A 56,978-nucleotide genomic window follows, 5' to 3' on the forward strand; every position below is an offset into this window, starting at 1 on the left:
TCAGGCAATGGCGCGGCCTTGCAGTGCCCCGACCTGAGCGAACTCGCCGGTGAGCATGTGCTGGATCTCATCGCCCTAGTGCTCGAGCCCGGGAGCGATTCGGAATACCGGGCCGAGCAGGGAGGACTGCGCGCAGCGCGGCGAACGGCATTGTTGAGATATCTGGAACAGCACTACCGGGACGAGCGCCTTTCGGTGAAATCGGCTGCGGCTGCGCTGGGGATTTCCGAAAGCTATTTGCACCGGCTGATGGCGGAGAGCGGGGAAAGTTTCACTGAAACGGTCAACCGCCTGCGTCTGGAGCGGGCGAAGCGCATGCTGGAGGATCCGGGATGTGCCCGTCTGCGCATCGGCGAAATCGCGTTCGCCACGGGATTCAGCGATTTCACCTATTTCAACCGACTGTTCCGGCGGCGCTTCGGCGATACACCAGGGGCGTTCCGCGCGGATCGGCCGGAGCGCAGCAATGCGGGACGGTGAATGGTTATGGGGTTCCCGGCCCTGCCAGGCGGACTGATCACTCCACGTTCTGGACCTGTTCGCGCATCTGCTCGATCAGTACCTTGATGTCCACGGCGGCGCGGGTGGTTTCGAGGTCGGCCGACTTGGACGCCAGCGTATTGGCCTCGCGGTTCATTTCCTGCAGCAGGAAGTCGAGACGGCGTCCCGCAGGCTCACGCTGGGTAAGGATGTGTCGCATTTCGGTGGTATGCGCGGTCAGCCGGTCCAATTCTTCGGCGACGTCCATCTTCTGCGCGAGGTAGACCAACTCCTGCTCGAGGCGGGAGGCGTCGGGGGTGGCCATCACCTCGGCCAGACGGGCCATCAGCTTTTCCCTGAGTCCCACCAGAACCGTCGGCAGGCGCGCCTGCACCGCTCGGACTGCGTTCTGGATGTCGGCACAGCGGTTGTCCAGCAAGGTGGCGATCTGGGTGCCTTCGCGTTCCCGGAATGCCAAGGCCTCGGCCATGGCTTGGTCCAGCAGGGCGAGAATACCGGGTCCCAGCGAGGGGATGTCCGGCTCGCTCTCCTGCATCACGCCCGGCCACCGCAGCAGTTCGATGGGACTGAAGCTGGCCCAGCTCCTGTCTGCCAGCGCCTCGATGTCTTGCAGTGCATCGAGCAGGCCGCGCACCAGTTCCGGATTGACGCGTGTCGCGCCGGCTTCCTGATTCAAAGGCTTCCAGGCCAGGGTGCAGTCTACCCTGCCCCGTTTGAACGACTCGCCGATCCTGTTGCGCACCTCCAGCTCCAGGCCGCGCAGCGGATCCGGCAGGCGCAGGCCGAGGTCGAGATAGCGGTGATTGACGGCGCGCAGGTCCCAGCTCACCCGCCAGTTATCGACTGTCCCTTGCGCGGCTCCGAAAGCCGTCATGCTGCGGATCATGGTGTCTCCTTAATCTCCGTTCAAAGCCCCGCATGCTATGCCGAGCGGAGGATCGGGTAAAACCCCCGGACGGCGAGGCGTCACGGCGCCGGCCTTAGCCGTAGCTTCTCCTGCGCCGGGCCCGGCTCGAACGGCAGGGGCCGGCCGGCGGCCCAGGCATTTTGCTGATCGCGGTAGTGCGGTGAAAACGGATGGCCCGACTGCCCGGCCGGCATGTGCAGGATGCCGTCGCCATGATGACCGGGCGAGACCACCAGCCGTTCGCTGGCGCCTTGATTGGGCGTCAGCACGCGAACGCAATAGCCGCCACAGCCTGCACCGTCTACCGGCGGCATGTCCAGCAGCGCCGACACCAGGGGCAGGTTCTCGCTGAACGGATGCCGGACCTCCACCCGGTTGACCCGGCCCCAGGGCAGATCCTTGAGTTCGGCAACGCCGAATTCCTCCTTGAGTTCGTTCACGCTTTGCCTGAGGACGCCGCGCAGAAAGTCTTCCCAGGACCCGCTCCGATCCGGGACGGTGTGCGGCAGGCGCGAGGCAATCAGCGCGCGCAGCGGCGTCTCTGCTTCGCGCCAGGCATAGACGAAGCCGGGATCGGCCTGGTTGCACTGAGCCAGGAGGCGGGAGAATATCGTGCGGGCGAGATTACGGCGGTAGCGGACCAGCAGCGCGATCCCGCGGCTGTCCGCCTCCATCCGGCCGTCCCAGGTTTCCACCGCCCGGCGGGCGTCGGCCAGCGCCGGGTCGCCGGTGTCCGCCGTCAATGCCAGGACCAGGTCGCGGTAGAACTCGAAGAATTCGCTGCGGGTATCCAACTGCAAACCAAACAGCTCGGGCTCGGTCAGCGCCTGCGCATTCTTCAGGCTTTCGCCGATGCGGTAGGCGCGGTAGCTGTTGGAATAGTTGTGGCCAAGGACATAGGGGTAATCGCGCCCCACCGTGCGGTTGTTGGCCGTGGCCAGGAACCCCGAGGCGGGATCGACGACCCGCGGCAACCGTTCGGGCGGGACGAAGCCGTCCCAGGCGGTGCTGCCGTCGCTCCAGCTCCGGCTCACCGAACCATCGAAACCGCGCCGCAGCGGAAAGTGGCCGGTCAGGGTCCAGGCGATACGCCCTGTCCGGTCGGCGAGAACCACGTTCTGGGGCGGGCTTCCGGTGCGGTTCATGATGGCGATGGCCGATTCCAGGTCGCCGGCGCCGTCCATGTCCAGCAATCCGAGATCGACCCCTTGGGCCTCGAGCGCGGTCCAGCGCAGCGCCACCGGTTGGCCCAGCAGCGGCTCGGTCACGACCGGTCCCCAGCGGCTGGATTTCAGCGCCAGCGTCTGATCCGCGCCGTCCTTCACGCGCACGGTTTCGGTACGCGTGTCCAGCGTCGCCCAGCCTTCGGGCGTGCGGTAGCGGTCGGGCTCGGATGCGTGCATTTCCAGCCTCACCAGGTCGAGCACGTCCGCGTCGACGTTGGTGAAGCCCCAGGCGATCCGGCCGTTGCTTCCCGCTACCAGCAGCGGCAGGCCGGGAAGGGTCACGCCGCTCATCACGGCCTCGCCATAGCGCAGTTCGGCCCGGTACCAGATGTTGGGCACGCCCAGGTTCAGATGCATGTCGTTGGCGACGATCGCCCTACCGTCCCGGGTCCGGCTGCCGGCCACGGCCCAGTTGTTGGAGCCGGCGGCCAGCGCCTCGGCGTCCACCCTGGCGCCCAGCTTCAGCGGCCGGGCCTCACCCAGCAGTTTGGCCAGCGCGGTCGCAGGGACCGGCTGTGCGGGACGACGCGATCCGTTGCCCCCGGCGATGACCGAGGTATAGGCGTCGACGTCCGGTGTCAGGAACGCCACGACTTCCGGCGGCAAAGTTTCGGCCATCACGCTGAGCATGCGCTCCTCCTCTGGATGGCCGTTGAGGGTTTGGAACATGTTGAGGCCGACCAGCAGGCTGTCCGCGGTTCGCCAAGGTGCCGGCACGTAGCCGAGGACCAGCATTTCCGGTGGCGGGACGGTCTGTTCGGCCATGCGGGCGTTGACGCCTGCGACGTAAGCCTCGAGCACCCGCCGCTGGGATTCGGGCAAGGCCGCGACGATGGCCGCCGCGGCACGCTCGAAGGCATAAACGCGCTGCGCCCGGTCGTGGGCCAGGGCCTGTTCGCCGAAGATTTCGGCCAGCCGGCCTGCGCTCTTGCGCCGCATCAGGTCCATCTGGAACAACCGGTCGCGCGCGTGCAGATAGCCCAGCACGCGCATAGCGTCTTCCCGGTTCGCCGCGTACACCCGTGGAATGCCGAGCGCGTCGAACTCGACGGTAGCGGGATGGATGAGCCCCGGCAGGACGCTTTCGCCACCGCGGGCCGGGAGCGATGCCGCTGCCTTTTCCAGGCGGGTGCCGGCATAGGTCGCAAGGGCCAGTACGCCAAAGCCGATCAGATACAGGATATGCTTGAATTTCATGGTGAAAACGCTTCGGCGCCACAACAACAATTAGAGTATACTGACCTGCTTTTCATCGTATAAGCAAGCCCATATGAGACCCAGCGGACGCAGTCCCGATCAACTCCGGCGTATCGCCTTCACCTGCAACTACACCAAACACGCCGAAGGCTCGGTGCTCGTCGAATTCGGCGATACCCGCGTCATCTGCACCGCCAGCGTGGAAGAGCGGGTTCCGCCTTTCCTCAAGGGCAAGGGCAACGGTTGGATCACCGCCGAGTACGGCATGCTTCCCCGCGCCACCCACGAACGTACGGGCCGCGAGGCCGCTCGCGGCAAACAGGGCGGGCGGACCATGGAGATCCAGCGCCTGATCGGCCGCTCCCTGCGCGCCGCGCTGAACCTGGAAGCCCTGGGCGAGCGCACCGTCACCATCGACTGCGACGTCATCCAGGCCGATGGCGGTACCCGCACCGCCTCGATCACCGGCGGCTACGTCGCTCTGGTGCTGGCCGTGCAGCGGCTGCTGAAGAATCGCAAGATCAAGACCAATCCGGTGCACGGCCAGATCGCTTCGGTCTCGGTCGGCATCTGCCAGGGGGTTCCCGTCCTCGACCTGGACTACGCCGAGGACTGCGACGCCGAAACCGACATGAACGTGGTCATGAACGACGCCGGTGCCTTCATCGAAATCCAGGGCACGGCCGAAGGCCACGCGTTCCGCCGCGACGAACTGGACGCCATGCTTCGCCTGGCCGAGAGCGGCATTGCCGATCTCCTACTGCACCAGCAGGAAGCGCTGGAGAGCTGCGGTATCGCACGCTAGACATCCCATGTCGGGAAAGCTCGTCCTCGCCAGCAACAACGCGGGCAAAATCCGCGAACTCCAGGTCCTACTCTCACCGCTCGGTTTCGAGATCGTCGCCCAAGGGGCCTTGGGGATTCCGGACGCTGAGGAAACCGGCTCCAGCTTCCTCGAAAATGCCCTGATCAAGGCGTGGCACGCGGCCACGCTCAGCGGCCTGCCGGCCATCGCCGACGATTCGGGACTCGAAGTCGATGCGCTGGACGGCGCGCCCGGCGTCTATTCGGCGCGCTATGCCGGCCTCTCGGCCTCCGACGGCGACAACATCGATAAACTTTTGGCCGCTTTGAGCGGCGTCGAGGCCGGGCGCCGCAGTGCGCGCTTCCGCTGCGTCATGGTGTTCGTCCGCGACGCGGGGGATGCCGATCCCGTCGTGGCGGAAGGGTGCTGGGAAGGCCGGATCGGCGAGGCCTGCCGCGGGGAAGGCGGCTTCGGCTACGACCCCGTGTTCATCGTACCGGAAACCGGCCTGTCGGCTGCCGAACTCTCACCGGAAGACAAAAACCGCCTGAGCCATCGCGGCCAGGCCGCTTCACTGTTGGCCAGCCGATTGAGGGACTTGGCAAGCGGTTGACCAGCAAGGCTCTGTGGGCTGTCATCCAACTGTGCATCGACAGCCTGTGGAAAAGCCACCACAATTCAAATATGGCCCGGCTGTTCCGAAGCGCCGGCTCGCGCGACAACGGAAGGTGCACATGACCAGTTCCGATACGCTCAAGTTTCTCGAATCGCTCCTGGCCAAGGACTTCAAGGCCGAACACCACCGGCGCCAGCCCCGCAAGCGCGCCGAGCCCCTCATCATCACCCTGTCCCGCGATTTCGGCGCCGGCGGCGAAGCGCTGGTCGCGGAGCTGGCCCGCTTGCTGGATCTGCCGATCTACGACAAGGAGGTCCTCGACCGGGTTGCCAAGAAGACCCGGATCGACAAGATCCACCTCGAGCATCATGACGAAGACAGCGCCGAGCGGATCAGCGACCTGCTCTACAACCTGGTGTTCGGCACGGCGGCCACGCGCCACGATTACCGGCGGGCGCTGATCGAGGTGGTGACCGATCTGGCGAAGAACGACTGCATCATCGTCGGCCGCGGCGCCCACCTGATCCTTGCCGGCCGCAAGGTGTTCCGCCTGCGCGTGGTCGGGTCGCGGCCGGTCTGCGGCGAGCGCGTCGCTGCGGAACTGGGCATCGGCCAGGCCGAGGCCGAGCGCCTGGTGTTCGAGACCAACAACAAGCGGCACAAGTCGGTCCAGACGCTGTTCAGCGACCTGTATGATGAATGCTCGCTGGAACACGCCATCAATTTCGATCTCGTGCTCAACACCGATCATCTGCCGCCGGGCAACGCCACGCCGACCGTACTCGTCGCGGCGCAGCAGTTCGGCTTCGAAATCTTCGACCTCCACCAGCGGGAAGCCACATGAACCTGGCGGACGGACAGGCCCCCTCCCGTCTGCTCCGAGTCGAGATCGTCGACGTTTGTCGAGAGATATTTTCCGGGCGCTGCAGCCGCGTCGTCGCTCCGGCGGCAGATGGTGAGGTCGGCGTTCTGCCCCGGCATACGCCGTTCCTGACCCGGCTTCGGCCCGGCGAGATCAGGCTTAGGACCGAGAGCGGCGAAGATCTGTACTACTATCTGTCGGGCGGCTACATGGAAGTCCAGCACTGGGATGTCAGCATTCTGGCCGACCAGGTGCTCCGTTCCGAAGAGATCGACCGCGAGGCCGCCTTGGAGGCCAAGCGCGGCGCAGAGCGCATGCTCCGCGAGAACCGGATTCCCAGCGAGCGTGACCGCGCCTATCTGGAATTGCTCAAGGCTCTGGCTCAGTTGCGCCTGCTGGAACGGCTGAGCGCGCAACAACTGGGCCGCACCCGGCCCTGATCCTGCGGCGGCAAGCCGCGAACGCGATAGTTCGAGGAGATCCATCATGACGATGAAGAAGCGTGTCTATGCCTTTGCCGAAGGCGACGGCAAGAACAAGCGCCTGCTCGGCGGCAAGGGCGCCAACCTCTGCGAGATGACGCAGATCGGGCTCAACGTGCCGCCGGGCTTCGTCATCACCACGGATGCCTGCCTCGAATACCAGGCCGGCAAGACCCTGCCGGAAGGGCTGATGGACGAGGTAAGAGGCCACATGGCCCGGCTCGAACAGGCGACCGGCAAGCGCTTCGGCGATCCCGGCAATCCCCTGCTGGTCTCGGTGCGTTCCGGTTCCGCCCTGTCCATGCCGGGGATGATGGATACCGTCCTCAACCTCGGCCTCAATCACGACACCCTCCAGGGGCTGATCCGGCAGACCGGCAACGAGCGCTTCGGCTACGATGCCTACCGACGGTTCATCCAGCTGTTCGGCAAGGTGGCCCTGGGGGTTCCCGACGACCTGTTCGACGCCGAGTTCGAAACCGTCAAGCATCAAGCCGGGGTTGCCGCCGACATCGGCCTGAGTGCCGCCCACCTCGCCGACATCGGCGAACGCTTCCTCGCCGTCGTGCGCCGCCATACCGGCAAGCCTTTCCCCGAGGACGTCTACGAGCAGCTCGAAATCGCGATCCGGGCGGTGTTCGGCTCCTGGATGGGGAAACGCGCGGTGGATTACCGCCGCGAATTCCGCATCACGCCCGACCAGGCCAACGGCACGGCGGTGAACGTGGTGACCATGGTGTTCGGCAACATGGGCGATGATTCCGCCACCGGGGTCGGCTTCACCCGCAACCCCGGCACCGGCGAGAACGAAATGTTCGGCGAGTACCTCGTCAACGCCCAGGGCGAGGACGTGGTCGCCGGCATCCGCACGCCGAAACCCGTGCACGAGATGGCGAGCGAGATGCCGGAGCTTTACGCCCAGCTGGTGGAGCTGCGCGACAAGCTCGAAGGCCATTACCACGAGGTGCAGGACTACGAGTACACCATCGAAAAAGGCGTGCTGTACTGCCTGCAGACTCGCAACGGCAAGATGAACGCGCAGGCGATGGTGCGCACCTCGGTGGAAATGTGTACGGAGAGTTTGATCACACGGGAGCAGGCCCTGCTGCGGGTCAATCCGAGCCATCTGGAACAGCTGCTCCATCCCTGCCTCGACACCTCCCACAAGCCCGTGCCCCTGGCCCAAGGGCTGCCGGCCTCGCCCGGTGCGGCCAGCGGCCGGTGCGTGTTCGACGCGGACCAGGCCGAGCTGCTGGGGCGGGCCGGCGAAAAGGTCATCCTGGTGCGCGAGGAGACCAAGCCGGAAGACATCCACGGCTTCTTCGCCTCCCAGGGCATCCTCACCAGCCGCGGCGGCAAGACTTCGCATGCCGCCGTGGTCGCCCGCGGCATGGGCAAGGCCTGCGTCGCCGGCGCCGAGGGCATCAGGGTGGACAGCCGGGCGCGGCTGGCAACGGTGGGGGATGTCACGCTGCGCGAGGGTGACATCATCACCATCGACGGCAGCACCGGCAACGTCTACCTGGGCGAGATTCCCACCATCGCGCCGACCTTTTCCGAGCACCTCAAGACTCTGCTGTCCTGGGCCGATGCGGCAGCCCATCTTAAGGTGATGGCCAACGCCGATACGCCGGAGGCGGCGAAAGAGGCGCGCGAGTACGGCGCCGTGGGCATCGGTCTGTGCCGCACCGAACGCATGTTCAACGCCAGCGACCGGCTGCCAGTGGTAGTGGAAATGATCCTGGCCCCCGGCACCGAGGAGCGCAAGGCCGCGCTGGACAAGCTGCTGCCGATGCAGCGCGGCGATTTCCAGGCGATCTTCACCCTCATGGCGCCGCATCCCGTCACCGTCCGCCTGCTGGACCCGCCCATCCACGAATTCCTCCCCGGCGAGCATTCGCTGACGGATGAGATCCAGGCGCTGAGGGAATACAGATTGGTCGCCAAAGGGCGGGCGGCGGCCTTGAGCGCGCTCGGTCGTGCCGCCGATGCCGACGGCGTCGGCGAAGACGCCGTCGCAGCCGTCATCGTCCGCAAGGAGCGGCTGCTGGCCAAAGTCCGGGAGCTCCACGAGATCAACCCGATGCTGGGGCACCGCGGGGTTCGGCTCGGTGTCACCTTCCCCGAAATCTACGAAATGCAGATCCGCGCCGTGTTAGAGGCCGCGGCCGAGTGCGCCAAGGCAGGCGTGGCAGCCGCCCCGGAAATCATGGTGCCCCAGGTCGTCGACGGCGCGGAACTGGAATGCGTCCAGGCGATGGTCGAACGCTTGCGGGCTGAAGTCGAGGCCAGCCACGGCGTCCGGCTCCATTTCAAATTCGGCAGCATGGTGGAAACCGTCCGCGCCTGCGTCAGCGCCGACGGACTGGCGCGAACCGCGGAATTCTTCTCCTTCGGCACCAACGACCTGACCCAGGCGACCTGGTCGTTCTCGCGCGAGGATGCGGAAAACAAGTTTCTGCCGCAGTACATCGGTGGCGGCATCCTCAAGGACAACCCGTTCGAAGTGCTCGACTTCGCCGGTGTCGGTGCTCTGATGCGGATGGCGGTGGAAAAGGGGCGCAGTGTCCGTCCGGACCTCGAAATCGGCATCTGCGGCGAGCACGGCGGGCATCCCGGCTCCATCCGCTTCTGCGACGGCATCGGCCTCAGCTATGTCTCCTGTTCGGCCCCGCGGGTGCCCGTTGCCCGCCTGGCGGCGGCCCACGCCGCCTTGATGAACGGGGGTTGAGGCAGGCTTTACGGGGAGGGAATTCGCCCGCGCGAAGCGCGGAGGCCGCGGTTTGCCATCGTTCCACCGCGTCCGTATACTTCGCCGACCCTGTAACGACTGGCCGAATCGAGGAGCGCGCCGTGGAAAAGCCTTATATCCTGCACATGTTCACGCCGGAAAAGAATCTGAGCCCGTTCGATGCGAACATGGCGCTCGATGCCGGCTGGTTGTCCCTGGTGCCCTATACGAACCTGGAGCCGGGGGAGATCACCGCCATGGTGCAGGACGCGATCTTCTCGCGCAGCCTCTCCGGCGTGAAGCGCACCGCGATCTTCATCGGCGGACGCGACGTCGGCACCGCCATGAGCATGCTGCGCACCGCCCAGACATCGATGGTGCCGCCGTTCGAGATTTCCGCTTTCGCCGATCCGAGCGGCGCCTTCACGACTGCCGCGGCGATGGTCGCGATGGCCGAGGGCGAGCTGCGGAAGCATCACCAGACCGGCCTCGAAGGCAAGTCTGTGCTGGCACTTGGCGGGACGGGCCCGGTCGGCCAGATCGCCGCCGTGCTGGCGGCCCGCGCCGGCGCCAAGGTCAAGATCATCGGACGCCAGCTCGAAAAGGCCCAGAAAGTGGCCGAGCTCTGCAACGCGGAATTCGGTGAAGGCCAGACCTCCATCGAGGGCGACGCCGATGCCAACAAGGGCGAACTGCTGAAGACCGCCGATGTGGTATTCGCTACCGCCGCCGCCGGCATCCAGGTGCTGAGCGCTGAGCTGCTGGCGGCATCGCCCCAGCTCAAGGTGGCCGCCGACGTCAACGCCGTGCCGCCGTCCGGCATCGCCGGATTGGGGCCCCATCACAAGGGCACGCCGATCGAAGGTTCGCCGAGCGGGGCCATCGGCATCGGTGCGCTGGCCATCGGCAACGTCAAATACCAGGCCCAGCACCGGCTGCTGCTGCGGATGCGCAACACCGACAAGCCGGTCTATCTGGCATTCAACGAGGCTTTCGAGATTGCCCGCGAAGTCGTCCGCGGCGGCTAAAGTCCAGCCCGAGGCAGCGCCGGCTGGATTTTTCGCCGGGCGCGGCCCGACACCCTCTTTCTTACTGATTTTTTCCGAGACCCACCCAGAATGGAAAAACGCGCCGTCCTCCACATGTTCGATCCCATGCCGCATGTCAGCCCGTTCGACATCAACATGGCGATTGATGCCGGCTTCGAGGTCATCGTGCCCTACAGCAACGTCAAGGCGGAAGAGGTGCATGGCCTGGTCCAGGATGCGATTTTCTCGCGCGGCCCTGCCGGGGTGAAGCGGACCGGCATCTTCATCGGCGGACGCGATCTGGCGGTTGCGCTCACCATGCTGGAAACCGCCAGGGCTGCGATGGTGCCACCGTTCGAAGTGTCGGTGCTGGCCGATCCCAGTGGCGGGTTCACCACCGCAGCGGCGCTGGTGGCGCTGGTCGAGAAGCAGTTGAAGCTGAAGCATGGTGCGGAGCTGGCCGGGCAGCGCGCCGTGGTGTTCGGTGGCACCGGTCCCGTGGGCATTGCAACCGGCGTCATTGCATCGCTGGCGGGGGCGGACGTGACCCTCGTCGACCCCTTCAATGTCGAAACCGCGCTGGCCAAGGCCGACGAATACAATCAGCGCTGCGGTGCACATCTGCACGGCACTTTCGCCGGCTCGGAAGCCGACAAGGCGCGCCTCTTGTCGAATGCGGACGTCGTGTTCTGCACCGCCAAGGCCGGTGTCGAGGTGCTGAACGCTTCGGTTCTGGCCGATGCTCACCGACTCAAGGTCGCCGGCGATGTCAATGCGGTGCCGCCGCTCGGTATCGAAGGGATCAAGCTTAAGCACAACGGCGAGTCGCTGGTGCATGCCGTCAACAGCCCCGGCGCCGTCGGCGTGGGAGCGCTTGCCGTCGGCAACGTGAAATACCAGCTGCAGAATCACCTGCTGGCGCTGCTGTTGCAGTCGGAAAGCCCGGTCTTCTTCGATTTTCGGGCTGCGTTCGAGCGGGCACGCGAAATCGTCTGACAGCGGATTTCTCTTGGGGGGGAACTAAAAAACCCTGCCTTTATGGGCAGGGTTTTTTGTTGCCGGAATATCCTGCTGGGATCAGGTGCCGTCGGCCGAGCCTGGCAGCTGGACGGCTTCAATGGCAGCGGTGTCGAGCGTTGCCAGCCGCACGGCCTGCCGTGCATTGAGCCAGCGCCCCGCTGCGAGCCCGCCGAACATACAGGCGAGGAACACCCAGACGCCGGCATCGGCAGTGACCAGTGAAACCACGGCGGGCCCGGGACAATAGCCGGACAGTCCCCAGCCAATCCCGAAAAGTCCGGCGCCGCCAACGAGGCGCCCGTCGACGTATTTCCGGACCGGAAGGTCGAAGCGGTCGCCCAGGACAGGGCGACCGCGTCGCAGGATCCGCGGAAACAGGATAAAGGTCAGGCCCACCGCGCCGCCCATCACCAGCATCAGCGAGGGATCCCAATTTCCGCCGATGTCCAGGAACCCGAGAATTTTCTCGGGCCGGGTCATTCCGGCCAGACCCAGCCCCAAAGCGAAGATCAAACCCCAGAGGAAAGCGCTGACAATCGGCATGCCGGCTCAACCTCCGTTCAGGCGGTTGAAAAGGAACACGGTCGCCATGCCGGTGCCCATGAAGGTCAGGGTCGCGACCAGAGAGCGCAAGGACCGCCGGCCCAGCCCGCAGACGCCATGCCCGCTGGTGCAGCCGTTGCTGATCTGCGCACCCAAGCCGACCAGAAAGCCGCCGAAGCCCAGCACCCACAGCGGCCTCGGAGCGGCTCCGAAGGCCTGCGGGTAGACAGCGAGCAACAGCATCCCGGCAGCCAGCAGCCCCAGCACGAAGGCGAATCGCCATGGCATGTCGCCGGTGCCGGGCGGCATCAGCCCCGTCAGCAGATTGCTGATACCGGCCAGGCGGCCGTTGAAATAGAGGAGGCCACAGGCGGCCGATCCGATCAGTACGCCGCCGCCGAGGGTCGACAGGAGGGTTTGAATATTCATAGCGGATGAGATCGAAGTTTGAATCTGCCCCGAAAGGAGGCTCCATATTGCAGGCACTATAGGCATCTCGGGGGGACTAGGCAAAGAGCTTTTTCTGATTTGCTTATATTCGAGTTTCATCATGCGCTTCGCGCCGGCTTCTTCCGCTCATTTTCCCTCCGCCGCGAAGTGCGTTATCTTGAAGGCCGAAAACCCGCGATTGCCGGAGGGCCTTGAGCCATGAAAAAGGCTTTGTGGTATCTAGTCTTGCCTGCAATGCTGATCCTCGTCGTGGCGCAGCGGTTCGGCCATCTGACGGTCAATTTCCCTCTCAAATCCGTGCTCGGCGGCGCGGCGCCCCCGGCCGAGGAGGCTTTGCGCCACCGCCTCAGCCTCCCTCCCGGCTTCAGCCCCGCGGTTTACGCGGCGGATTTGCCGGGGGCCAGGATGCTGCGTTTCACCAGGACCGGCGATCTGCTGGTCAGCCAGCCGAATGCCGGTGCCATCGTCCTGCTGGAAAAGGACGCCGACGGCGACGGTCACCCTGACGGCCGGCAGCAATTGCTGGCTGGGCTGAGCCGACCTCACGGCCTCGATCTTTGGAACGGATGGCTCTACGTCGCCGAGACCTACGGCGTCGTCCGCATCCGCTACGACGCGGCCCAGCGGCAGACCTCCGGTGCGCCCGAAACGGTCGTCAGCGGCATTCCCGGCGGCGGCAATCACTGGAGCCGAACCCTCAAATTCGGTCCAGATGGCGGCATGTACGTTTCCGTGGGGTCGAGCTGCAACGTCTGCGTCGAAGACGATCCGCTTCGCGCCACGCTGTTGCGCTTCGAGCCGGACGGCACCAAGCGGGAAATCTATGCCTCTGGCCTGCGCAATACCGTTGGTTTCGACTGGCGCCCCGGCACCCGCGAGCTTTATGGCACCGACAACGGCCGCGACCTGCTGGGCGACGATTTCCCGCCGTGCGAACTCAACCGCATCGAAAAAGGCGCCTTCTACGGCTGGCCCTATGCCAACGGCAACCGCATCGCGGATCCCGATTACGGCAAGGGGCATGAGGTTGACATCCAGCGAAGCCTTCCGCCCGCACATGAATTCAAGGCGCATGTCGCACCGCTGGGCATGGCCTTTCTCAAAGGCGCCAAACTTCCGCAGGAATACCGCGGTGCCGCCTTGGTCGCTTTGCACGGCTCCTGGAACCGATCGAAAAAGCAGGGCTACGAAGTCGTGTCGCTGCACTTCGGTCCCAACGGACGGATTGCCGAACGCCCCTTCATCACCGGTTTCAATATCAACGAGGACGTTATCGGTCGGCCGGTAGACCTCGCTGAAGGGCCCGACGGCGCTATTTATGTGTCCGACGACTACGCCGGGACCATCTACCGTATTCGGTACGAAACGACTCCCGACAATTCGCACAATTGACTTGACTTGATGGGGCGTTCGCTGGTCTAATTACCAGCTCTTGTGCTGGCCAGGTAGCTCAGTTGGTAGAGCAGGGGACTGAAAATCCCCGTGTCGGCGGTTCGATTCCGTCCCTGGCCACCAGAAAATTTCTTATCCTTCATGCGGTTAGAGCTTCATCGCCGCAATCCAACGATCTGACGCTAAAACTTGCGTGACCAGATCGTGACTTCCCCCCATCAAGGACAGCTACAGCGGCCCGAATATTTTCTGGCGCGAGGTGGGCATATTTCTCGGTCATCTTAACCGTGGAGTGCCCCAGCAAGTCCCGCACGTCCGCCAATGCGACACCGGCCGAGACGAGCCAAGCCGCGCACGTATTCCGAAGATCATGAATCCGGAAATCCGAGATTCCAACCTTTCGACATGCAGTGGCGAAGCTTCGACGCACCGATGCGATCCGTTGTCCTGTTTCGTCACAAAACACACGGGTGCTACCGGAGCAGTGTCGCGCACGAAATCGAGCAGGACTGATAATCGCTTGCCTAGCAGTTTGGTTAAGCGGTACCGACGAGGTTTACCAGTCTTTGCATGGTCCGTTTCAAGATGGATCAACCCCGCCTTGATGTCTACCCTCTTCCATCCCGGCCCGAGCAGCCCTCTCCCAACCAGCTCAAGATCCGGTATTCAGATCTGGCTGCATAACGCCGTTTGAATTTTCGGCAACGCTTGACGAATCGGCTTGGACTCCATAACGTGTCCCAGGAAAGCCACATTTCGTCTCAGCATCTACTGATAGTGTCAAGATCATCCGATATGAGCTGATCCAGCCCATATACTAATGATAAAGAAATTAATGTCACGTACCCCCCCCTCTTCCTCTGGGAGAGGGCTGGGGTGAGGAGGCTCGTATATGGCATTGCTTTCTTAGCTCTTAGTATGTCCGACAATTATGATCCATGATCAAAGACCGTCTTCGAGAGATTAGAACCTTCCAGGGATTCAGCCGACGCGGCTTGGAGAGGCTGACAGGAATCGAAGAGTACAAATGGAAGAACGTTGAGAGTGGCCACCCAAAGATGAACGAGGACCATATTGAGGCGTTCAAGAAACAAAGACCTCAAAGTACCTGCTCCCTCATCATTGGGAGAAACGCTACCCGAAGTGGGTCAAGTCAGCCGTAAAGAAGGACTGGGAAAGGGAATGAGCAGCCGTGGCAGTCGGCTAGCCGGGAAGGCGATCGAAAGATGAGGGAGAAGGGGTAATTTTGGGAGGCTTTTTGAATTTACAGTAGGGGCAATTGGTTAACTGCTGATTAAGACATCATAAGAAGTTGCAGGATTGAATTAATCGTCAGATTTATTAAACAGGGCCGGCCTGTTGCGCATTAGATAACTTCTATCACGTCGCTTGTCGGTAAACCAACAGATATAATAACAGCTTGAAGAACCTGGTGGCTTTTTTATGGGCCGCGCCAACGCACCGCACCGCTAGACAAATCGCTGTATTGGGAGGTAAAACCATGAAGCCAGATCAAAGAACCCTATTGAAATCCTGGCGTGATGAGATTGGTACGATGATGGCCACTCATTACCAGTTATCAACCAAAATTAGGCGCTTGAACTATTTATTGGGTGTCCCGGCAATCGTAATGGCGATGCTAATCGCTACCTATGTGTTTTTCACAGTCAACCGAGACCCCGACTTATGGATAAGAATGGTCGTCGGGTTGATTGCGCTGCTTGTGGCAATCCTTTCTTCATTGCAGACTTTCTTAAAATATTCGGAGCAGGCTGAGAATCACCGGAATGCAAGCGCCCGTTACCAAGCCTTGTTCAACGCCCTTGATCAGTCTCTAGTTATCCCGCCTAAAGACGAGACCGCCCTTGGGGAGTGGTGCAATAAGTTGCGCGAACGCTGGGACGAGCTCAACCTTGAGGCACCGACCGTGCCAAACCGGCTGGAAGTCCGTTCTATTCTGGATCTCGAAGCGACGGCTATACATTCGTGGCAGAAACACGATGCGGAAAACAGTGAGCGGCAGGCCACGTAGCCCGAGTAATATCCACTGGCGGAGGAAGCGTATCAAGCACGACTCCCTTCACTCGGATGTTGGATCTTTGCGAGGAATAAGACGGAACAAGGACAGCCCGTATAGGGTCAATTTCTTTTGAGAGTTTTCGGACTTATAGACCAGGAGAGTATATGGAAGCCATTTGGTTTATCTTAATTGGTCTCGCCGCCGGTTGGCTGGCAGGGCGATTGATCACAGGCGGCGGGTCTAGTGTCATCGGATACATTATTGTAGGCGTGTTTGGCTCAGTGATTGGCGGCGTTCTATTCGATGTGCTAGGTGTGTCTACTGGCAGTGGCGTTTTAGGCAAATTGACCGTCGCTACGGTTGGCGCCATTACATTCTTGCTTCTGCTACACGTGATCAAGAAACCTTAGCCCGCATTGGGGCGCTGCAGGATGAGGCTCGCCGTTCAAGCTTAGGCAGCCAGTACGCCTCAACAGGCGGAGGTACGAAGCCCATCAATCAAGAACAGGGGAGCTCGATACCGTGAGAATCCCGGCTCAACGCTAGAAGGAGGAAGCTTGCAGCTCGTGCGAACCTTGATTATGGCCTGAATAAGTACTGCCGTAGGCCCGTTTTGCTTATTCCATGTGTTTGCACGTAAACCGTCGCTTGAGTGCCCTTCGTAAGGTTTTCGTAGACTTCGTCGCCTAAAGCATCGCCGTTCGCCCAGGAGATGGCGTCTCCGATCTCGAGGTCCTGACCTGCTCCCCGATTTAGTCCGAAACGGACATAGAGTCTGCGGTTAAAAATGTGTCTGCAAACTGATCTGGCGTCAGGTAAGCCAACGAACTGTGGGGGCGTTGCTCATTGTATTCTCGACGCCACTCCTCAATGACTTGGCGAGCATGGCACATCGAGACGAACCAATGCTCGTTCAGGCATTCATCCCGGAATTTGCCGTTGAAGCTTTCGATGTAGGCGTTCTGCTGTGGCTTACCTGGCTGGATGAAGCTCAAGCACAGTCCTTGGCTATCGGCCCATTCATCCAAAGCCTTGCCGGCAAACTCGGGGCCGTTGTCGACGGTGACTGATTTGGGCAATCCGCGGATCTCTGCCAGCCGTTGCAGCACACCGACTACACGTCTGCCAGGCAGCGAAGTATCGACTTCGATGGCCAAGCACTGCTTCGTGAAGTCATCGACGATATTCAGGCACCGCAGCCGCCGACCATCGGCCAAACCGTCCGAAACATAGTCCATAGACCAACTCTCGTTAGGCGCCGATGGCGCGACCTTGATTTGGCGCTCCACGCCGGCAATGCGCTTCCGCTTTCGTTTGCGGACCATCAGGCCGGCCTCGTGATACACGCGATAGGTGCGCTTTCGGTTGATTTCCCAACCCTCTCGGCAAAGTAGCACGTGCAGCCGGCGATACCCATAGCGCCGCTTCTGCGCTGCCAATTCGCACAGTCGTTCCTTGAGCTCCTGGTCTGCTGGCCGCTTAGCTTCGTAGCGATACAGCGACCGAGAAATACCGATCAGCCCACAAGCCCGCGTGACGCCCATCTGGTGCTTTGTCATCAGATGGGAGACCGCCACCCTCTTGGCTTGTGGGCTTACCACTTTCGGCCTACAACCTCTTTCAACGCAGCATTGTCCAGCATCGCCTCCGCCAGCAGGCGCTTGAGCCGGGCATTCTCGGTCTCCAGTGCCTTGAGCCGCTGCGCATCCGACACTGTCAGGCCGCCGTATTTCGCTTTCCAGTTGTAGTACGTCGCCTCGCTGAGCCCGTGCTTGCGGCACAGCTCCGCTACTTTTAGGCCGGCTTCGGCTTCCTTCAGGATGCCAATGATCTGTTCTTCGGTGAAACGCTTCTTCATGCTGCCTCCTATCGAGGCAGACTCTACATCACGACCGGACTAATCTCGGGGAGCAGGTCAGTCCCACTCCGGCAAGAGTTCAATGATTGTGTAGCCGTCATCTTCAGTTGCAATCGCAACTAAGCCGTGAGGAGGGACTATAACAGCTATTGTTCCATTTCTTCGCATTGCGGTTCTCCGAAAAGGAACGTGATATCGCTTTCAGGGTGCAGTCATCTCCTGTGTCAGCAGGAGGTAAAGCATCTAGGACGTGTTCACGGGACTGAAAACAATCTCTCATCGAACTTTGAATCTGTCCGGATATCAGGTTCGGTTAGCAGCCCAATACGGATTCAACGAGCTAATGGAAGGAAAAAGGGGAGGAAATCTGAGATACGCAATTTGAACATCGGTGGATTGATGGCGGGTTTCCTGACCTATTTGCACGAGTTTTATGTCAAGCAATCACCAATCATATTTCAGTCTAGGCTTAGACTACCCCGAAGATCTTGCTTGCAAATTTCTTTTCGGCGACACCTTCAATCATTGTATCGACGAATATTTCGATTCGACGTTTTTCCTCCCGGCTAAGGGATGGGTACGCTTCCTTGTACGCGTCGTTGAACCCTCGAATATCTTTGAGCGTGAAGGGTGCTTTTATGCCGGCGATGTAGCTCGAAACGTCTAGAAAAGCCGGTGAAAATAGATGGACAACCGGCGCGGGGTGAACTTGAACGGTGTTCATACGGGGGTGCCTTCCAAAATAAATCGCCGCAGTGCGTGATTTGTTTGGAGTCTATACGGTTTTCCAGGAATAAACAATGGCAAAAAAGCAAATCCTTGTTTCATTTTGACACAATTTTGTAGTGCCGCCGGCATGGTTGATAGACGGAATGCGGATGTTTGAGGCTCATATATTTGACATGTTGAAGTGCATATCTGGATTGTCAAATTATGTTGCCTCGGAAGCGTCTTTGATGGGTTTTCAACTAAATGCTGCCGGGTCGCCGGATCTCTTGAGCACAAAATAAGTTACAGATAAACCTAGTAGGATTGCTGCTATGCCGAAGAGAAGCTCCGGAGCCGTATGTTTTAGATCCAGAGTAATGAGCTTATTGCCAAGTGCAATAATGGCGACTTCTATCACGAACGCAGGGTTAATGGAGCCGCGCACGAGATAGCTTTTTATCGATTTCAACAATTCTAATCCGACTACGATGACGAGAAAGAGCGCAAAGGAGTCGAAGAGCGTGTTGACTTCGATCAGCATATGAGGAGCGTTGTAGATCCCTTTTAAGAGGACCCAGCTCAAATCAGCGGTGCCGAGGATGATGGATATGAGCAGCAGGAAAACCAGGATATAGACCACATACCGTTCAATTCTCTCGATGATGTTCAACATGAGTCTGATTTCCGGATTTAGGGATACGGCGACGCGCGGAGAGTTCTAAGATTCTTCCGCTCACCCGGTGGATCGGAACGTAACAGTCCTATGCTGCGTGCCCCGTCACAGAGCCTCGACACTCACTTCTTCTGCCCAAACCCTAAAACCCTTCAAGGTATTGGGGCCGAACGTATTGCTAATCGCTACATCGGCAGCATCTCGACCACGCGCTATCAATACGCGGCCGATGCGGGGTACATTATTCCGCGGGTCAAAGGTATACCAGTCACCGTCAAGGTACGCTTCGAACCAGGCCGCGAAATCCGGCGGGCTGTAGGGTTGGGGTGCGCCGATGTCAGTCAAGTAGCCTGTACAGTAGCGCGCTGGAATATTCATACAGCGACAGAGTGCAATGGCAAGATGCGCGAAGTCACGGCATACACCGGTCCGCTCGTTGAAGGTCTCCCAGGCTGTCCGTGTAGGCCGGGCATGTTCGTAACCGAACACGACATGTTGATGGACAAAATCGCAAATCGCTTGGACGCGACCCCAGCCGGTAGACGATGCGCCGAAAAGGTCCCAAGCCGTTTGGGAGAGTCGATCAGTTTCGCAATAACGGCTTCCCAAAAGAAATAAGAGGGTGTCCTCGGGCAGGTCTTGCACTGCGCGTTGTGCAAGCCAAGGGGCAACAATATCGCTCTGCCTTGAGTCGTTCACGAGTGCTTCCGCTGATATCCGGGTTTGGCCCTTCGGTGCGACGATACGGCTGCACCAGTTGCCGAAGAGATCACGATAGGCAGTGATCGGGATCGATGGGAGGGTGAGAATGCGGTCAGGGATGACGATGTCAAAGGCGCGTGTGAAGTGGATGTGTACCGTCAGGACCATGGGCGTCGGTTGGGGACAGTCGTAGACCAATTCATAGCCGACACGGAGTTGCATCATTGGCCTATTTCACGCTGGTTCTGCGGTATTGCAAGCGACCAGGTTCGGTGTCGCACCCCCCAGCTTTTTGTTCGGCCCGGCGCAGTTCGTAAAGCTTTTGCAGGTTGAGGCAGAATTCGGCGCTGGTGCCGAAGAATTGGCCGAGGCGAAGGGCGGTATCTCCGGTGATGGAACGCTGGCCGTTGAGAATCTTGGTGGTCCTGTTGGTGGGCACCTGGATTTGCCAGGCGAGTTCGGCGGCGCTCATGTCCAGCGCTTCGAGTTGTTCGGTGAGTTGTTCGCCGGGGTGGATGGGGGGATGCGTGCCATGATGCTCCTCGGAAGCCTGGGATTACCGAGAGAAGCCACCTGCCGTTTCATTGAAACCGCGCACTGGCGCCCCTGAAACGACAAACTCCGAGTTCGTCATCGGCTGTAAGCCGGGAGAGAAATAGCTCGGGGACTGCTTGGTCATCATAGGGATGGGATCACCTGAGTGCAAGAAGACAGGACCGGGGGCGGTGTTGCGGGCCTTGGGTTGAAATCTGCGCAGGACACGAATCATGAAGCGCACTATAGCGTGACCAAATCGTGACTAACGCTGGTCGTCGGATGGCTTCCTGTGTCAACTTGGGTCACGTTTGCGCGGGGCGTATATGTTTAACTTGTTGATTTTAAAGTTTGCTTTTGCCGGGCTAGTGTCTGAAAATCCCCGTGTCGGCGGTTCGATTCCGTCCCTGGCCACCAGAAAGCATAGGATTTTTAAAGGCTTGCTATCACGCAAGCCTTTTTATTGCTCCTTGCGTAGCCATGTCGTAACGACTTTTCGGGTCGGCCCGGTAAAGCTCTCAGCCAGCCCGACGCGTGTGCAGCGGCCGCTCCCGGTAACCTCGCGGCCCTCGCTCCGCTCATGCTTCCCCGCACCAAGCCGGTTCGAAACCTCTCCCAGGGACCGCAAAAATCCTCGCCACCCTGTTGTTCCAAGCTCTCCAGACATTCCATGCCATGCTTTCTTCGGCCATCGCTGTCTCCACGTTCAGGTGGTCTTTCGCACTGTCAACCTTACCGCAGTTCTCGATGGCCTCCCATCTCCGACCCTCAACTTACACCGCCTCCCTGGACGCTACCCGCTGGAGCCTGAAGCGCACGGACCAACGGGCGTGCAGTACCAGCGCAAGTGTCTCAACCGCACCAGATGAAAGCGCGGAGTACCTCCCGCGTGCAAACTTGGAATTGATCGATTCGGCGGGGCTGACGTGGCGCTAACCAGCTTGCCGTGGTGCGGCCGATTCATTGCCGGGTTGGACGGCGGATGGTGCTGGATGTCGGTGTAGCCATATCATCGGTGCGCAATTTGCTTGCCGATTGGGACATCCTCTTAAAATCCCTTCCAGATGGGCTATCCCTGTGGCGTTTACATCAATTCCTCTCAAGAGTGCAGTGATCTCCAGGCCGATGCCGAGTGGTGAAGCCCCTGCGTCAACCCGTGGTCACTTCACGGCGACGTGCCAGGAGATAGCTCATGCATGACAGCCCGCGGCCTGCGGATAAAGAGCAATGGGTCATATGGAACGGCGGTTCCGGCATCCTCATGACGGCGACGATCGGCCGGATCGAGGTCGACGCGGGCGGCCGACGCGCCTGGATGGACCCGCCTTTCGAGATGTTGGGCCCGTTCAGCCTCGATGAGTTGGAGACACGCGGCCGGGTCGCCTTCGCTGCTTGTATCGTGATGTCACGCCAGCGATGGCGAGACGATCAAGTGGAGTTGCGTCGGGAGGCCTACGAAAGACGCCGTGCGGCGGAGGAGCGACTGAACGCGGGCCATGGGCGATTCAGGGAAGGCCGGAGGAGACGCCGAAGCCCCCGGCAGGATTTCGACGAGAGGCGATACCGAGAGACATTAAAGCTACCGATCGACGGAACGCTTGAGCCATCCCAGATCAAGGCGGCTTATCGGCGGCTCGCCCAGAAGGTGCATCCCGACGTCGGAGGCAGCCACGACCGGTTTGTTCTGATTACGGAAGCGCGCAACGCGTTGCTCGAGCGCATTTCGTAGCCGGCATGGGGTGTCGGCCGAAGCATGAACGCACCGTTGAGCTTAAGCGGCGCGTTCGCAATAGTCGACTACCGCGGAAGGAACGGGAACCTGCTCCCCGTTCAACCCTTATAGCGTTTGTTTCGTAGCAGGTTAGCCACCCGGTCCTCTAGCCGATGGGCTCAAAAATTGTTCCACGGCAGGTAGCACACACTCCCAGAGCAGTTGACCAAATAATTTGGGTTGCTGCAGCTGGTACGCGTCCAGGTCGGTGCGTTCGGGGCACTCACGGCGGCGGTGAAGGTGCAGGATGCACCGGAGGTCTGCCCCGTAATGGTCACCGTGGCTCCATCGAAGATCAAGAAATACGGCCACGGGGTAACGCTGAGGTTCGAGCGATCCTGATTCGGCACCGTCACGGTCATGTTGGCAGGCCGCGAGGTCGATGGATTGGTCTGCTGCATCGTGACGATGAACGGTGGCTGATTCGTCGTGCTGCCCGGCTGAGTTCCGGCGACGGAAAAATAAACCCCTTGTGTGAATCCCTGGCAGCCGAGGTTGACGCCCGGCACGAAAACCGTGTTAGGCAGGAGGTTCGTATTAGAATTCTTGAGCTTGCAGTTGGCATCGAAGACGCCATAGAAATTTTCGGCGTCGTTTGGGTGGGAGGGATCTTTCGCGGGTTCGTCGTACGCTTCGAAGACCAAGGCGCCGGCTGTGTTGAGGGGATTCTTGACGAAGCCGTATAGCGCACGCAGGTAGGTTGCCGCGTTGGTTACGCCCGGCTTGCAGTTTTGCTGCTGATAACAATAGTAGTTGGCATACTGCCCGGTTCCCGCAGTTGCCCAACCAGTCTCCGCCATGAGGATGGGGCGTGGTGGCGTATAAAAACTCTGGGATTTCACTTGTGAGTAATCCCATGCGATTGAATTTGTAAGCGTGGCGTTGGTGACGGCTTGGTCGGCTGGCCAGGTGCCCCATTGGAACGGGTAGGGGTCGAAGGCCAATGGAGCGGCTGCCGAGTAGCTTGCGACCAGCCTTTCTATATCGCCGTTAGGCGGCGGGGAAACGAGATCACCGCTGACCAGGGCCGAACTGACCGGTATCTTTCCGAGATTTGCGGCGGCAAGCGTCGTCTGCAGTCCTTGTACGGCATCGATCAGATAGTCTACGTTCGCGCCGTTGTAATTCTCGTGACCGGCAAGCACCAGGGTTACGACATTCTGAAATGTTGTTGTTCCGACTGCGCCGATCACGTTATTCAAGACGGTTTCGGCCTCGTTGATGCTGTCCTGGTTGCCGTCCATGGGAATTACGGCTTCATAAATCACGGACATACTCAAGGCATTCGCACTCTGAATGATTTCGATCCAGGAGTATGGATCCGTCTGATAGGAACGAACGGTGTTGAACCCGGCAGCTTTCAATTGCGAAAGTTCCGCATAAACGTTGGTTATGGGCTTGAACGCGGCGTTGCTACCCACGTAGAACACATCATGGGCATTGAACGGGCTTCCCGACGCGTAATGATTGGGGTTGTAGTCGGTTCCGATCAGACCGATCCAAGCAGGAGGAATTTTCGCTCTTGCTTTCGCCCTTGCGGCGGAGACTTCACCGCTCAGCGTGGATGCAAGGACGAAGCTTAATCCGAGGACTAACAGATGCGGCTTGGTAATGCGGGCTGACACGGCGGGTTTCTCCTGTATTTCAAGAGTGAAGGATGCTGAGAATAATGAAAATGACTTCGCGCGTACACCCATTCTTCTGGGAACCGCGTAGCGTGCGCTGAAATATGAAGCACATCGCAAGATATTCGACTTTTCCGTTTGGTTAAGCGGCGGTCGATTCGCGCGGAATCACTTCCCGCTCGATGCAGGAGCTCCGAGCGGCCATCTTCAAGTCAAAGTTGGCCTGGAGGTTCAGCCACATCCGGGCGTCTCCTCCGAAGTAGCGGGCCAGGCGCAATGCGGTGTCCGGGGTGATGCCTCTGCGTTCTTTGACGATTTCATGGATGCGGGTGGCGGGCACTCTTAACGCTTGGGCCAGGGCGTTCACGCTGAGTCCTAAGGGCTTCAAGAACTCTTCGCGCAGGATTTCACCGGGATGGATGGGCGCAAGCTTTCCCAGGTGGGGGTCGGCCACGTCGCAGAAGTCGAGGGCGTTGATTTCTTCAATGCGGATGGTCATGCGCTTACCTTGTCAGTGGTAGTCGATGAATTCTACGTCGTAGGCGTGGCCGTCTTCGAACCGGAAGCAGATACGCGATTAGTCGTTCCGATCGCCGCCCAGAGCTTCGATGCGGTTGCCGGGTGGAACCTTCAAGCTTTCGATCCGTTCGGCCCGGTCCAGCCAAGCCAGTATCCGCCGGGCCATTTGGAGCAGTTTGGCCGGGTATTTGCGGACTCTTTCGCCGGCAAACACGGCATCGGTGGCTTTTTCGGCGAAGGTCCTTATCATGCGAGGGACAATATTACGGTCGGCGTAATACGTCAACCGTTTCAGGCGATGTTTGCTGCGGAGCCGTCGAGCTCAGGCGGTCACTTCGTCAGCGAGCAAGGCCCTCGTTCAATGGTGGACCGATGCGGTGGAAGTTCCGCCAGAAGCCAAATACGCTTCTTCATGTGTCGAGAGCCGAATACGCTGCTTGGGCTCAAGCAAACGGCGAAACTGGGGCATCCGATCCTGCATTCCCACGCCTGTACTGCGTCCGCAGGATGGAGCGGGCCACTGCATGCATACGGTTGTCCGTGGCATTTGCCACCCCACTCGTCTTCCTGGCCCGAATCCGTTCGTCGAACTTGTCCCGGTCGATATCGGCAAGACGACAGCCGCTCAGGGCGGCAGTTGGAGAACGGCCGGCAGATTTGCGGGTCCCGAACGGGCGAGCCGGTTTATCCGGCAACGGCAACGCGGTTACGGCCTGTGTGCTTGGCGGTGTAAAGAGCCCGATCGGCATGCTGCTTGATGGCGGTTAAGTCGAACGGCGGCTGATCTATACAAGCGACACCTATGCTCACTGTGAGCGGGATTTCCTTTTCACCGTAACGGAGGCGGGCTTCCATTGCCGCGACCCGCAGGCGCTCGGCGATGGCGGTCGCTTCTTCTCGGGGCGTCGCGGGAAGCAGCGCGCAAAATTCTTCGCCACCATATCGGCAAAACAGGTCCATACGGCGCAGGCAGTCCGCCATGATTTCGGCGATCCTGTGCAGGGCGACATCGCCCGCCACATGGCCGAATCGGTCGTTCACCTGCTTGAAGTGATCGATGTCGATCATGAGCAGGGAGACGGGTTCGCGCTTGATGCGTGCTCGGGCAAGTTCGTCGCCGGCCAGATCTTCAAAAGCACGCCGGTTGTAGATGCGGGTAAGCGCGTCGAAGGATGCCAGTTGGTGCAGTTCGGCGTTGAGTTCTTCCGCGAAGATGAGGCCGAAGCACAAAGAGATGATCCCGGTACCGACCAAAAGTACGGCAAACGTGACCTGCTGCAGCCAGTTGCCGCTCAGCGGACTCAGAATCGGATGATACAGGAACAGTGGGTTTGCGCTGCGCATGCCCCAGACCAGGCCGACGACCATCGTCAAGGTTCCTGTGACCCGGTAAATCGACCGGCCCGACTGCGGCGCGGAACGCAGAAGAGCGAAGGCGATCAGGAATGTCACCACGGCCGAGATGGCGCTGTTGATGACGATGCGCAGCTCGGAGCCGCCCAGGTAGAGGAGATAGGCGTTTATGGCTGCGGTCAAGAGAACCGGCACAGCCAAGGCGGTCTTGCTATAGGGACGCTCCTGAATTTCCTGCACCGCCACGAACACCAGCAAGGCTCCGCCCACACCGACCGTCACGGCGCTCCCCATCACCAGCGGTTCGGGAACGATGCCGAGGTCCGACAGCACGAGCAATCCGAAATCCGTGCCCATCATCAGCACACCCAGAGCCCAGCAACGCATGGCGCGCATAAGCCGGGGCGGATATTGCGAAGCGATGAGAAAGATGACGCCGGCCTTGCCATAGCAAACCAGGGCAATGATGGCCAACAGGGTAAAGATATCGATCACGACCGGATCCGCCTGGGGTCGGGAGGGTAGTCTAGTCTGCTGCTTTTTTGCCGACGCGCATAGCGGCGCGCGGGCGTGAGATCGGATTTTGAAGGCGCTTCGGGGCGGGCCGCGAACGGAGCACCGGCAAAAGAGAGGGCGACCAACCGCCTGAAGGGTAGCGGCCGGCCGCCATCTGCTGGTTTCTATGACATGAAACTTGGGATTTCATATGGCCAGGGAACCACCCCTGGCCACGATTGGGATTTAAGCCCTTTCTTCGCGGGAATGCAACTTATTATCATTCCCTGCTCGTGGATGCGGGATACGAAAATGCGGATCGATGCCCTGAATGGAGAACCGAGGCCCGTTGCTGTCGCGGGATGAGGCCCAGACGCGGATGGCGAACGGGCGATGGCTGACGATCTCGCCGGCTTTGAACACTTCCCTGGAAAAGCGCTCCTCGGTGCGGCTGCCTTTTCTCAGCCCTTCAGTCCGGCCGCATCATGCAGGCATGGCTTCATGCCATGAATCCCAAATCCACCGCCACGCCCTGCGTCGCCGGGAACAGGAGGCTCCAGTCCACGGTCGGATCGGGCACGAACCAGCGGCCCAGGGTGGCGGCGAACTGGTCGGTGGAAATCGCCGGTATCCAGGCCCCGCGGCCGTTGGCGTCGTCGTTGCCGCCGAGAACGTAGGCCGGCATCGTGCCGTACACCCCGCCCTGCACCGCATCCCCCAGCACGAAGTGATGGCTCCCCCAACCGTGGTCGCTGCCGTCGCCGGAAGGTTGCAGGGTGCGGCCGAATTCCGACTGGGTAAACGTGGCGACCTTGTCGGCGGCGCCGATGTTAGCCATCTCCTGGTAAAACGCGTCCATGGCGTCCGCCAGCTCGCCGAGCAGGTCATACTGCTGGTAGCTCTGTCCGCTGTGGGTATCGAAGCCGCCCAACATGCAGAAGAACACCTGGCGGCCGGTACCGGTGCCGCCGCCGACGGGGTCGAGCCGCTTTTTGATGATTCGGGCGACCGTCTGCAGCTGGCCGCTCAGCCCGCCTGACCCGGTCTGCGGCCAATTCGCCGTCAGTGCCACCGAACTGAGAGTCTGAATGTTTGCGGCGAGTTGGATACCGTCGCCGAAGATGCGGTTGGCCACCTGGCGCAGAGGGCTGCCGCCGTCCTGCTTCAACAAGCCGTTCTTGATGCCGGCCAAAGCGGGGCTGGCGTTGTTGTCCGGCCACCAGCCGACGCCGGACAGGGCCAGGTTGCCGCCGACGGGGATGACGTTGTAGGCCGCGTTGCCTCCCCGCGGCAGGAAGGCGTTGCCGGCGACCGACACCGCATCGAGGCTGGTGAGCAGACTGGGATCGATCAGGTCCAGCAGCCGGCCGCCCCAACCGTTGCCGTCGGATTTCGAGCCGGCCTGGGCGTCGATCATCTGGTCCGAGTGCGAATACAGGTTGCTCGGCTTTTTCTTGAGCGGATCGTTGAAGTCCGCCAGCCCCGCCGGCAACGGCTCCACGAGGCTCCCCATGTTCAGCACCACGGCCAGCCGGCCCTGGTCGTAGCGGTCGCACAGCTTCTGCAAAGCGCCGTGCAGGGCATAAGGCGCCTCCAGCGGAGTGTTGAGACCGAGCTTCGAACTGACGCCGTTATATTGGCCGCCCGCGTGTAAAGCCAGCGTGGAGCCTCGCGCGTACCGGTAAGTCCCCGGGGTCTGGAAATCGCCGTAGGCGGGACTGTCCAGCGAGGGAATCACGGTGTTGTGGCCGTCGTTGCCGCCAGCCAGGTAAATGCACACCAGCGCCTTGTAATCGCTCGGCGCCCAGCCCGCGGCCGAGGCCGGACGGCCGTTGGCGAGCAGATTGAGGGCGGCCAGGCTGCCGGTGAATTTGAGGAAATTGCGGCGGGATACGCAGTGGTCGTGAATCGTCATCGTCCGGCTCCAGGTTAACGGTGAACGGCATATTCGCTGGACAGCGCCGCCAGATAGAGCAAGGTCCTGGCGCGCTGGGTCATGTCGCAATAGGGCAGCGCGGTGTCGTACAGGGTCTGGCGCAGCTCCGGCGACATCCGGCCGTGGAACAGGGTGGTGTTGATGAGATCGGCCAGCTTGTTGGGATCGGACGCCGCGGTGACGTAGGGCGTCAGGTCGAACGCGTAAGCCGTCTTGGCCGACCCCGAGATAAGCTCCCAGAACAGATCGGCCCGCAGGATCGCCTGGCTCGGGGAATAGATCTGATACTCCGGCCCGTACAGCCCGGAGCCATCCGGCAGCCGGCCCAGCGGAGAGTAATAGCTGAATACGCTGGGCGGTGCCAACACCGCTTCCCCGGCCAGCCGCAACTCCCATTGGAACAGTGCAGGATCGAGCAGGTTCGCGCCCACCGCGCGGGTGAAGCCCAGCATGTGCAGCACGGGGTCCTTCAAATGGCCCTGGTTGGCCGACGGCACATCGTGGCGGGCTTCGGCATCGGTCAGGATTCCCCGCACCACGGCCTTCAGATCACCGTCGGTGGTAGCGAAGACGTCCGCTACCCGCTGAACGTAGGCCGGGCTGGGATTGCTGGTCACCAGGCTGCGGATCAGGCGGATCGCCACGAACGGCGCGACGTTGGGATGGTGGAAAATGCCGTCGATCGCCAGATCCAGCTCGGCGGCGGTGGACTGGCCGGCAGGCAGGCTGAAGGCGCCGGGCGTATTCGCGAACAGCGTCTTGGCGCCCGTGGCATGGCTGCCGTCCCGCGTCTCCATGCCGCCCACGAAGTACTCGGGGTTCTTGGTCCGCGGAGTAGCGCCGGGCTGGGTCGGATAGGTCCAGCCGGTGAGGGCCAAAGCCAGTTGCTGGATGGTGGTCTGATCGTAGCTGCTCAGCGGCTTGCCGTAGGCATCGGTCTTGGCGCTGCCGTCCTGATTGAGCTGAACCAGCCCGACGCTGAACAGCTGCAGCAGCTCGCGCGCATAGTTCTCGTTGGCGCCGCTGGGATTGCCCGGCGAGGGCTTCACGCTGTTGGCCAGGTCCAGGAACTTGCCCATGGTTGGCGATACCGTGACCTGCCGCATCAGGCTCTCGTAATTGCCGAAGGCGTTATGCACCAGCAGGTTGACCCAGGGGATCAGGTCGTCGCCGTTGGTGTTCTTGTTGGAAGACACCACGAAGATCTGCGACAGCGCGAACGCCACCCGCTGCCGCAACTGGTCCGGCGCCGCCGCCATGTTGCCGAACCACAGCGCTGCCACCTGCGAGGTGTTGAGGCCGTTCGGGATCAGCGATTCGGGTGTCTGCGCGGGATCGAACTGCTTGTCCAGCCAGGCGTCGATACCGGACTGCTTCACCTCGGTCAGCGTGGCCGGGGTCGGGCCGAAACTGGCCTGCTCCAGGAACCGGGCCGCCCGGACGTCCAAGGCGTCGGCGGCGGCGCCCGCGACATACGGCGCGGACGGACAGCTCGGATTGGATACCGTGCTGCAGACGCCGAAGCAGAACTTGTAGGCGGCAGAGGTCAGGTTGCCGGGATTGACCAGCACCAGGCTGGCGGTGCCCTGGTCCGCGCTGCCCGCCGTGCCGGTGACGGTCACCGTACCGTTGGGATTGATGACGGCAGCGGCCGGCTTGTTGTTGACCAGCGCCTGCAGCGGCGTGTACAGGCGGGTGGCCTTGACCGTGAGGCTGTAATTGCCCAGCGGTACGGGATTGGGCGCGACGCTGGAGATCAGCGGGCGCGGCAGTCGCACTGTGACCAGGGCGCTGCCGGACACCGCGGGATCGGCCTGGGCGGTCGCCGTAACCACCACGGTGTTCACCGCCGGGATCGCCGCCGGCGCGGTGTACGCGCCGGTGCTGCTATCGATCGTGCCCGGACTGTCGGTGCTGCCCGGCGCCCCGCTTACCGACCAGATCACCGCGGTGCTGGCCAAGCCGCTGACGGTGGCGGTGAACGTCCGGCTGCCATTGATCGGCACCGAATCCGTCGCGGGACTCACCGTAATGTCGGCGGCCCATGCTCCCGCCTGGACACATAGGGCCACGCCCCAGGCCAAGCGAAACAGAAATGGAATGACGAGTCGCATTTTCCAAACCTCCTGATCAAGTGATATGGCCAGCCCCGACGAACCTGTCGGCGTTTACAGTGCCACGACATGTACTCGAAATCTTGGACGATACCGCAGAGATATAAGGATGATTCCGCATATATGCGGTGTGCGCGGAGCACGATTGCCGGACATCGCTTAAACCCGGGTCTTTACCGGTCAATGAAAAACGGAGCCTCACTCGCAGTCCGGCGACTCACTACCGTCTCCTGCGGACGTGGCCACCCCTCGCATCTCTTCACGCTCGAGCTCCATCAAGAGCCGGAGGCGGTCGTCCCTGGCAACCTCGCGCCAGGATTTTCCCGAAATCCCCCCCCTCGATCGCCCACAGCAGGTTGAGGCTGGCACAGGCACCGCACCCCTTGACCTGAACGAATGCCCGGACGACACCGAGTGCCTGAAGCTGCTCAAGCGTATGGATACCGGCTCGCGCAGGCATCTCGCCTGATTTCGGCCCAAAAGTTGGAAGGTCGCAGATGTTCAACGGCGAATCCGGCCCAGATTCTGTGTTGACGCTTGTTTCTCAGCCTTCCTCAGAAGGCACGAATGCCGTTCCATCTGCTGGCCTTCCATAGGTTTATCTGAATACCTCAGCAGGAATACCCCTTGGCTCAGGGCAGTACCTTCACGAACTTCGCCTTGACCTGTTTCGACTTGTTCAGGGTGACTTCACAGAGGAGTTGTGGCGGCAGGGTGCCGCCCTGCACTTTGAGCTTGCAGGGACCCGACCAGCCGAGGAAGAGATATTTCGGCGCCGCCGTGGCCGTCAGGGTGACGACCGATCCCTGGGCGAAACTGCCCTGGCAGGTGGGGCCGCAGTCGACGCCGGCGGGGGCGCTGGTGACCTTGCCTTTGCCGTTCTTGACGACGCTGAGATTGTAGGTTGGCGTCACCGATACGAAACTGGCGGTGACGGCCTTGGCCTGGTTCATGGTGACTTGGCAGGTGGCGCCGACGCTGCTGTCGCAGCCGCTCCAGCCGGAAAAGGCGTAGCCCGCAGCCGGCACCGCCGTCAGGGTGACGCTGCTACCGGCCTTGAAGTCCGCACCGCAGGCGCTGCCGCAGTCGATGCCCGCCGGATTGCTGGCAACCGTTCCGCCACCGGCATTGGTAACGGTGAGTGCATACCGCAGCGTGTAAACATAGGCCGCGCCGCAATGGCTCCCCTGCGCGCAGGACTGCCCCAATGCGCCCACCAGCAAGGTGTCGCCGGCCAGCGCAACTTCACCGAAATAAGCATCCGCTTGGGTGTCCTCACTGCCATCGGTGTTTTGCGCGGACATCTTTCCTTGAATGTTCCAGGCCGTCCCGGTCCGCCGGTATACGTACGCAGCACCGCAGCTAGCTCCAGCCGAACAAGAGCGCCCCCAAGCGCCGACCAGTGCGGTATCCCCGGACAGCGCCACCGAATTGCCAAAGTTGGCACTTGCCTCGGCATCATCGGTCCCCTCCGGATTCTGCGCGGTGATTTTCTGTTGGATCGTCCAAGCCGTGCCCGATCGGCTGTAGACGTAAGCCGCCCCGCAACTCGCCCCTCCGGCACACGAACGGCCGGAAGCTCCTACCAATGCCGTGTCACCGGACAGCGCCGCGGAGTTGCCGAAATGCGCAGCGTCCGCGATGTCATCGCTGCCGTCGCTCTTCTCGGCGAATATTTTTTGCTGAATATGCCATTGGGTTCCGCTACGGGCATAGAGATAAGCGGCGCCGCAGGCGCCCCCCCATGTGCAATCCAAGCCAGGGGCGCCCACAAGCGCAGTGTCGCCGGATAACGCAACGGAGCTCCCGAAATAAGCATGCATTGCCTGGTCGTCGGTACCATCCGTGTGGAGAGCAACCAGTTTCTTCTGGATGTCCCAACCGCCTCCGCTGCGGGTATAGACGTACGCCGCTCCACAGCCTGCCGCCCCTCCCGGACATTGCCGAACATCGGCACCGATCAAGGCGGCATTGCCCATCAATGCGACCGACCGGCCGAACTCGGCAAAGCCGGTCACATCGGACGTGCCGTCCGTGTTCTGCGCCGTAATTTTCTGCTCGATACTCCATGTGGTACCGCTGCGGTTATAGACGTAAGCCGCTCCACAGGAATAGCTCCCTGCACAGGACCGGTCTTGTGCTCCGACCAATGCCGTATCGCCGTCCAACGCAACAGCAATGCCGAAATCGGCTTTCGCCTCGGTATCGTCGCTACCGTCGGTATTCTGTGCCGTGAGTTTCTGCTGGACCTCCCATGTGGTACCGGTGCGGGTATAGACATAGGCCGCCCCACAGCCGGCACCCGCCGAGCAATCTCGACCGTTGGCCCCGACCAGCGCCGTATCGCCTGAGAGCGCTACGGAGTAGCCGAGCTGTGCATTTTGTTCGGTGTCGCCGCTGCCGTCCGTATTCTGTGCCGAAAGCTTCTGCTGAATGCTCACGATCAAGGGATCGACCGTGACGGGCCAAGCCGCGCCGCGGACGTCCACCTCGATGGTGAGCTGATCTTCGACCGCCGCCAGATGCGCCGGCAGGGTCTTGCCGTTGGCGTCGATCACGCTGAGGTCCTTGTACGCCAGCACTTCCTGGCCGCTCCTGTCGCGGAACCTGGCGCTCCTGCCGCCGGCCTCGATCCCGGCTTTGAGGTCGCCGCCGGTTCCCAGCCGCAGTTCCACCGCGGCGGCGGCGGTCTCCGGCGGGCGCGCCAAGGTGAAGCCTTGCTCCAGGCCTTCGGGCCGGTTCTCGTACCATTCCGTCACCGCACCGCGGCGGTATTCCAGCCGTTGCCCGCTGGCTGAGACTTCGGCTTTCACGATGGGCTGGAGATGCCCGGACGTGCCGTAGCCGGTGAGTTTCATCGACCAGCGCCAGTCGCGCGGCTTGCCGCCGGGCGCGATTTCCAGGCCATCGCCGTCGAAGTTCAGCGCCATCCGGTTATCGGGGTTCAGCGCGGTGTAATGGCCTGCGCCCGCCGGTTCGATGCTGCGCAGGCGCTGGTCGATAGCATTCCGTAATTCCGGAGGAACCGCGTTGCGGGCCGGCTGCGCCTCCGCGCCCCCAGCGACCAGCACCACCAGCAGCGCAATGCCCACGCGCGCCTGCGCCGAACCGGAATCATCGAAGTTCGGCACGATGCCGCGCCATTTCGACAGACTCAGCCACGCAGGCACGTTCGTAAAGTTGAATCTCATTGGCTCATCTCCATGTGTCATGTGTCAGGCATCATCGAAACGCCATCCAATCGACTGTCCCCGGGTATCTCCCGTTTGTTTCAGATTAGCCGGGGTGCGCCGCGCTATCCTGCGAATTCCCTGGAACTTGGCTGCAACCAAGCTGCAATCCGGCTGCCGCCTCGGAGTGAAGTCAGGGCGGCGTGGTTCTTCCCTGCCAATCTACCAAAGCCCATGGACAGCGCTCTACGTCGATTCCGCACAGTTGCAGGGACGATTCCGCACAGGGATTTAAAGACCAGGCACAGGAAGACTCGAGCCGGCGAGCCGGGCTGTCGGCTCCCTGTAACCCATCTATGCCTCCGATCCCATTGGTGATAAACATATAAAATCGGATGCAAACTAGTGCCTTTTTGGGCATCCGCAGCGGATGCCGCCGAATCACCAGTCAGAAGAAACCAGAAAATCCGGAAGATGGACTGTCCAAAATCCAATTTTGCGATGACTTTTTGCACGGACGACTTCCCCGCCGTCAGCCGAACGGAAATGTGGCAGGAACTGATCGCCGCCAAGGTGTTCGGCCAGGAAGTGTCGCCGGTCACGTCGGCCCCATTTTTCGCCCAGGCGAACTGCCTGCGCCTGGGCAAGGTGGACTTGGCCTATGGCTGGTCCAGTCCCGCCGTGTACCGCCGGACACCGCGGCTGATCGCCGCCGACGGCAATGACGATCTGGTTATGGTGATCAACATTGCCGGACGTCTGGAAGTGACCGACGACTCGCACCAAAGCCGAACCCTTGATGAACTCAGCGCCACGGGATTCCGCTGCGGGAAGCCGGTCGCCTTGTTTTCTCAAGCAACGGCGTATTCGGACGAGCGCAACCACCACGCGACCAGCATCCGGATTCCGCGCCAGGAACTGCTGCGGCGCGCACCGCAAGGAGAAAGGCTCATCCTCGGCCGATTCGACAGCCGGGGAGAGCCTTTCAGCTTGCTGTTGGGATATCTGCAACTGCTCAGGAGCACCGGCACCCTCCTGCAGAACGCGGATCTGGCCCGGCTGGCGGGCGACCATATCCTGGATATGGTGACGCTGATGCTCAACCCGACCCGCGATGCCCGGCGGGAGGCCGCCCACGGCGGCCTGAGGGCGGGCCGGCTGGCCGCCCTGCAACGCTACATCGCTCTGAATTATCGGGACTTCGAAATATCCGTGGGAAAAGCCGCAAGCGCACTGCGTATTTCAGAGAGGTACGTGCAGAGCTTGATGGCCGAAACCGGCTCCAGCTTCACCGAAACGGTCAACTGGCATCGATTGGACTTGGTTCGAGGGCTGCTCGGCGACGCCGGGAATCAGCGCCAGCGGATCAGCGACCTTGCCTTTGACGCCGGCTTTCGAGACTTGGCTTACTTCCACCGGTTGTTCCGGCGTCGGTTCGGCGACTCACCCGGAGCCTTCCGGATCGGCAAGGATTCCGCTGACGAAAAATAGGACCGGCCTCCCCCTGGACTCCTCAGACCAAAGAGCAGGGCAACCGCAGCGTAGGATTTCTCCGCTGCGGGGCTGCACACCCAAAGTCACTGCTTAGGATTTGGCAAAGAATAACTTCCCGAAATTAACAGCCGTCGTTCCGGCATGGATTGCCGGACTCCAGGTTCCAGGGGTGGAATGGCCTGGGAACATCCATGTAGTCTGGATGCCGGCGATCCTTGCCGGCATGACGGTGCTTTGAACGAAAAATGTTGTTCGGTCATTCAGGGAAGTTATTTTCGGCCATATCCTTACCCTCCAGCGGATCATCTGGATACCTCAGCAGGAAAGTTTCCTGGCTCAGGGCAATACCTTCACGAACTTCGCCTTGACCTGTTTCGACTTGTTCAGGGTAACTTCGCAGAGAAGCTGCGGCGGCAGGGTACCGCGCTGAACCCGGACCGCGAGCTTGCAGGGGCCCGACCAGTCGAGGAAGAGGTATTTCGGCGCCGCCGTGGCCGCCAGGGTGACGACCGATCCCTGGGCGAAACTGCCCTGGCAGGTCGGGCCGCAGTCGATGCCGGCGGGGGTGCTGGCGACCTTGCCTTGCCGCTCTTGACGACGCTGAGGTTGTAGGTCGGCGCCCCCGCCACCACGGTGTCTCCGGAAATCGCGACCGCATAGCCGAGACTATTATTCGACGCTGCATCCGAGGCGGTCGCCTTGAAGGACTCGGTACCATCCGCACAGACGCCGATTCCGCGCATATGAGCCGCTTTGAACCCGTCGAAGTCGCCACAACCCGATCGATCAGATAGAATCGGCGGCGCACAACTTCCCGGGGCTCACCGTACCGGCTTCCAGCTCTGAAACGTTTCGACAGCCAGCGCAGGAACCGAAGCGCCAACGAATCGGAACTCAAGTCCTTTTGGAACAAACGCTGAATGGAACCTCTGGAAGTCAACGCCGATTTGACTTTTTGTACCACCGACTTTCCTCGCGCAAAGCGGATGGAAATGTGGCGCGAACTCGTCGCCTCGGCGGTGTTTGGGCAAGACATGACGCCTGCAGATCCGCTCTCGTTTTTCGCTAGAGCCAGTTGCCTTCCCTTGGGCATAGTCGACGTGGTACGGGGCACATCCAGCGATGCCGTCTACCGCCGGACGCCCCGGCTGATCGCCGCCGACGGTAATGACGACTTCGTATTCGCGGTGAACCTCGCCGGCCGTCTTGAGGTCACAGATAGCTTGCGCCACAGCAGAAGCCTCGCCGGTGTGGGCGCTACCGGATTCCACTGCGGCAAACCCGTGACTCTGTCCTGTCTTTCATGTTCGGACGGACACCCGTACGGCGCCGTCAGCCTGCGTATTCCGCGGATGGAGTTGCGCCGGCGGGCGCCCCACGGCGAGAAAAACATTCTCGGATGTTTCAGCGGGACGGAGGAACCTCTGCGTTTGCTGATGGGATATTTGCGGATGTTCGGCAAAGCCGGTACTCCGATACCCAAAGGGGAATTGGCGCAACTGGCGGGTTCTCATATCCTGGATCTGGTGACGCTGATGGTCGGCCCCACCCGCGACACCCGGTGGGAAGCTTCTCAAGGCGGCCTCCGGGCGGCTCGGCTTTCAGCCGTCCAGTCACTTCTGGGACGCGATTTCCAGGACCACGAGCTTTCCGTGCGAAAGGTCGCAGGCGCCCTCGGGATTTCCGAACGCTACGTGCAGAATCTGATGGCCGAAACCGGCGAGAGCTTTACCGAAACGGTCAACCGCCTGCGACTGGAGCACGCGCAACAGATGCTCGGCGAGCCGAGGTATCGACATTGGCGCGTGAGCGACGTCGCCTTTGCTTCTGGCTTCAGCGATTTAGCTTATTTCCATCGCTTGTTTCGGCGCCGGTTCGGTGACTCACCGGGCAACTTCAGAACCGGCATCAAGCGCAACGATCACCGGCGAACCGCCAACGAAACATCCAACACATAGGCGCAGCGCCGGCATCCAGGCCCCAGGATGGACCTTGCCTCCCACGGCCTCTGGGTTTCGTCGATCCAGGTGCGACGGTTGCAGTTTTTCCTGGGCTTTCCGTGCAGATTGGGTCTTATTTTGACACCCTCCCTGTCCATGAACCTCAAGGTCAAAGCGCCCTTCAGCCCGCGACGAATGCCAATCGTGGGCCGAAGCCCGTCTCGAGCGACGCCGGAGGACCCACTCCCACGATCGGTCCAAGTTCCCGGGCGCCTTCGGCGCGGGCAATACGCTTTACCTGATTAGCAAGAATCCTCAGCCGTCATTCCGGCAGGGAGCTCGGATTCCAGGCCAGGGACGGTAGGTCGCCACCCAAGGCGCGCTTCGTCGAAGTTCGCGAGACTACCGGCCTAACATCCTTGTCGCTGGATTCCGGCTTCCCGGCCGGAATGACGGAGTTTTTCGAGGTTGGCTGAAGATTCTTGCTAATCAGGATGCTTTATGGCCTCCCAGAGGCGAGAGCAGACATGGCCACGGCGATCGCCTCTGGGCTGGCACTCTTTTTGATAGACAATCACGCAATCCGGGCAGCACAATTTCACAACCGTGCGGTTCCAATTTGCTCGGGAGTCGGACATCGGCGTTGCGACATCAGTCGAACAGGAGTCAATGTGGGCAGCCTACTCGTTTTTTGCAGCAATGAACTGCCGGAGCGCGATCGCTTCGATCTCTGGCGGGAGATGGCCTCCGGCGGGCCGGGGGCAGTCGATGTCGTCCATGTCGATCGGCGCCCTTTTTTCGGGCGGGTCGAATGGCTTCCATTGGGGTGTATCGACGCCTACAAGGCATCGTTCAGCGCTGCGACTTTTACCCGCTCCCGCCGCTGGATCGAACGGGACGGTTTCGACGGCTTCTGCTTCCACATCAATCTGAGCGGACGCAGCGAGACCTCGCGCCACAAGGAGAAAACGGTGCTGGACGGTTTCAGCGCAACCGGCTATTCGTACGGCAAGCCCTTCGAAGCCTCGCTCGTTCCGCAGGCCGGCCGGTACTGCGAGAGCCTGAATCTGGTCGTTCCCCGCGGGGAGATGCTGCAAAAGGCGCCCAATGCGGAGCGGTCTATCGGCGCACTCCAGGCGGATCAGGCACCGCTGCGATTGCTGTCGCAGTATCTGATGCTGCTGGGCAATACCCCGCCGGTTGCCGAGGATTCCCGGCTGTCCCAGCTTGCCGGCAACCACGTCCTGGACCTGCTCGCCTTGGTGCTGGGGCCGACCCGAGAGGCCGAGCACGAGGCCGGGCTTTGCGGCTTGCGAGCGGCGCGTTTGGCGACGTTGAAAAAATACCTTCAGGACCATCATCACCGGCCGCAGCTGTCGGTGGCCGCGGCGGCCCGGGCCTTGAATATTTCAGAGCGGTATCTGCATGATTTAATTGGAGAAACCGGCGAGAGTTTTACTGAAATGGTAAACCGCCTGCGGCTGGAGCGGGCGCGCGGGCTGCTGTGCGACCCGAAGTATCGGCACCTTCGCATCGGCGAGATCGCTTTCGCCTCGGGTTTCAATGATTTGTCTTATTTCAACCGGCTGTTCCGGCGCCGGTTCGGCGAAACACCGGGGACCTTCAAGGCTGGGGAGCAGATGGCCGCCGACTCTTTCCGTGCGCTCGACCGGCTGGTGTTGCCCGGCAGTATGGAAACCGGGCACGACTGACCGCTGCGAGGCTTCACCCCGCTTTGAACTCAAACGCTTTCCGGAAAATAGCGGAAACAAAAAACGCCGACGAACCTCGGCGTTTTTTGCATGGCAAAACCGGCTTTGGCCGTTGCCTTATTGAGCCGGACCGTAAATCGAACCGGCATTTACACCCGGCCCGGGGTTGTTGAGGCAGGTCGGGTGCCCGAATCCGCTTGTGCTGGCCTGGTTGCCGATGCCGTTGTCCTTGACGATGTCCTGAATCATCGCATCGTTGTTGCCGGGGGAAACGCCGGCCGGGACGTTCTTGACGGCGAAGGCGCCGCCCGCCAGCAATTCGCGCACCTTCCAGGCCACGACATGGTCGGTACAGGAGGTGTCCCCTGAAACGCCGATCGCGCCGACCTTCTGCTTGGCGGAGTTATAGAGCGCGAGCCCGCCGCCGAATACATTGATGCCGCCGATGCGCTTGCCCTTCAGCGGATCGTTCTTGGCGCCGAACTTGATTGCGCTGCCGAGGTAAGACAAGGTCGGGTCGATGGGATTGCTGGCCTGCAAGCCGTAGAGGCTGCCGCTGGGCTGAGTCGCGGTGTAGAGGTTGGCGGTCGACAGGGCGAGGTCACCGGTGCTGAAAGCATTGGCCGCATTGGCCTTCTGGGCGGAAATGTTACGGCTGCCCAGCCAGATGTCCGCCGTCACGTCCTGCGATGCGCTCAGGGAATTGGTCACGTTGCAGATGGTGCCGCTGCCGTCCACCAGGGTCAGCCACATCGGGAAACCCAAGCCGCCGTTGTCCAGCGATACGACGCTGCTGATCGTGGACTTCATGTTGTCGTAGGTCAGCCCCTGCTTTTCCAGGTCGGCGCAAGTCGCTGCCCAGGCGGCACTCGAGGAAAGAAGCAGGCCGGTCACGGCCCCGCAGATTTGTTTGGCGTTGAACATGGAATCTCCGTGGTTACCTTGGTATTTGATGGTTGGACTGATTGCCGGTCAAGGGATGTGCTCCTCCACCGGCGCCGGCTTCGACATCCGGCTGTCGAAGTTTAAGAATAAAACGCCGGATTTTCTTGGACAATAGCGCAATCCGACGGAGCAGATTCCGCACTCACCAAAGACAGTGTTCCGTGCCGCCTCCAGACAAAGCCGGTTCTGGCGTGCGGGAAATTCCCAGACGGGCCGTCAGTCGCCTCTACGTCGAAACCACAACGGGCGGTCGGTTTTCAAAAAAGCCTTGAGTCCAGCGTAGCCGATCTGCACCTCTTCCGCGGTGCCGGCGGAAGAGCGCGGTCCGTGCCCCAACAGTACGACGACCCCCCGGTCATCGAACAGCCAGTTCGCGTCGTCCTTCACATCGGCGGATACGGAATCGAGCCAGCCATCGACGTCCGCTGTGTCGGAATTTTCCTTGAGGTATTTCCTGGCCTGCGCGAAGACGGCTTCCCAGAATTTCCGGTCGACGCGGAATACGTCGTCAAGCTTGAGCGGCCTGCCGCGATCGAGGTCCCAGTTGAGGGTGTATTCGGACATCCAGGTGTGTCCGGTCGGGCCCGCGTTGGTGTGAATGACCTCGAGACTGATCAAATGGCCGTCGAAATGGTGAACTTCGAAAGTGCGCGCGAAGTGCTCGACTCCTTCGCCCATCGCCTGAAGGTCACCGGGAGTGAAACGGGACAGGCGGGATGCGAGGGCCAGAGTCTTGTCGATGTGCCGATTGAAGGCCTGCGCCTTGTCGGCCGGCGTTCCGGTAAGCCAGGGATAGCTGTCATCCTCGACTTCCGCGGTTGATGCCACTTTCCTGTTTCTGAAGATCAGCCGTCCTTCCAGTTTCAGAGTCCCGCTGGTTTGGCTGGGAAGTGCGAGCACGCCTTCCCGCTCCTCGTACTCGGTGTTCAGGCAGTCGGCAACACCCGACGGAAGGGAGGCGTCCTCCGCAGACTTCTTCGCGCCACACCAGCCCCGAACCCAGCTCACCCAGTCCCGCTGTGCGTTTCGCACCGTCGCAAAACTTTCTGGCGACAGGTCTTTTTCAAGCCGCGCGAACTGTTCGGCGAGGCCCCGGTCGCGGGCTGCGAGATTCTCGTCGGAACAGATGGCTCGTTCGATCGATCCTTTGGCTTTGGCGCAGTCGAAGCTGGGATGCGGATCGGCATGAGCCGCAGCGGTCGTTGCCACGGCTGCCGCACAAAAGAACAGGGTTTTCACGATTCTTTCCTCGTGGGGGTTCGACCAGGAACGGATGCGCGCCGGCCGGCATGCCTTCCAAGAAACGCTTCACAGCTTGCGGTGCCTGCAGTACCTTGAGCGTGACGGGGATACAGGTCTTGACAAATCCTGTAGGCCGCTCCTTCGGATACCCCGGCGGCCACCGTCTACCGCAACATACTACAACGCCAATAACAACCTTTGAGGAGGAAAACATGGAAATCATCACGACCAAAGCCGGCATCGAAATGCTGTTGCGTTGGGGGCATTTTCTGGGCGGCATCACCTGGATCGGGCTGCTCTATTATTTCAATTTCGTCCAGACCGAATACATGAAGGAAGCGGACGCCGGCGCTAAACCGGACGTGCTGCGCAAGCTGGCGCCCAGGGCGCTGTGGTGGTTCCGCTGGGGGGCGATGGCGACCTTCCTGACCGGCGTTGCCATCATGGGGGTCCGGGGCGGCGGCATGTCGATCGACATCTACGTCGGCGCCCTGCTCGGCACGCTGATGTTCCTGAACGTGTGGCTGGTGATCTGGCCCAACCAGAAGATCGTCATCGCCTCCGCCGAAGGCGTGGCGGCGGGCGGCGAGCCGCTGCCGGACGCGGCCGACGCGCTGGCGGCGGCGGGCGTGGCCTCGCGCAGCAACGCGATGTTCTCGGTGCCGATGCTGTTTTTCATGGGGGCCTCCGGCCATTATCCGCACGGCGGCTTCGGCGTGGTCGCGTTCCTGGCGATTTTCCTCGCGGTCATGGTGCTGGAATACAACGCCGTCTACAAGGCACTGGTCCGCTGCCCGCAATGCAACAAGTTCAAGCTACCGCCCGCCGGCATTCTCGGCCCGATGGCCAGTGTGCCCGGCGTGATCGGCTGTGGATTCGGCCTCACGGTGGTTCTGTTCGTCATCCTGGAAGTTCTGACCTGAGCCCATTGGCCAGGGCGCTTGACTTGACCGGTAAGCAACGGCGAGAATCGGACCCATGAAACTTTCGCTGAAACCCTTCGACTTCGTGAGCTTTACGCATCTTTGGCGCAAGCCGATGCGATGGCTGGCGCTTGCCTGCGGGGTTCCATAGAGAGTCGTCTGATTACAGGCGTTTTCGCAAAAGAGGCCGCAGGTTCCCACGAATCTGCGGCCTTTTTGTTTTTTCCGACCGGGAGGTGTGAAATGAGCGTTACCGTCGCTTACCTGAGCGTCATCCTGCTCTGGGCCACAACCCCGCTGGCCATCAAATGGAGCGGGGAAGGGCCGGGCTATCTGTTCGGCGTCACCGGCCGCATGGCCATCGGCACCCTGTGCGTGCTGCTGGTCATGCTCGTGCTGCGCCGCCGCATGCCCTGGCACCGGAAAGCGGTCCGCACCTACCTCCTGGCGTCGATCCAGGTTTACGGCGCGATGCTCGCCGTGTACTGGGCCTCCCAGTTCATTCCTTCGGGCTGGATCTCGGTCGTGTTCGGGCTGTCGCCCCTGCTCACGGCGCTGATGGCGGCGGCCCTGCTGGGCGAGCGCAGCCTCACCTTGGCCAAGCTGTCCGGCTACCTGCTGGGACTGGCCGGACTTGCGTCCATATTCGGTTCTGCCTTGGAACTGGGGCCACACGGGGTCTATGGCATCATAGGAGTGCTGCTGTCGGCCTTCCTGCAATGCCTCAGCGCGGTCGGCATCAAGCGCCTGGATGCCAAGCTGCCGGCCCTGACGACGGTCGCCGGCGGATTGATGATCGCCTTGCCGGCCTATCTGCTGACCTGGGTGCTGGTCGATGGCCAATGGCCGGAGTTGCTGCCCACCACCAGCATCGCCGCCATCGCTTATCTCGGCGCGATCGCCACGACGGTCGGGTTCGCGCTCTATTATTATGTCCTGAGCCATTTGTCGGCGACGCGGGTGGCGATGATCAGCCTGATCTCACCGGTGCTGGCCTTGTACCTGGGCCATGTCCTGAACGACGAGCCCTTGTCGCTCAGGATCGTCGGCGGCACCGCCCTGATCCTCGGGGCGCTGTTGCTGCACCAGTGGGCCGAGCGGCGAGTGGCGCAAGAGGCGTAATAACGGGCGATCGATGCTGGAAGTCCATTTGAATCTTGAAACCGGACCGGAGCACCGGGCGGACCTGCAAAGCCGCCTGGAACCCGGCATTCGCCTGAATATGGGCGAATGCCGGTCGAAGGCCGGTTTCGATATTCTGGTAACCGGGGAGCCGACGGTCGAGGACCTGGCAGGCAATCCCCGTCTGCGCGCCGTGATCGTACCGTGGGTGGGCGTGCCGCTGGCGACGCTCGATCTCATGCGGGAATTTCCGCGCATCGCCCTGCACAACCTGCCCTACAATATCGGGCCCACCGCGGAAATGGCGGTGGCCCTGCTCCTGGCCGCCGCCAAGCGGATCGTCCCCTACGACCAGCGGTTCCGCCGGGGCTATTGGTCGGGCGAGCACCCGGAAGTGCCCGGCTCGGTGATGCTGGATGGCGGCTTGGCTCTGATCCTGGGCTACGGCCGCATCGGACGGCGTATCGCCTTGGCCTGCCGGGGCCTCGGTATGCGGGTCGTCGGTGTGCGGCATAGTCCCGGACCGGCCGCTGAAGAATACGCCATCGCCGACCTGCCCGTGCTTTTGCCGCAGGCTGCGGCATTCATCGTCTGCCTGCCGCATACCCACGAAACGGAAGGCATGATCGGGAAGCGCGAACTGGAACTGCTGCCGGCGAATGCCGTTCTGGTGAACGTGGCGCGAGGGGGGATCGTGGAAGAGGAAGCGCTTTATCGGACATTGCAGGCGCGGCGTATCTACGCGGCCGGGATCGACGTCTGGTACCGCTACCCTTCTGCCGCCGAGCGTAAGGAGGGTTTGCCGCATCCGCCCTCCACCTTCCCCTTCCATGAACTGGACAATGTGGTGATGAGTCCGCACCGGGCCGGCTGGTCGGAAGAAAAGGAGCCGGCGCGGCTCGGCGAGCTTGCGAACATGCTCAATGCCGCCGCCCGCGGCGAGCCGATGCCGTACCGGGTCGATCCCCTGCGGGGCTACTGATAACCGACCCTCAGAATGCACATATGAACGCAAGGGGCTTCGTCACCCTGAAAACGACGGCCGCGCACCAGACCGAGGTGAAAGGCTCGCTGTTCCTGGCCTATGGCGCACGGGCCGATACGCCGGAACAGGGGCTCGCCTTTCTCCGGACCGTGGCCGCCAGGCATCCCGACGCGTCCCACCTGTGCTGGGCCTATCGGATCGACGATCAGTACCGCTTCAGCGACGCCGGCGAACCGGGCGGTACCGCCGGTCAGCCCATCCTCCGGGCCATCGAGGGACAGGGGTTCGATCACGTGGTGGTCGGGGTGATCCGCTATTTCGGCGGTACCAAACTCGGAGCGGGCGGGCTGGTGCGTGCCTACGGAGGAACGGCGGCGGAGGCATTGCGCACCGCCGAGCGGCAGGAGGAACTGCCGCGGGCCGAAATCACGGTCGAAGTACCGTTCGAGCACATGGGCGCGCTATACCGGCTGCTGGAGTCGCTCGGCGTGGACCAGCGGATGGAGACGTACACCGAACAGGGCCTGAAGGTCACGATCAGCGTTCTGGAAAGCCTCGTCGACCAATTCCGGGCGGACCTGCGGGATGCCACGCGCGGCCAGTTTTCGCTGATCGAACCCTAAGGCTCAGGCAAAGTCGAAAGCTTCCAGTGTCACGCAGATATCCACACCGCATGCCGGCGTGATCGCCGCTGCCGGCAAGGGTTCTCCGCAGCGCCAGCGCTGAACCGCGCTGAATTTGCCGAAGCCGGTCGCGAGAAATATCACCTCGCGGCTCCGGCTCAATCGGCTGGCGCTGAGGCTGACGCGCTCGGCGCTGGCGCCCGGTGCATCCGTCACCGCTAGAACGTCGGGACTGTCCGGATCGGCACCCCAATCGCGGCCCGGAAACAGGGCGGCGGTGTGACCGTCCGTACCCAGGCCGAGCAGAACGAGATCGAATTCTTCGACGCCGGCGACCACTTCCGCATACAGCTCGGCTCCGCGTTGATGCCCCAGCTCCCCGGGAATGGGGTGGACCTGAGCGGCCGGAATCGGGCTGTCGTCGAGCCAGACGCTTCGGGCGACGGCGGAGTTCCGCCCCGGATCGTCCGCCGGCAGGCAGAACTCATCGCCCCAGTAGACCTGCCATTTGCTCCACTCGGCTTCCGCCCGCGCCGCCGCCAGTCTCCGATAGATAGGTTCCGGGGTCTTGCCGCCCGCCAGCACGATGCAAAATGTGCCACGGACCGCTATGGCCTCCCAAGCCATTCGCAAAATCCCCCGCACCACCCGAATTTCGAAGTCCTCCGCCGTGGGGTAGACATGCCAGCGCTTCTGTTGTCTCGGATACATCGGGCTTGCCCTCATAGCTGGTTGCGCCAGGCTTGTTCGACTTTGTCGAACAGCCGGTCCGCTTCCGGCGGCCCCCACGAACCCGCCGGATAGGTGTGGATGAAATCGCGCTGCCGCGTCCAATGCCTGAGAATGGGATCGACCACCCGCCAGGCCCATTCCACTTCATCGAAGCGGAGAAACAGCGAACGGTCGCCTTCCATGACATCGAGCAGCAGCGTCTCATAGGCCTCAAGCGTCTTCTCGCGGCCGCGGCGGTACGAGGCGTCGAGGCGGATGACCCGGGTATCCATGCCGAGGCCGGGCTGCTTGGAGTGCAGCTCGATATGCATGCTCTCCGAGGGTTGCAGGGAAAGCAAGACCCAATTGGGCTCGATGAATTCCAGCGGCGTTTCCCTGAACAACTGCTGGGGCGGATGGCGGAAGCGGATCGCGATGAGCGAGAGCTGCTGCGCAAGGCGCTTGCCGGTGCGCAGATAGAACGGCACCCCGCGCCAGCGCCAGTTGTCGACATAGAACTTGGCGGTGACGAAGGTCTCCGCGATGGAGCGAGGCGCCACACCGGGCTCCTCCTGATAGCCGGGTACGGCGACGCCGTCGATCGAACCGGCGCCGTACTGCGCCCGGAAGGCATGGGCGTGAATCGATTGTTCGGCGATGGGACGGATCGACCGCAGCACCTTCACCTTTTCGTCGCGCAGGGCATCGGCCTCCAGCGCCGGCGGCGGCTCCATCGCCACCAGTGTGAGCAACTGGAGCAAATGGTTCTGCAGCATATCCCGCAGTGCACCGGCTTTGTCGTAGTAATCGGCGCGGGTCGCAACGCCGGCCTGTTCCGCCACGGAAATCTGCACGTGGTCGATGTAATTGCGGTTCCACAGCGGCTCGATGAGCGTGTTGGCGAATCGGAACACCAGGAGATTCTGGACCGTTTCCTTGCCCAGATAATGATCGATCCGGTAGATCTGCTCCTCGTCGAAGGAGCCGTGCAGCAACCGGTTCAACTGCCGGGCGCTGTCGACGTCCTCTCCGAACGGCTTTTCCACCACGATCCGGTGCAGGCCGCGCGGCCGGTTCAAACCGGTTCGATCGAGCTGTTGAATGACCGCGCCGAAGTCCGAGGGCTTGATGGAAAGATAGAATACGGTGTCGGCGCAGCTTTGATCGGCGCAGAGTTTGTCGCTCAAGGTTTGGTAGAGGGCCGGATCGTGCAGATCTCCCGCAATATAGGTGAAACGCGCCGCGAAACGTCGGTAGACGCGTGCGTTGAACTGGTCGCCCGTCCGTCTCCGGATGCTGTCCTCCAGATGCCGAAGCCAATCCGCCTCGCTCCAGGGCCTCCGGCCCAGGGCGATGATCGACATTCCAACCGGCAAACGCCCGCCCGCCTCCAGATGGTAAAGCGCGGGGAGCAGCTTGAATGCGGACAGATCGCCCGTGGCTCCGAAGATGACGAAATGGCACGGAAGTGCCTGAGGCGGTTGCGGCAGGGTCATGGAACCTCCTTCCCTTGAACCTCAGAAGATGGGGCAGAGCCCGAAAGGCATGCAATCGCATGGATCGACAGGCGTCCGCCGGCTTTGGGCTTGCCTCCTGGAAGCCGAACTTCAGCCCGCCACCCGCGGAGGACTCGGCCCACTGCCATCGATTCCCAGCGGACGCCGCCTGCGTAGGCATCCAGAATCAAAAGTCGGCAAGCGCCGCTGGGGCCGAGTTGAATTATGGAACCACGAAATCGCAGTGCGGCTCAAGCGAAGGTGGAACGGGTGAGCTCAGTCCAGGGCTTCGACTTCGACACGCCCCAGACCGCTCAGCCGCAGCGCCTTTGCCGCGCCATGCGAGAGGTCGATCAAGCGCCCGCCGACGAAAGGTCCGCGATCGTTCACGACGAGAACAATCGAGCGCCGGTTGCTGAGATTGGTGACCCTGACTCGCGTGGGCAAGGGGAGGGTGCGGTGCGCAGCGCTCAAGCCCTGGGGATTGAAGCGGGTTCCCATCGCAGTGCGATGGCCGGACTCCTCTCCATACCATGACGCCGTACCCCGCTCCCGGTATCCCCTGGCGCTGGTCAAAGGGTAATAGATCCGGCCCTTCACACGATAGGCCCGATTGTAGGCGGCGCCATGGCGGGGAGTGGAATGAGATGGCGCTTCGAGGTGAGCCACGGATTTGCCGTGATCGATATGGTTTGCACAACCCGAGAGCAGGATCACCGCCGCGAGGCCAGAACGGACGCTGCGCAGCAATGCCCGCCCAAGCGGGTGTCGGAGAGCGCGGTAATTTCCCTTGACGGCCATTGCTATCGATTCGAAACCGAGCATTGATAAGAGTGGAATCGGCGTTTCGGTGCCGATTTCAGAGATGCCAAGCAAGAATCGTGACTAGATTCTTCCTTCTTATCACGCTGATTTTTCTTGTATTCGAAAACAGGCCCGAAAGGCGTCGTCGTGCCAGGACGACAGCGATTCCATGGCCTGGAAACCAAAATTGCTGAACGGGCTGTAATTAAACGTGGTTAAGCGGCACCCGTGCCGTCGCCAAACAACATCACCGGCGTTGCCGGGGACAGGTGAGAGGCTGGGCGAAAGAGAGGATTGAGCGGAGGAGGTAGGGCTGCTGCAGGGAAGTGTCGTCGACGGGCCGTACATGCGGATGGGTAGGCAGTCCCACCCGCACGTATGTCCGGTAGTTGCCGTTATCGCTTCAACAGCGAGTTGTATAGCGCACCATCGTCAACACAGCTTTCCTTCTTTTTCAAAGGTACGCATACCTTGACGGTACCTTCGCAGACGTTTTGCTGTGCATCGGTCGCACTGAACCCGATGGTATAGACCCGCCCATTCCCGTTTTTCTTCTTACCGGCCCGTTCGGCGCGCAGCCTCAGTTTGTCGCCGGTCGCCTTATGCACGATGACGGCATCGGGACTGCTGTCGGAACTGTTGATCCGGCGGACCGGTTCGTCCTGCATGACCGAAAGAATCTTGACCGTCATGTCGTTCGCCGCCGCAGATCCGGCTTCGCCTGCCAGCGACTGGGTACTTTCCCCGAGTTCCTTGAGAATTATCCGCCGCATCTTATGATCCGGCGCCCAGAGTCGAGCGGGGTCGACCACCGCGCGATCACAGACGGGATTCGGTGTCGGGGACGGCGTAGGTGTGGGTGCCGGCGTGGGGCTTGGGCTGGACGTCGGCCCGGGTGTCGGGTTCGGAGACGACGTAGGTGACGGGGTTGGAGACGACGTAGGCGTCGGGTTCGGAGACGACGTAGGTGTCGGGTTCGGAGACGACGTAGGTGTCGGGTTCGGAGAGGAACCGGCGCTCAAGACCTTGACGTTCATTGACGCATTCGCCGTCAAGAAGCCGTCGCTCACGGTTAGCTGGAATACCAGAGTATCGTTCTCGGCCGTCGTTGCCGGAGCCACGAAACTCGGCGCCGCCGTGTTGGCGTCATTCAAGCCTACCGCGGGTCCGCCGGTTTGAGCCCAGGCATAAGTCAAAGGATCGCCGTCCGGGTCGCTGCTGCCATTGCCGCTCAGGTTAACCGTGTCTCCGGTATGCACCGTAAGATTGGCGCCTGCGTCCGCCACCGGAGGGTGATTGGTGTTGTCCACCGTTACATTGACGTTCGAGGGTGCTGAAGCCAATCCCTTGTCGTCGGTCACCGTGAGAGAAAATGCGCAGGTGTGCAGCGTCTGGCCGACCAGTGGGGCTGTGAAGCTCGGCGAGGGGCTCGCATTGTTGTCCAGGGCTACCGCATTGCACGGCTCGCCCGTCGAAACGTTGCTCCAGGCATAGCTAAGCGCGCTTCCTTCCGGATCATAACTCCCGGAACCGTCGAGATGTACGCTCGCCCCTTCCCTCACCGTCTGGGTCTCGCCGGCATCAGAGATCGGGGGCTGATTGGCGGCATTGTCGGATACCACGGTGACATCGATAAGCTCTTCGTCACTGAACAAGCCGTCGCTGACGTTCAGTTTGAAGCTGAGTACACGGCTTTTTTGGCCGGCATCCAATACGGGCGTGGTGAAGCTTGCTTTAGCGGTTTTGGCATCCTTCAGGCTGACGCCCGGACCTGCGACCTGCGACCATGAGTAAATCGGGCAGGGTGCGGGAGCACCTTGGCGGGAACATGCGGGCGCGCTGCTGTGGGACCCGTCCAGCGTCACTTTTATGTTCTCTGCCACGTTGCCGAGGGGACCCTCGACGACTGCCGCCGGGAGATTCGGCGTAAGCAGCAGGGCTCGTCGGTTCGCGCCCGTCTTGGCCGTGAGCGCGATCTGGCCGGCATTGTTGATAGCGATGCCTTGAATCTCGGTGCCCGATGCGATGTTCGCCTCTGCCGGCATCAGGCCGTACAGGTCGTACATCTTGCCGTCGCTGTAGAGAAAACCGTGCTGCTGGCCGCCGGCCACTGCGGACACGCCGACGATCTTGCCGGCATCGTTGATGCCCATGGCTTGGCTGGTGCTGCCCCCCAGGGTGCCGATATCGGCCATGCCGCCGTTGCTATACAGGAAAGCATGCGGCACGCCGGCCGAAACATCGGAGTATCCTACAACCTGCCCGGAATTGTTGACGGCGGTAGCCCAACTGGGATTTGCATTCGGGTTGCCCAGCGCCCCCAGGTCGACCTTCCCACCGTTGTCGTACAGAAATGCGTGGGTAGCATGCGTTGCCGTCTCTGCATACCCCACGGCCTGGCCCACGTCGTTGATGGCGGTGCCGAAACTGAACTCCCCTCCCAGCGTACCGAGGTCGGAAAAAGCGCCGTTGCTGTATAAAAACGCGTGTCTGTTACCTTCGATCTTCGCCCATCCCACAATCTGGCCGTTGTTGTTGATGGCCGAAGCAACGGCGGCTGTCGCCCCTTCAGGCAAGCCTAGATCGACTATCTTCTTGTTGCCGTAATAGCTGTAATAAAAAGCGACAGGATTCTGGTCGTTACCCGATTGCCCTACGACGGCACCCGCATTGTTGGCGCCCCGCGACTTGCTCTGGCCGCCGGCCAACACGCCGAGATCGATCATGCCGCCATCGGCGAACAGAAAAGCATGAGGAGGTTGCTTGTCGTCCCCGGAAGCGAAATAGCCGACGACTTGGCCGTTATCGTTGACGTCGGTGATATCGACATTCCCGGCCAGCGACGTGATATTGGTGACGCTGTAAGCGGCCGCCATCACACCTGACGGAGAAGTGGCGCCAAGCGCGCCGAAAATCGATATAACCAAAGATTTCAAGTGGAATTTATCGTTAAATGGCTTCATGTCCTCACCCGTTGCCCAAATCATATGTACCACTATTCGATATATGGGATTGCATTTTACCCTCCCCCGCAATCGCTTTTGTGCGCCGCCAGCTCCTGCAGCCCTCGAGGCTTACAAGTCCGCAATCGATAGTCTCTTAAAGTACACCATATTGCTGTTCAATCAACCCGGATGTGTCCACCGGGATAGTTTTGATGCGAAACCGCGCCGGTTCGGACAAAAAGCGGATTTCTACGGCGCGCATTGCCTTCGCGGCAACTCCAGTTGGTCCCCAGCCCGCCAAGAAAGTTCCCTCCCCTGATAGAATACGAGCGTACCTGATCGGCCCCCTCACGCGTACCCCTAAAGCGAATTTCAGGCCAACATCCCCGACTCGATCAATGACACAGGGAATCCTTTACGTCATTTCCGCACCGTCCGGAGCAGGAAAAACCAGTCTGGTCAGCGCGCTTTGCGATGGCGCTCCCGACCTCGCGGTGTCGGTGTCGCACACGACGCGACCGCGGCGGCCGGGTGAGGTGCCCGGCCAGGATTACTGCTTCGTGGAAAAGCCCGAGTTCGAGCAAATGATTGCGGACGAAGCATTTCTGGAATACGCCCGCGTCTTCGACAACTACTACGGTACGGCGAAAGCGACGGTCGAGGAGATGCTGGCAGCCGGACAGGATGCCGTGCTCGAGATCGACTGGCAAGGCGCCCGCCAAGTCCGCGAGCTGATGCCCGCATGCGTCTCCATCTTCATCCTGCCGCCCTCCCGCGAGACGCTGGAACAGCGCTTGCGCAGCCGCCGGCAGGACTCCGAAGCGGTCATTGCCCGCCGGATGGAGGCGGCCATTTCCGAAATGTCGCATTATGCGGAGTACGATTACCTGATCGTCAATGACGACTTCAATCTCGCCCTTAACCAGCTCCGCGCGATCGTCCAAACCCAGCGTCTCGCCGTCCGGCGACAGGCGCCGCGACTGGAATGCCTGATTGCCGGCCTGCTGGGCTGATCATTCTTTGACGGGACGCTTTTCCAGCTTGCGCTGAAGCGTGCGACGATGCATGCCAAGCGCGCGCGCGGCTGCCGAAATGTTCCCATCGTGCTCGACCAGGATCTTCTGCAGATGCTCCCATTCGAGTCGCTTGACCGAAAGCGGCTTTTCCTTGATTTCGACTGACGTATCTCCCTCGTCCTTGTGAAGTGCCGCCAGGATTTCGTCCGTGTCGGCAGGCTTGGTGAGATAGTGGGTAGCCCCCAGCTTGATGGCTTCGACCGCCGTCGCGATGCTGGCAAATCCCGTCAGCACGACGATGCGGGTGTTGGAATCCAGTTCGTGCAACCGCTTTACCAGGGTCAGGCCCGACTCGTGCCCGATCCGTAGATCGATGACTGCGTATTCCGGCTCGATCCGCGCGGCCAGATCGAGGCCGGTTTCCACATCGTTGGCAGCGTGAACGGTGTAGTTCCGCCGGGCCAAAGCCTGCCGCAGTACCTCGCAATAGGTGGGATCGTCATCCACCAGCAGCAGATGGGGGCTCTCGTTTTTTTCTTCGTGCGTACTCATGTCGGTGATGGCAACAAGGGTAGAACAATGCGGGTTCGGGTGCCGCCCTGCATGCGAGCAGACATGCTGATGACGCCGCCGATGCGTTCGATAGTGGAGAAGGCCAGGAACAGTCCGACCCCCAGGCCGTGATCCTTGGTAGTCACAGGGGACTTGCCGAGCTGCTGACTGAGTTCGGGCGTTACGCCCGGCCCATGGTCGATGACGTCCAGCGTCACCCGTTCCGCGGTCCAGCGCGCCTCGACTTGTATGCCTTCCGGAGATACGTCCGCGGCGTTGTTGATGATGTTGACCAGCGCATGGGTCAGGCTGCGCTCGGCGATGATCGAGGGAATCGGCCGGGTGCCGTTGCGGTAGTAGCCGAGCGGCGTCGGCAGGCTTTGCTGCTTCCAGTCTTCGACGACGGCATCGAGGTAGTCCGGCAGCGGCATGACATGGCCGCTCTCCGCCCGCCCCTCGCCCGCGGAGGCCGACATCACGGCGAGAGCGTTCTTGCAGCGCTTGACCTGCTCGCGGAGTATCTGCATCTTTCCTTGGAGATCGTCGCGCTGCTCGGCTTCGAACTCCTGCTCCAGTTCGCTGATCAGGATGGCCATGGTACCCAAGGGAGTACCCATTTCGTGGGCTGCGCCTGCGGCGAGCGTTCCCAGCGCGATGACGCGCTCGTTTCTCAAACTCTGTTCGCGGACCTCGGCGAGCTTGCGCTCCCGCTCCCGCAGATTTTCCGCCATTTCCGCGACGAAATACGCCACCAACGCCGCGCTGAAGACGAACCCAAACCACATGCCGAACGCATGGAGCTGCACGTGGTGCTCCTCGATGACCGCGTGCAGATGGGCGTGCTGAGGGTCGATCATGAACGCATGAGCCGGGACGGGGGGCGTCAACGTTTCTGGATTGAGCGCCGGAAGCGGCTGGTAGTAGCCGATCAGAATCGTGTAGCAGCCGGAAGCCAGAATGACGAGATGCCAGGTGAACGCGCGCGACAGCACCGTCGCCGCGATGATGAGGGGAAGCAGGAAAAACCAAGCGATGGGGTTGTTGGCGCCGCCGGTAAAATAAAGGATCAGGGCGATGGCGAAGACATCGACCATGAGCTGTACGAACAGATCGATCTGCGTAGTCGGCTCGATATCGGACAGCTTGAGCCAGGTCCACCAGTTGAATACCGACTGGATCGTCACGATTCCCCAAAGCGGCGCCTGGCGCAAGGGGATTTCGAGACCGTAGACGCTGAACAGGATCATGAAAGCCTGAGCGCCGATCATCAGATTGCGGAGAACGAACAACCATTGAAGATTCTTGCGGTTGGTGTTGTCCGAATCCAATGGGATAGGGATGTTCATGGAGTCGGTCATACGCTTATCTTACTGTTGGGGACGGCGAGGAGGACGTCTGCGGCAATTTGCCACATCGGCCGGACTTTGCGGGCAACCAGTATTCTGCGTGAGGAAGCGATGGAAAAACTGATACGGAGACGGACTTCAACCTGAAGCTCAACAAGAGGGACTTGACAAAATGTGCGACATCCTGCCACGCGACAATTTGTCACATTCACGTCACAGGTGTCGCTTGATAAGCTATAGCCGTCATCGAGACTACCTCCCTCGAGTTGACGCGCCGCACGGTAGTGCGAGCGACTCCTCCTCTTTCGACGCAGGGCTGATCCCCCTGCGTTTTGTTTACTTCCCCTATCCCGCCTGATTCGTCAGCTGCCCCCGGTCCGCATCCCGTCGCACCGCGGCCGACGCCCTTTTGCGTCCGCCTGACGCTGCAAGTCGAGCGCCTGGGGTATCCGCTTCGCCAGGTCCTGCATGCGGGTGGCGTGCGAAGGATGGGTCGATAGAAATTCGACCGGTTGGCTGCCTCCCGAGCTTTCCATGTTGTTCCACAGTTCGACGCTTTGGCGTGGATCGAAACCGGCGCGCGCCATGAGATCCAGGCCGAGCAGGTCCGCCTCGCTTTCCTGGGTGCGGCTATAGGGCATCAGGATGCCATACTGCGCGCCGATCCCCAGCAGTCCCATGAGCGTCTTGCCCGACGCGGACGTCGGATCGGCTACGGCTTGCATGGCATTCAGCCCCTGTTGGACGGCGACCTGCTGGGACAGCCGCTCATTGGCGTGGCGGGAAAGCACATGGGCGACCTCATGGGCCAGCACCGTCGCCAGTTGATCCTGGTTCCGGGCAATGCGGAGCATTCCGGTATGCACCCCGATCTTACCTCCGGGCAGGGCGAAGGCATTGGGGCTGTCCCGCCTGAACAGCGTAACTTCCCAGCTTCCGCCGACTTCGCGCGTCACCGCGTCGGCGACACAGCGCACATAATCGTTGGCCTGCCGGTCCGGCTCGACCGGCACGTCACGCTTCACCGCGGCGAACGATTGATCGCCCAGCATTTCCATTTGGCTGTCCGGCAACAGCATGAGCTGGCTGCGTCCCAAGGGGGACGTGGCGCAGGCGCTCATGGCAATGCCCAGGAGCAGTACGGCTGCTTTCTTCATGAGTTAAGGATCGAGGCGAAACAAAGTGGCGGGATCATATCGGATCGGCTTGCCGCTCTTCAATCCGAAAAGGCGGGCACTCGACCCCCGTGCCCTGCAGCCCGCAGTAGCCGTCCGGATTCTTCGCCAGATATTGCTGGTGATGGCTTTCGGCATAATAGAATGCAGGGGCCATTCGAATTTCCGTCGTAATGGCGCCGCGGCCGGCTCGTTCAAGCGCCCGCTGATAGGCCTCCCGTGAAGCCAGAGCCAACCGGAGTTGCTCCGGCGTGGAGGCGAAAATCACAGAGCGATACTGTGTCCCCAGATCATTGCCCTGACGCATACCCTGCGTCGGATCGTGCGAGGTCCAGAACACCTGCAACAGGGCGTCGAACCCGACCGCATCGGGCTCGAATACGACGAATACGACCTCGGCGTGTCCCGTCCTGCCGGTACACACCTCCTTGTAGGTGGGGTTGGGCGTCAATCCTCCGGCGTACCCCACCGCCGTCGAGTAGACCCCAGGCAAGGTCCAGAACCGCCGCTCCGCTCCCCAGAAGCATCCCATCCCGAAGAATGCCCAGGCCGAGCCCGGCGGAAAAGGCGGCCTGATCCGCCGGCCATGGACGAAGTGTGTCTCGGTCACTTGCATGGGCGTGGAGCGACCCGGCAGGGCATCGTGAGGATCGGGCAATGCCGACTCGGCTGACTTGAACCACATAGCGAACTCCCGCGTTGAATAAGAGGGAAATGAAAACCCTATAATGCCGGCCTTTCCATCGGAAAAATGCGGGCATCATGAAAAATTCCGACAGCTTTCAGCGCTTCCTGTTCGAAGACATGGGCATCCGCGGCGAATTGGTCCGCCTCGATGCGAGCTGGCAGGCCGTACTTCAGCGGCACACCTATCCTCCGAACGTGAGCCGTCAGTTGGGCCAGGCACTCGCCGCCGTGACGCTGCTGTCCGGAACCATCAAGTTCAAAGGGGCATTGATCCTCCAGATCCAGAGCCGGGGTCCCTTGCACACGCTGGTGGTCCAGGCCACCCATCGCCAGACCATACGCGGCCTTGCCCACTGGCGCGATCCGGTGCCAGCAGGAGCCATGAGCGAAGTCTTCGGGGATGGCCGACTGGTTCTCACCATTCAGAACGAAGGTGCGGACCCTTATCAGGGCGTCGTGGCACTCGAAGGCCAGAACCTGGCTTCTGCGCTGGAAAGCTATTTCTCCAATTCCGAACAGTTGGCAACCCGGCTCTGGCTGTTCGCGGACGGACAGCGTGCCGCCGGACTGTTTCTGCAGGCCCTTCCGGCCCAGGCGCACGCCGAGGACGACTGGACACGGCTGATCACCCTGGCCGACACGATTACGGAGCAGGAAATGCTCAACCTGCCGTTCGAAGACGTGCTTTACCGGCTTTATCACGAGGAAAAGGTGCGCTTGTTCGAGGCCGAACCCGTGGTGTTCCGCTGCACCTGCTCCCGCCAGCGGATCGAAGCCATGCTGCTCGCCCTCGGTAAGGCGGACGTCGAGGACATACTTGCGGAAAAAGGCCGCGTCGAGGTCGATTGCGATTTCTGCAACAAGCGCTACCAGTTCGACCCCGTCGATATCGGCGCACTGTTCTCGGAAGAAATCAAGAGCACACCTTCCTTTACCAAGCATTGAACGGCACTGCCTCCGGCGGATGAGTGAAATAGCTCGAGCAAGAGGCATATCACGCAATCGTCCTTCCCCGATGAAAGCCGTCCGAGGCATGGAGGGGAGGCCGCCAACCCGCAACCCATGCGGCATAAGGTCGCAGCGCCAGCCGATTCGGCGAAGACGTGCCGATACTGTCACGGCTGGGCCGGCGCGCATTCTCGATAAACACACCACTCAATAAATTCACCGGCTTGACACAGATCCTGCCGGCGGCGGCGCCATCAGGAGGAAATCCGGGCCGGCCGGCTTTCCCACGCCGAGGCGGGTCATCGGCATCGACGCCAACTGTGCATTGAACGTCTGATCAATGCCATTGGCACCGTTATTGCGGAGCAGTCACGCCATAGGGGGTGTCATTTTGCTCCAGCCTGTGGCCAGCTATCGCGCTCCCGAAAATACCAGGAAACGACATGACAGAAGAAACCACTAAGACCTCGGGATATTTCGATCTGCAATTGAGGTTCGACAGCGCCAACCGAGTGGTGTCCATCAAGGTCAACGATGTTTCCCTCCCCCTGGCTCCCCTCCCGGAAGAGTCCTGCTGCGGAGATTCCGACGACACGATAGCGGCTGGCCTAACCGTTCCGGGCATCTCCAATCCAGCCATCGAAACGGCGCCCGCGGGGCCTTCGCTGGATCCGCTGCTGGGGCTTGGGCTGAACGTCCTCACGGTCATCGGCGCGGTCCTGGCGTTGCAGGGGCTGGTCTACTGGAACTATTTCGCCGACGACCCCCAATTTCTCGACCGCTATGGATGGTGGATGGTCTACCTCGATGTCAGCGTCGTGCCGCTGATTGCGACATTGGGGTATCTCCGCAGCTACATGTACGCCCATGCCTCCCACATGATGGGCATGGTGATAGGCATGACCATCGGGATGCAGGTCGGGACCATGATCGGCGGCGTCGTGGGCGCGACCAACGGCTTCTTCATCGGCGCCATGGTGGGCATGTCGCTCGGCACCCTTTACGGCGTGCTGACGGCTTGGTGTTGCGGCCCGATGGCCGTCATCCACGGTCTCATGGCGGGCGTCATGGGGG

General features: G+C 61.4%; 50 protein-coding genes, 1 tRNA gene and 3 pseudogenes (2 of these 54 running past the window's edge). 23 read left to right on the forward strand and 31 right to left on the reverse strand.

Features of this window, described 5'->3' with window-relative positions; genetic code table 11:
• Positions 1–480 carry the 3' portion of an AraC family transcriptional regulator gene (locus OOT43_RS13185; protein WP_266021041.1) on the forward strand. It extends 516 nt beyond the left edge of the window, so only the last 480 of its 996 coding nucleotides appear in the window; its start codon lies off the left edge, out of view; it ends in the stop codon at positions 478–480.
• Positions 481–517: 37 nt separating this feature from the next.
• On the opposite strand, the gene OOT43_RS13190 is transcribed toward OOT43_RS13185, so the two are convergent.
• Positions 518–1,387, reverse strand: coding sequence for a YicC/YloC family endoribonuclease (locus tag OOT43_RS13190; RefSeq protein WP_266021042.1), 870 nt, complete (start codon positions 1,385–1,387; stop codon positions 518–520).
• A gap of 80 nt (positions 1,388–1,467) precedes the next feature.
• Positions 1,468–3,831 (reverse strand): penicillin acylase family protein, encoded by a 2,364-nt coding sequence (locus tag OOT43_RS13195; RefSeq protein WP_266021043.1) that lies wholly within the window; start codon positions 3,829–3,831, stop codon positions 1,468–1,470.
• Between the two features lie 73 nt (positions 3,832–3,904).
• On the opposite strand from OOT43_RS13195, the gene rph reads away from it, so the two are divergent.
• The 7 genes from rph to OOT43_RS13230 all read left to right on the forward strand — a co-directional run bounded on the left by rph (position 3,905) and on the right by OOT43_RS13230 (position 11,351).
• On the forward strand, positions 3,905–4,636 hold the full coding sequence (gene rph / locus OOT43_RS13200; RefSeq protein ID WP_266021044.1) for a ribonuclease PH: 732 nt from the start codon (positions 3,905–3,907) through the stop codon (positions 4,634–4,636).
• 7 nt (positions 4,637–4,643) lie between these two features.
• Positions 4,644–5,249: an RdgB/HAM1 family non-canonical purine NTP pyrophosphatase gene (rdgB, locus tag OOT43_RS13205; RefSeq protein ID WP_266021045.1), complete on the forward strand. Its 606-nt coding sequence runs from the start codon at positions 4,644–4,646 to the stop codon at positions 5,247–5,249.
• Between the two features lie 121 nt (positions 5,250–5,370).
• The gene (locus OOT43_RS13210) at positions 5,371–6,096 is read left to right on the forward strand and encodes a cytidylate kinase-like family protein (RefSeq protein WP_266021046.1); all 726 of its coding nucleotides are present in this window, start codon (positions 5,371–5,373) and stop codon (positions 6,094–6,096) included.
• Positions 6,093–6,554, forward strand: coding sequence for an ATP synthase F1 subunit epsilon (atpC, locus tag OOT43_RS13215; protein ID WP_266021047.1), 462 nt, complete (start codon positions 6,093–6,095; stop codon positions 6,552–6,554). The genes OOT43_RS13210 and atpC overlap by 4 nt, the downstream gene beginning before the upstream one ends.
• A 46-nt stretch (positions 6,555–6,600) precedes the next feature.
• Positions 6,601–9,327 carry a pyruvate, phosphate dikinase gene (gene ppdK, locus OOT43_RS13220; protein ID WP_266021048.1) on the forward strand — a complete coding sequence of 909 codons (2,727 nt, stop codon included), beginning with the start codon at positions 6,601–6,603 and terminating at the stop codon, positions 9,325–9,327.
• Positions 9,328–9,449: 122 nt separating this feature from the next.
• Entirely contained in the window at positions 9,450–10,355 is a 906-nt protein-coding gene (locus tag OOT43_RS13225; RefSeq protein ID WP_266021049.1) for an NADP-dependent methylenetetrahydromethanopterin/methylenetetrahydrofolate dehydrogenase, read from the forward strand.
• A gap of 90 nt (positions 10,356–10,445) precedes the next feature.
• Complete coding sequence (locus tag OOT43_RS13230) at positions 10,446–11,351, forward strand: NAD(P)-dependent methylenetetrahydromethanopterin dehydrogenase (RefSeq protein ID WP_266021050.1); 906 nt, start codon at positions 10,446–10,448, stop codon at positions 11,349–11,351.
• 81 nt (positions 11,352–11,432) lie between these two features.
• Here the strand turns inward: OOT43_RS13230 and OOT43_RS13235 are convergent, their stop codons facing one another.
• Both OOT43_RS13235 and OOT43_RS13240 read right to left on the reverse strand, forming a co-directional pair.
• Positions 11,433–11,918 carry a DUF6691 family protein gene (locus OOT43_RS13235; RefSeq protein WP_266021051.1) on the reverse strand — a complete coding sequence of 162 codons (486 nt, stop codon included), beginning with the start codon at positions 11,916–11,918 and terminating at the stop codon, positions 11,433–11,435.
• A 6-nt stretch (positions 11,919–11,924) separates the two neighbouring features.
• Positions 11,925–12,347: a YeeE/YedE family protein gene (locus OOT43_RS13240; protein ID WP_266021052.1), complete on the reverse strand. Its 423-nt coding sequence runs from the start codon at positions 12,345–12,347 to the stop codon at positions 11,925–11,927.
• A gap of 219 nt (positions 12,348–12,566) precedes the next feature.
• Here OOT43_RS13240 and OOT43_RS13245 point away from each other — a divergent pair, with 219 nt between their 5' ends.
• Complete coding sequence (locus tag OOT43_RS13245; protein WP_266021053.1) at positions 12,567–13,760, forward strand: PQQ-dependent sugar dehydrogenase; 1,194 nt, start codon at positions 12,567–12,569, stop codon at positions 13,758–13,760.
• A 47-nt stretch (positions 13,761–13,807) separates the two neighbouring features.
• Positions 13,808–13,883, forward strand: a tRNA-Phe gene (locus tag OOT43_RS13250).
• A 16-nt stretch (positions 13,884–13,899) separates the two neighbouring features.
• On the opposite strand, the pseudogene OOT43_RS20605 reads toward OOT43_RS13250, so the two are convergent.
• Positions 13,900–14,295, reverse strand: a pseudogene (locus OOT43_RS20605) (site-specific integrase); the annotation flags it as partial.
• Positions 14,296–15,180: 885 nt separating this feature from the next.
• On the opposite strand from OOT43_RS20605, the gene OOT43_RS13255 reads away from it, so the two are divergent.
• Together OOT43_RS13255 and OOT43_RS13260 are read left to right on the forward strand one after the other, a co-directional pair.
• A complete protein-coding gene (locus OOT43_RS13255; protein ID WP_266021054.1) occupies positions 15,181–15,792 on the forward strand; it encodes an SLATT domain-containing protein in 612 nt (203 codons plus the stop codon).
• Positions 15,793–15,944: 152 nt separating this feature from the next.
• Positions 15,945–16,190 (forward strand): GlsB/YeaQ/YmgE family stress response membrane protein, encoded by a 246-nt coding sequence (locus OOT43_RS13260; RefSeq protein WP_266021055.1) that lies wholly within the window; start codon positions 15,945–15,947, stop codon positions 16,188–16,190.
• 342 nt (positions 16,191–16,532) lie between these two features.
• Here OOT43_RS13260 and OOT43_RS13265 read toward each other — a convergent pair.
• The 6 genes and pseudogenes from OOT43_RS13265 to OOT43_RS20700 all read right to left on the reverse strand — a co-directional run.
• A protein-coding gene (locus tag OOT43_RS13265; RefSeq protein WP_394358012.1) for an IS3 family transposase occupies positions 16,533–17,638 on the reverse strand; the annotation gives its coding sequence in 2 pieces (ribosomal slippage) (positions 16,533–17,380 and positions 17,380–17,638; 1,107 coding nt in all).
• A 469-nt stretch (positions 17,639–18,107) separates the two neighbouring features.
• Positions 18,108–18,362, reverse strand: coding sequence for a hypothetical protein (locus OOT43_RS13270; RefSeq protein ID WP_266021057.1), 255 nt, complete (start codon positions 18,360–18,362; stop codon positions 18,108–18,110).
• 240 nt (positions 18,363–18,602) lie between these two features.
• The gene (locus tag OOT43_RS13275; RefSeq protein ID WP_266021058.1) at positions 18,603–19,019 is read right to left on the reverse strand and encodes a phosphate-starvation-inducible PsiE family protein; all 417 of its coding nucleotides are present in this window, start codon (positions 19,017–19,019) and stop codon (positions 18,603–18,605) included.
• Positions 19,020–19,124: 105 nt separating this feature from the next.
• Positions 19,125–19,946, reverse strand: coding sequence for a transglutaminase-like domain-containing protein (locus tag OOT43_RS13280; protein ID WP_266021059.1), 822 nt, complete (start codon positions 19,944–19,946; stop codon positions 19,125–19,127).
• 4 nt (positions 19,947–19,950) lie between these two features.
• On the reverse strand, positions 19,951–20,238 hold the full coding sequence (locus OOT43_RS13285) for a HigA family addiction module antitoxin (protein ID WP_266024916.1): 288 nt from the start codon (positions 20,236–20,238) through the stop codon (positions 19,951–19,953).
• Positions 20,239–20,785: 547 nt separating this feature from the next.
• A pseudogene (locus OOT43_RS20700) lies at positions 20,786–20,927 on the reverse strand (IS256 family transposase); the annotation flags it as partial.
• 520 nt (positions 20,928–21,447) lie between these two features.
• Here OOT43_RS20700 and OOT43_RS13290 point away from each other — a divergent pair.
• The gene (locus OOT43_RS13290) at positions 21,448–21,984 is read left to right on the forward strand and encodes a J domain-containing protein (RefSeq protein ID WP_266021060.1); all 537 of its coding nucleotides are present in this window, start codon (positions 21,448–21,450) and stop codon (positions 21,982–21,984) included.
• A gap of 161 nt (positions 21,985–22,145) precedes the next feature.
• Here the strand turns inward: OOT43_RS13290 and OOT43_RS13295 are convergent, their stop codons facing one another.
• The 8 genes from OOT43_RS13295 to OOT43_RS13325 form a co-directional block, all read right to left on the reverse strand.
• The gene (locus OOT43_RS13295; RefSeq protein WP_266021061.1) at positions 22,146–23,651 is read right to left on the reverse strand and encodes a glycoside hydrolase family protein; all 1,506 of its coding nucleotides are present in this window, start codon (positions 23,649–23,651) and stop codon (positions 22,146–22,148) included.
• A gap of 142 nt (positions 23,652–23,793) precedes the next feature.
• Positions 23,794–24,150 (reverse strand): HigA family addiction module antitoxin, encoded by a 357-nt coding sequence (locus OOT43_RS13300; RefSeq protein ID WP_266021062.1) that lies wholly within the window; start codon positions 24,148–24,150, stop codon positions 23,794–23,796.
• Between the two features lie 78 nt (positions 24,151–24,228).
• Positions 24,229–24,420, reverse strand: a complete 192-nt coding sequence (locus OOT43_RS13305) for a type II toxin-antitoxin system RelE/ParE family toxin (protein ID WP_266021063.1) — start codon at positions 24,418–24,420, stop codon at positions 24,229–24,231.
• 434 nt (positions 24,421–24,854) lie between these two features.
• A complete protein-coding gene (locus tag OOT43_RS13310; protein ID WP_266021064.1) occupies positions 24,855–26,018 on the reverse strand; it encodes a GGDEF domain-containing protein in 1,164 nt (387 codons plus the stop codon).
• A 499-nt stretch (positions 26,019–26,517) separates the two neighbouring features.
• Positions 26,518–27,933: a DUF1501 domain-containing protein gene (locus tag OOT43_RS13315; RefSeq protein WP_266021065.1), complete on the reverse strand. Its 1,416-nt coding sequence runs from the start codon at positions 27,931–27,933 to the stop codon at positions 26,518–26,520.
• A 14-nt stretch (positions 27,934–27,947) separates the two neighbouring features.
• A complete protein-coding gene (locus OOT43_RS13320; RefSeq protein ID WP_266021066.1) occupies positions 27,948–30,068 on the reverse strand; it encodes a DUF1800 domain-containing protein in 2,121 nt (706 codons plus the stop codon).
• 259 nt (positions 30,069–30,327) lie between these two features.
• The gene (locus tag OOT43_RS20610; RefSeq protein WP_394358013.1) at positions 30,328–30,573 is read right to left on the reverse strand and encodes a TfoX/Sxy family DNA transformation protein; all 246 of its coding nucleotides are present in this window, start codon (positions 30,571–30,573) and stop codon (positions 30,328–30,330) included.
• 127 nt (positions 30,574–30,700) lie between these two features.
• Positions 30,701–33,259, reverse strand: a complete 2,559-nt coding sequence (locus tag OOT43_RS13325) for an InlB B-repeat-containing protein (RefSeq protein WP_266021067.1) — start codon at positions 33,257–33,259, stop codon at positions 30,701–30,703.
• A gap of 480 nt (positions 33,260–33,739) precedes the next feature.
• On the opposite strand from OOT43_RS13325, the gene OOT43_RS13330 reads away from it, so the two are divergent.
• Positions 33,740–34,729: an AraC family transcriptional regulator gene (locus OOT43_RS13330; protein WP_266021068.1), complete on the forward strand. Its 990-nt coding sequence runs from the start codon at positions 33,740–33,742 to the stop codon at positions 34,727–34,729.
• Positions 34,730–35,068: 339 nt separating this feature from the next.
• On the opposite strand, the gene OOT43_RS20615 is transcribed toward OOT43_RS13330, so the two are convergent.
• Together OOT43_RS20615 and OOT43_RS20620 are read right to left on the reverse strand one after the other, a co-directional pair.
• A complete protein-coding gene (locus tag OOT43_RS20615; protein WP_394358058.1) occupies positions 35,069–35,287 on the reverse strand; it encodes an InlB B-repeat-containing protein in 219 nt (72 codons plus the stop codon).
• A 38-nt stretch (positions 35,288–35,325) separates the two neighbouring features.
• Positions 35,326–35,475: pseudogene (locus tag OOT43_RS20620) on the reverse strand (FG-GAP repeat protein); the annotation flags it as partial.
• A gap of 177 nt (positions 35,476–35,652) precedes the next feature.
• Here OOT43_RS20620 and OOT43_RS13335 point away from each other — a divergent pair.
• Together OOT43_RS13335 and OOT43_RS13340 are read left to right on the forward strand one after the other, a co-directional pair.
• The gene (locus tag OOT43_RS13335) at positions 35,653–36,690 is read left to right on the forward strand and encodes an AraC family transcriptional regulator (RefSeq protein ID WP_266021069.1); all 1,038 of its coding nucleotides are present in this window, start codon (positions 35,653–35,655) and stop codon (positions 36,688–36,690) included.
• Positions 36,691–37,343: 653 nt separating this feature from the next.
• The gene (locus OOT43_RS13340; protein ID WP_266021070.1) at positions 37,344–38,384 is read left to right on the forward strand and encodes an AraC family transcriptional regulator; all 1,041 of its coding nucleotides are present in this window, start codon (positions 37,344–37,346) and stop codon (positions 38,382–38,384) included.
• A 117-nt stretch (positions 38,385–38,501) separates the two neighbouring features.
• On the opposite strand, the gene OOT43_RS13345 is transcribed toward OOT43_RS13340, so the two are convergent.
• Both OOT43_RS13345 and OOT43_RS13350 read right to left on the reverse strand, forming a co-directional pair.
• Positions 38,502–39,308 (reverse strand): GlcG/HbpS family heme-binding protein, encoded by an 807-nt coding sequence (locus OOT43_RS13345; protein ID WP_266021071.1) that lies wholly within the window; start codon positions 39,306–39,308, stop codon positions 38,502–38,504.
• Positions 39,309–39,545: 237 nt separating this feature from the next.
• Positions 39,546–40,568, reverse strand: coding sequence for a lysozyme inhibitor LprI family protein (locus OOT43_RS13350; protein WP_266021072.1), 1,023 nt, complete (start codon positions 40,566–40,568; stop codon positions 39,546–39,548).
• 215 nt (positions 40,569–40,783) lie between these two features.
• On the opposite strand from OOT43_RS13350, the gene OOT43_RS13355 reads away from it, so the two are divergent.
• The 4 genes from OOT43_RS13355 (at position 40,784) to OOT43_RS13370 (ending at position 44,224) form a co-directional block, all read left to right on the forward strand.
• Positions 40,784–41,494, forward strand: coding sequence for a urate hydroxylase PuuD (locus tag OOT43_RS13355; RefSeq protein WP_266021073.1), 711 nt, complete (start codon positions 40,784–40,786; stop codon positions 41,492–41,494).
• Positions 41,495–41,737: 243 nt separating this feature from the next.
• Positions 41,738–42,616, forward strand: a complete 879-nt coding sequence (locus OOT43_RS13360) for a DMT family transporter (protein ID WP_266021074.1) — start codon at positions 41,738–41,740, stop codon at positions 42,614–42,616.
• Between the two features lie 28 nt (positions 42,617–42,644).
• Positions 42,645–43,598: a 2-hydroxyacid dehydrogenase gene (locus OOT43_RS13365; RefSeq protein WP_266021075.1), complete on the forward strand. Its 954-nt coding sequence runs from the start codon at positions 42,645–42,647 to the stop codon at positions 43,596–43,598.
• A gap of 23 nt (positions 43,599–43,621) precedes the next feature.
• Positions 43,622–44,224, forward strand: a complete 603-nt coding sequence (locus OOT43_RS13370) for an IMPACT family protein (RefSeq protein ID WP_266021076.1) — start codon at positions 43,622–43,624, stop codon at positions 44,222–44,224.
• A 3-nt stretch (positions 44,225–44,227) separates the two neighbouring features.
• Here the strand turns inward: OOT43_RS13370 and pgl are convergent, their stop codons facing one another.
• The 4 genes from pgl to OOT43_RS13390 all read right to left on the reverse strand — a co-directional run bounded on the left by pgl (position 44,228) and on the right by OOT43_RS13390 (position 50,198).
• Positions 44,228–44,935: a 6-phosphogluconolactonase gene (gene pgl, locus OOT43_RS13375; RefSeq protein ID WP_266021077.1), complete on the reverse strand. Its 708-nt coding sequence runs from the start codon at positions 44,933–44,935 to the stop codon at positions 44,228–44,230.
• Between the two features lie 11 nt (positions 44,936–44,946).
• The gene (gene zwf / locus OOT43_RS13380; protein ID WP_266021078.1) at positions 44,947–46,431 is read right to left on the reverse strand and encodes a glucose-6-phosphate dehydrogenase; all 1,485 of its coding nucleotides are present in this window, start codon (positions 46,429–46,431) and stop codon (positions 44,947–44,949) included.
• 276 nt (positions 46,432–46,707) lie between these two features.
• Entirely contained in the window at positions 46,708–47,232 is a 525-nt protein-coding gene (locus OOT43_RS13385) for a septal ring lytic transglycosylase RlpA family protein (protein ID WP_266021079.1), read from the reverse strand.
• A gap of 398 nt (positions 47,233–47,630) precedes the next feature.
• A complete protein-coding gene (locus tag OOT43_RS13390; RefSeq protein WP_266021080.1) occupies positions 47,631–50,198 on the reverse strand; it encodes a PKD domain-containing protein in 2,568 nt (855 codons plus the stop codon).
• Between the two features lie 380 nt (positions 50,199–50,578).
• Between OOT43_RS13390 and gmk the strand changes: the two genes are divergently transcribed.
• Positions 50,579–51,193, forward strand: a complete 615-nt coding sequence (gene gmk, locus OOT43_RS13395; RefSeq protein WP_266021081.1) for a guanylate kinase — start codon at positions 50,579–50,581, stop codon at positions 51,191–51,193.
• On the opposite strand, the gene OOT43_RS13400 is transcribed toward gmk, so the two are convergent.
• From OOT43_RS13400 to msrA, 4 genes are all read right to left on the reverse strand, one after another.
• A complete protein-coding gene (locus OOT43_RS13400; RefSeq protein ID WP_266021082.1) occupies positions 51,194–51,748 on the reverse strand; it encodes a response regulator transcription factor in 555 nt (184 codons plus the stop codon).
• On the reverse strand, positions 51,745–53,094 hold the full coding sequence (locus OOT43_RS13405; protein WP_266021083.1) for an ATP-binding protein: 1,350 nt from the start codon (positions 53,092–53,094) through the stop codon (positions 51,745–51,747). Before OOT43_RS13405 ends, OOT43_RS13400 begins: the two co-directional genes overlap by 4 nt.
• 362 nt (positions 53,095–53,456) lie before the next feature.
• Complete coding sequence (locus OOT43_RS13410; protein WP_266021084.1) at positions 53,457–54,251, reverse strand: M48 family metallopeptidase; 795 nt, start codon at positions 54,249–54,251, stop codon at positions 53,457–53,459.
• A 34-nt stretch (positions 54,252–54,285) separates the two neighbouring features.
• Positions 54,286–54,954, reverse strand: coding sequence for a peptide-methionine (S)-S-oxide reductase MsrA (gene msrA / locus OOT43_RS13415; protein WP_266021085.1), 669 nt, complete (start codon positions 54,952–54,954; stop codon positions 54,286–54,288).
• 77 nt (positions 54,955–55,031) lie between these two features.
• Between msrA and hslO the strand changes: the two genes are divergently transcribed.
• A complete protein-coding gene (gene hslO, locus OOT43_RS13420; protein WP_266021086.1) occupies positions 55,032–55,901 on the forward strand; it encodes an Hsp33 family molecular chaperone HslO in 870 nt (289 codons plus the stop codon).
• Positions 55,902–56,347: 446 nt separating this feature from the next.
• Positions 56,348–56,978, forward strand: the 5' portion of a protein-coding gene (locus OOT43_RS13425; protein ID WP_266021087.1) for a hypothetical protein. Its footprint extends 404 nt past the window's final position; only the first 631 of its 1,035 coding nucleotides appear in the window; it begins with the start codon at positions 56,348–56,350; the stop codon falls past the right edge of the window.

Source organism: Methylococcus mesophilus (genome assembly GCF_026247885.1).
Classification (GTDB): Bacteria; Pseudomonadota; Gammaproteobacteria; order Methylococcales; family Methylococcaceae; genus Methylococcus; species Methylococcus mesophilus.

What these genes read in the sequence shown, in the direction of transcription:
- OOT43_RS13305 (WP_266021063.1), bottom strand. Translation starts at nt 24,420, where the DNA reads ATGATAAGGACCTTCGCCGAAAAAGCCACCGATGCCGTGTTTGCCGGC.
- gmk (WP_266021081.1), top strand. Translation starts at nt 50,579, where the DNA reads ATGACACAGGGAATCCTTTACGTCATTTCCGCACCGTCCGGAGCAGGA.
- OOT43_RS13405 (WP_266021083.1), bottom strand. Translation starts at nt 53,094, where the DNA reads ATGAACATCCCTATCCCATTGGATTCGGACAACACCAACCGCAAGAAT.
- msrA (WP_266021085.1), bottom strand. Translation starts at nt 54,954, where the DNA reads ATGTGGTTCAAGTCAGCCGAGTCGGCATTGCCCGATCCTCACGATGCC.
- pgl (WP_266021077.1), bottom strand. Translation starts at nt 44,935, where the DNA reads ATGTATCCGAGACAACAGAAGCGCTGGCATGTCTACCCCACGGCGGAG.
- OOT43_RS13190 (WP_266021042.1), bottom strand. Translation starts at nt 1,387, where the DNA reads ATGATCCGCAGCATGACGGCTTTCGGAGCCGCGCAAGGGACAGTCGAT.
- OOT43_RS13400 (WP_266021082.1), bottom strand. Translation starts at nt 51,748, where the DNA reads ATGAGTACGCACGAAGAAAAAAACGAGAGCCCCCATCTGCTGCTGGTG.
- OOT43_RS13260 (WP_266021055.1), top strand. Translation starts at nt 15,945, where the DNA reads ATGGAAGCCATTTGGTTTATCTTAATTGGTCTCGCCGCCGGTTGGCTG.
- OOT43_RS13410 (WP_266021084.1), bottom strand. Translation starts at nt 54,251, where the DNA reads ATGAAGAAAGCAGCCGTACTGCTCCTGGGCATTGCCATGAGCGCCTGC.
- OOT43_RS13290 (WP_266021060.1), top strand. Translation starts at nt 21,448, where the DNA reads ATGCATGACAGCCCGCGGCCTGCGGATAAAGAGCAATGGGTCATATGG.
- OOT43_RS13390 (WP_266021080.1), bottom strand. Translation starts at nt 50,198, where the DNA reads ATGAAGCCATTTAACGATAAATTCCACTTGAAATCTTTGGTTATATCG.
- OOT43_RS13210 (WP_266021046.1), top strand. Translation starts at nt 5,371, where the DNA reads ATGACCAGTTCCGATACGCTCAAGTTTCTCGAATCGCTCCTGGCCAAG.
- OOT43_RS13345 (WP_266021071.1), bottom strand. Translation starts at nt 39,308, where the DNA reads ATGTTCAACGCCAAACAAATCTGCGGGGCCGTGACCGGCCTGCTTCTT.
- OOT43_RS13360 (WP_266021074.1), top strand. Translation starts at nt 41,738, where the DNA reads ATGAGCGTTACCGTCGCTTACCTGAGCGTCATCCTGCTCTGGGCCACA.
- OOT43_RS13325 (WP_266021067.1), bottom strand. Translation starts at nt 33,259, where the DNA reads ATGAGATTCAACTTTACGAACGTGCCTGCGTGGCTGAGTCTGTCGAAA.
- OOT43_RS13300 (WP_266021062.1), bottom strand. Translation starts at nt 24,150, where the DNA reads ATGACCATCCGCATTGAAGAAATCAACGCCCTCGACTTCTGCGACGTG.
- OOT43_RS13370 (WP_266021076.1), top strand. Translation starts at nt 43,622, where the DNA reads ATGAACGCAAGGGGCTTCGTCACCCTGAAAACGACGGCCGCGCACCAG.
- OOT43_RS13335 (WP_266021069.1), top strand. Translation starts at nt 35,653, where the DNA reads ATGGAACCTCTGGAAGTCAACGCCGATTTGACTTTTTGTACCACCGAC.
- OOT43_RS13230 (WP_266021050.1), top strand. Translation starts at nt 10,446, where the DNA reads ATGGAAAAACGCGCCGTCCTCCACATGTTCGATCCCATGCCGCATGTC.
- hslO (WP_266021086.1), top strand. Translation starts at nt 55,032, where the DNA reads ATGAAAAATTCCGACAGCTTTCAGCGCTTCCTGTTCGAAGACATGGGC.
- OOT43_RS13320 (WP_266021066.1), bottom strand. Translation starts at nt 30,068, where the DNA reads ATGCGACTCGTCATTCCATTTCTGTTTCGCTTGGCCTGGGGCGTGGCC.
- OOT43_RS13385 (WP_266021079.1), bottom strand. Translation starts at nt 47,232, where the DNA reads ATGGCCGTCAAGGGAAATTACCGCGCTCTCCGACACCCGCTTGGGCGG.
- OOT43_RS13240 (WP_266021052.1), bottom strand. Translation starts at nt 12,347, where the DNA reads ATGAATATTCAAACCCTCCTGTCGACCCTCGGCGGCGGCGTACTGATC.
- zwf (WP_266021078.1), bottom strand. Translation starts at nt 46,431, where the DNA reads ATGACCCTGCCGCAACCGCCTCAGGCACTTCCGTGCCATTTCGTCATC.
- OOT43_RS13315 (WP_266021065.1), bottom strand. Translation starts at nt 27,933, where the DNA reads ATGACGATTCACGACCACTGCGTATCCCGCCGCAATTTCCTCAAATTC.
- atpC (WP_266021047.1), top strand. Translation starts at nt 6,093, where the DNA reads ATGAACCTGGCGGACGGACAGGCCCCCTCCCGTCTGCTCCGAGTCGAG.
- rdgB (WP_266021045.1), top strand. Translation starts at nt 4,644, where the DNA reads ATGTCGGGAAAGCTCGTCCTCGCCAGCAACAACGCGGGCAAAATCCGC.
- OOT43_RS13270 (WP_266021057.1), bottom strand. Translation starts at nt 18,362, where the DNA reads ATGAACACCGTTCAAGTTCACCCCGCGCCGGTTGTCCATCTATTTTCA.
- OOT43_RS13330 (WP_266021068.1), top strand. Translation starts at nt 33,740, where the DNA reads ATGACTTTTTGCACGGACGACTTCCCCGCCGTCAGCCGAACGGAAATG.
- rph (WP_266021044.1), top strand. Translation starts at nt 3,905, where the DNA reads ATGAGACCCAGCGGACGCAGTCCCGATCAACTCCGGCGTATCGCCTTC.
- OOT43_RS13355 (WP_266021073.1), top strand. Translation starts at nt 40,784, where the DNA reads ATGGAAATCATCACGACCAAAGCCGGCATCGAAATGCTGTTGCGTTGG.
- OOT43_RS13280 (WP_266021059.1), bottom strand. Translation starts at nt 19,946, where the DNA reads ATGATGCAACTCCGTGTCGGCTATGAATTGGTCTACGACTGTCCCCAA.
- OOT43_RS13195 (WP_266021043.1), bottom strand. Translation starts at nt 3,831, where the DNA reads ATGAAATTCAAGCATATCCTGTATCTGATCGGCTTTGGCGTACTGGCC.
- OOT43_RS13235 (WP_266021051.1), bottom strand. Translation starts at nt 11,918, where the DNA reads ATGCCGATTGTCAGCGCTTTCCTCTGGGGTTTGATCTTCGCTTTGGGG.
- OOT43_RS13275 (WP_266021058.1), bottom strand. Translation starts at nt 19,019, where the DNA reads ATGTTGAACATCATCGAGAGAATTGAACGGTATGTGGTCTATATCCTG.
- OOT43_RS13245 (WP_266021053.1), top strand. Translation starts at nt 12,567, where the DNA reads ATGAAAAAGGCTTTGTGGTATCTAGTCTTGCCTGCAATGCTGATCCTC.
- ppdK (WP_266021048.1), top strand. Translation starts at nt 6,601, where the DNA reads ATGACGATGAAGAAGCGTGTCTATGCCTTTGCCGAAGGCGACGGCAAG.